Origin of the sequence: Tsukamurella spumae (genome assembly GCF_012396015.1) — a bacterium.
GTDB classification, from domain to species: Bacteria; Actinomycetota; Actinomycetes; order Mycobacteriales; family Mycobacteriaceae; genus Tsukamurella; species Tsukamurella spumae.
Map to the genome: position 1 here is coordinate 1 of NZ_JAAXOQ010000022.1, position 56,057 is coordinate 56,057.

The 56,057-nt window shown below is 69.2% G+C and carries 58 protein-coding genes and 3 tRNA genes (1 of these 61 running past the window's edge); 21 read left to right on the plus strand and 40 right to left on the minus strand.

Annotation, left to right across the window (positions count from 1 at the left end):
- Positions 1-287: 287 nt before the first annotated feature.
- Positions 288-1,703 (plus strand): dihydrolipoyl dehydrogenase family protein, encoded by a 1,416-nt coding sequence (locus tag HF999_RS15690; protein WP_168546801.1) that lies wholly within the window; start codon positions 288-290, stop codon positions 1,701-1,703.
- A gap of 189 nt (positions 1,704-1,892) precedes the next feature.
- On the plus strand, positions 1,893-2,861 hold the full coding sequence (gene nrdF, locus HF999_RS15695; RefSeq protein WP_168546802.1) for a class 1b ribonucleoside-diphosphate reductase subunit beta: 969 nt from the start codon (positions 1,893-1,895) through the stop codon (positions 2,859-2,861).
- A gap of 77 nt (positions 2,862-2,938) precedes the next feature.
- Here nrdF and HF999_RS15700 read toward each other — a convergent pair whose 3' ends face one another.
- The 4 genes from HF999_RS15700 to HF999_RS15715 all read right to left on the minus strand — a co-directional run bounded on the left by HF999_RS15700 (position 2,939) and on the right by HF999_RS15715 (position 4,516).
- Positions 2,939-3,406: a hypothetical protein gene (locus HF999_RS15700; protein ID WP_168546803.1), complete on the minus strand. Its 468-nt coding sequence runs from the start codon at positions 3,404-3,406 to the stop codon at positions 2,939-2,941.
- A 147-nt stretch (positions 3,407-3,553) separates the two neighbouring features.
- Positions 3,554-3,630: transfer RNA gene (locus tag HF999_RS15705), tRNA-Val, on the minus strand.
- Positions 3,621-4,133, minus strand: coding sequence for a peroxiredoxin (locus HF999_RS15710; protein ID WP_168546804.1), 513 nt, complete (start codon positions 4,131-4,133; stop codon positions 3,621-3,623). Before HF999_RS15710 ends, HF999_RS15705 begins: the two co-directional genes overlap by 10 nt.
- Positions 4,130-4,516 carry a DUF3052 domain-containing protein gene (locus HF999_RS15715; protein WP_168546857.1) on the minus strand — a complete coding sequence of 129 codons (387 nt, stop codon included), beginning with the start codon at positions 4,514-4,516 and terminating at the stop codon, positions 4,130-4,132. Before HF999_RS15715 ends, HF999_RS15710 begins: the two co-directional genes overlap by 4 nt.
- Positions 4,517-4,796: 280 nt before the next feature.
- On the opposite strand from HF999_RS15715, the gene aceE reads away from it, so the two are divergent.
- The 4 genes from aceE to acpM all read left to right on the plus strand — a co-directional run bounded on the left by aceE (position 4,797) and on the right by acpM (position 10,363).
- The gene (gene aceE, locus HF999_RS15720; protein WP_168546805.1) at positions 4,797-7,607 is read left to right on the plus strand and encodes a pyruvate dehydrogenase (acetyl-transferring), homodimeric type; all 2,811 of its coding nucleotides are present in this window, start codon (positions 4,797-4,799) and stop codon (positions 7,605-7,607) included.
- Between the two features lie 6 nt (positions 7,608-7,613).
- Positions 7,614-8,903, plus strand: coding sequence for a PucR family transcriptional regulator (locus tag HF999_RS15725; RefSeq protein ID WP_168546806.1), 1,290 nt, complete (start codon positions 7,614-7,616; stop codon positions 8,901-8,903).
- A gap of 137 nt (positions 8,904-9,040) precedes the next feature.
- Positions 9,041-9,943 carry an ACP S-malonyltransferase gene (locus HF999_RS15730; protein WP_168546807.1) on the plus strand — a complete coding sequence of 301 codons (903 nt, stop codon included), beginning with the start codon at positions 9,041-9,043 and terminating at the stop codon, positions 9,941-9,943.
- A gap of 114 nt (positions 9,944-10,057) precedes the next feature.
- Positions 10,058-10,363: a meromycolate extension acyl carrier protein AcpM gene (gene acpM / locus HF999_RS15735; RefSeq protein WP_068530048.1), complete on the plus strand. Its 306-nt coding sequence runs from the start codon at positions 10,058-10,060 to the stop codon at positions 10,361-10,363.
- Positions 10,364-10,683: 320 nt separating this feature from the next.
- Here the strand turns inward: acpM and HF999_RS15740 are convergent, their stop codons facing one another.
- The gene (locus HF999_RS15740) at positions 10,684-11,199 is read right to left on the minus strand and encodes a DUF3145 domain-containing protein (RefSeq protein WP_168546808.1); all 516 of its coding nucleotides are present in this window, start codon (positions 11,197-11,199) and stop codon (positions 10,684-10,686) included.
- Positions 11,200-11,336: 137 nt separating this feature from the next.
- Positions 11,337-12,158, minus strand: a complete 822-nt coding sequence (locus HF999_RS15745) for a serine hydrolase domain-containing protein (protein WP_168546809.1) — start codon at positions 12,156-12,158, stop codon at positions 11,337-11,339.
- Positions 12,159-12,365: 207 nt separating this feature from the next.
- Between HF999_RS15745 and HF999_RS15750 the strand changes: the two genes are divergently transcribed.
- Positions 12,366-14,420 (plus strand): antitoxin, encoded by a 2,055-nt coding sequence (locus tag HF999_RS15750; RefSeq protein ID WP_168546810.1) that lies wholly within the window; start codon positions 12,366-12,368, stop codon positions 14,418-14,420.
- A gap of 64 nt (positions 14,421-14,484) precedes the next feature.
- Here HF999_RS15750 and HF999_RS15755 read toward each other — a convergent pair whose 3' ends face one another.
- From HF999_RS15755 to HF999_RS15790, 8 genes are all read right to left on the minus strand, one after another.
- A complete protein-coding gene (locus HF999_RS15755) occupies positions 14,485-15,030 on the minus strand; it encodes a pyridoxamine 5'-phosphate oxidase family protein (protein WP_168546811.1) in 546 nt (181 codons plus the stop codon).
- Between the two features lie 246 nt (positions 15,031-15,276).
- Positions 15,277-16,338 carry a hypothetical protein gene (locus HF999_RS15760; protein ID WP_168546812.1) on the minus strand — a complete coding sequence of 354 codons (1,062 nt, stop codon included), beginning with the start codon at positions 16,336-16,338 and terminating at the stop codon, positions 15,277-15,279.
- On the minus strand, positions 16,338-16,751 hold the full coding sequence (locus tag HF999_RS15765; RefSeq protein ID WP_168546813.1) for a hypothetical protein: 414 nt from the start codon (positions 16,749-16,751) through the stop codon (positions 16,338-16,340). Before HF999_RS15765 ends, HF999_RS15760 begins: the two co-directional genes overlap by 1 nt.
- A 557-nt stretch (positions 16,752-17,308) precedes the next feature.
- On the minus strand, positions 17,309-18,004 hold the full coding sequence (locus tag HF999_RS15770) for an antirestriction protein ArdA (protein ID WP_312854162.1): 696 nt from the start codon (positions 18,002-18,004) through the stop codon (positions 17,309-17,311).
- 340 nt (positions 18,005-18,344) lie between these two features.
- A tRNA-Asn gene (locus HF999_RS15775) sits at positions 18,345-18,417 on the minus strand.
- A 258-nt stretch (positions 18,418-18,675) separates the two neighbouring features.
- On the minus strand, positions 18,676-20,280 hold the full coding sequence (locus HF999_RS15780) for a hypothetical protein (protein ID WP_168546814.1): 1,605 nt from the start codon (positions 20,278-20,280) through the stop codon (positions 18,676-18,678).
- A 148-nt stretch (positions 20,281-20,428) separates the two neighbouring features.
- Complete coding sequence (locus HF999_RS15785; protein WP_168546815.1) at positions 20,429-21,253, minus strand: adenylate/guanylate cyclase domain-containing protein; 825 nt, start codon at positions 21,251-21,253, stop codon at positions 20,429-20,431.
- A gap of 29 nt (positions 21,254-21,282) precedes the next feature.
- Positions 21,283-21,480 carry a hypothetical protein gene (locus tag HF999_RS15790; RefSeq protein ID WP_168546816.1) on the minus strand — a complete coding sequence of 66 codons (198 nt, stop codon included), beginning with the start codon at positions 21,478-21,480 and terminating at the stop codon, positions 21,283-21,285.
- A 185-nt stretch (positions 21,481-21,665) separates the two neighbouring features.
- Here HF999_RS15790 and HF999_RS15795 point away from each other — a divergent pair.
- Positions 21,666-21,739, plus strand: a tRNA-Ile gene (locus tag HF999_RS15795).
- A 469-nt stretch (positions 21,740-22,208) separates the two neighbouring features.
- Here HF999_RS15795 and HF999_RS15800 read toward each other — a convergent pair.
- Positions 22,209-23,153, minus strand: a complete 945-nt coding sequence (locus tag HF999_RS15800) for a WD40 repeat domain-containing protein (RefSeq protein ID WP_139057998.1) — start codon at positions 23,151-23,153, stop codon at positions 22,209-22,211.
- Between the two features lie 448 nt (positions 23,154-23,601).
- Between HF999_RS15800 and HF999_RS15805 the strand changes: the two genes are divergently transcribed.
- Complete coding sequence (locus HF999_RS15805) at positions 23,602-25,110, plus strand: glyceraldehyde-3-phosphate dehydrogenase (protein WP_280512892.1); 1,509 nt, start codon at positions 23,602-23,604, stop codon at positions 25,108-25,110.
- A gap of 85 nt (positions 25,111-25,195) precedes the next feature.
- Here HF999_RS15805 and HF999_RS15810 read toward each other — a convergent pair whose 3' ends face one another.
- Both HF999_RS15810 and HF999_RS22230 read right to left on the minus strand, forming a co-directional pair.
- Positions 25,196-26,185, minus strand: a complete 990-nt coding sequence (locus HF999_RS15810) for a DUF5685 family protein (protein WP_068572566.1) — start codon at positions 26,183-26,185, stop codon at positions 25,196-25,198.
- A 58-nt stretch (positions 26,186-26,243) separates the two neighbouring features.
- Positions 26,244-26,786 carry an Imm51 family immunity protein gene (locus tag HF999_RS22230; protein WP_068572563.1) on the minus strand — a complete coding sequence of 181 codons (543 nt, stop codon included), beginning with the start codon at positions 26,784-26,786 and terminating at the stop codon, positions 26,244-26,246.
- 182 nt (positions 26,787-26,968) lie between these two features.
- Here HF999_RS22230 and HF999_RS15820 point away from each other — a divergent pair, with 182 nt between their 5' ends.
- On the plus strand, positions 26,969-27,418 hold the full coding sequence (locus tag HF999_RS15820) for a hypothetical protein (RefSeq protein WP_068572561.1): 450 nt from the start codon (positions 26,969-26,971) through the stop codon (positions 27,416-27,418).
- An 84-nt stretch (positions 27,419-27,502) separates the two neighbouring features.
- On the opposite strand, the gene HF999_RS15825 is transcribed toward HF999_RS15820, so the two are convergent.
- Positions 27,503-30,079, minus strand: coding sequence for a LuxR family transcriptional regulator (locus HF999_RS15825; RefSeq protein ID WP_168546817.1), 2,577 nt, complete (start codon positions 30,077-30,079; stop codon positions 27,503-27,505).
- Positions 30,080-30,226: 147 nt separating this feature from the next.
- Here HF999_RS15825 and HF999_RS15830 point away from each other — a divergent pair, with 147 nt between their 5' ends.
- Positions 30,227-30,589, plus strand: a complete 363-nt coding sequence (locus HF999_RS15830) for a hypothetical protein (RefSeq protein WP_068572557.1) — start codon at positions 30,227-30,229, stop codon at positions 30,587-30,589.
- A gap of 67 nt (positions 30,590-30,656) precedes the next feature.
- Positions 30,657-32,081, plus strand: a complete 1,425-nt coding sequence (locus HF999_RS15835) for a cytochrome P450 (protein WP_068572555.1) — start codon at positions 30,657-30,659, stop codon at positions 32,079-32,081.
- Here the strand turns inward: HF999_RS15835 and HF999_RS15840 are convergent.
- Positions 32,078-32,821 carry a YggS family pyridoxal phosphate-dependent enzyme gene (locus HF999_RS15840; RefSeq protein ID WP_168546818.1) on the minus strand — a complete coding sequence of 248 codons (744 nt, stop codon included), beginning with the start codon at positions 32,819-32,821 and terminating at the stop codon, positions 32,078-32,080. The genes HF999_RS15835 and HF999_RS15840 overlap by 4 nt on opposite strands.
- 48 nt (positions 32,822-32,869) lie before the next feature.
- Positions 32,870-34,480 carry a bifunctional NAD(P)/FAD-dependent oxidoreductase/class I SAM-dependent methyltransferase gene (locus HF999_RS15845; RefSeq protein ID WP_168546819.1) on the minus strand — a complete coding sequence of 537 codons (1,611 nt, stop codon included), beginning with the start codon at positions 34,478-34,480 and terminating at the stop codon, positions 32,870-32,872.
- A gap of 68 nt (positions 34,481-34,548) precedes the next feature.
- Here HF999_RS15845 and HF999_RS15850 point away from each other — a divergent pair, with 68 nt between their 5' ends.
- A complete protein-coding gene (locus HF999_RS15850) occupies positions 34,549-35,115 on the plus strand; it encodes a helix-turn-helix domain-containing protein (protein WP_168546820.1) in 567 nt (188 codons plus the stop codon).
- A gap of 45 nt (positions 35,116-35,160) precedes the next feature.
- Positions 35,161-35,403, plus strand: coding sequence for a hypothetical protein (locus HF999_RS15855; protein WP_068572888.1), 243 nt, complete (start codon positions 35,161-35,163; stop codon positions 35,401-35,403).
- 12 nt (positions 35,404-35,415) lie between these two features.
- On the opposite strand, the gene dnaG is transcribed toward HF999_RS15855, so the two are convergent.
- Genes dnaG through HF999_RS15870 form a run of 3 tightly spaced genes read right to left on the minus strand, consistent with a single transcriptional unit; the run spans position 35,416 to position 39,158 of the window.
- Positions 35,416-37,341 (minus strand): DNA primase, encoded by a 1,926-nt coding sequence (gene dnaG, locus HF999_RS15860; RefSeq protein WP_168546821.1) that lies wholly within the window; start codon positions 37,339-37,341, stop codon positions 35,416-35,418.
- Positions 37,342-37,361: 20 nt separating this feature from the next.
- Positions 37,362-38,684, minus strand: coding sequence for a deoxyguanosinetriphosphate triphosphohydrolase (locus HF999_RS15865; RefSeq protein ID WP_168546822.1), 1,323 nt, complete (start codon positions 38,682-38,684; stop codon positions 37,362-37,364).
- Positions 38,685-39,158 carry a cold-shock protein gene (locus HF999_RS15870; protein WP_168546823.1) on the minus strand — a complete coding sequence of 158 codons (474 nt, stop codon included), beginning with the start codon at positions 39,156-39,158 and terminating at the stop codon, positions 38,685-38,687.
- A 49-nt stretch (positions 39,159-39,207) separates the two neighbouring features.
- Here HF999_RS15870 and HF999_RS15875 point away from each other — a divergent pair, with 49 nt between their 5' ends.
- Positions 39,208-39,618 carry a lipoprotein LpqH gene (locus HF999_RS15875; protein WP_168546824.1) on the plus strand — a complete coding sequence of 137 codons (411 nt, stop codon included), beginning with the start codon at positions 39,208-39,210 and terminating at the stop codon, positions 39,616-39,618.
- A 62-nt stretch (positions 39,619-39,680) separates the two neighbouring features.
- On the opposite strand, the gene HF999_RS15880 is transcribed toward HF999_RS15875, so the two are convergent.
- Positions 39,681-41,096, minus strand: a complete 1,416-nt coding sequence (locus HF999_RS15880; RefSeq protein ID WP_210733860.1) for a glycine--tRNA ligase — start codon at positions 41,094-41,096, stop codon at positions 39,681-39,683.
- Between the two features lie 160 nt (positions 41,097-41,256).
- On the opposite strand from HF999_RS15880, the gene HF999_RS15885 reads away from it, so the two are divergent.
- Positions 41,257-41,604, plus strand: coding sequence for an ArsR/SmtB family transcription factor (locus HF999_RS15885; protein ID WP_068572884.1), 348 nt, complete (start codon positions 41,257-41,259; stop codon positions 41,602-41,604).
- The gene (locus HF999_RS15890) at positions 41,601-42,008 is read left to right on the plus strand and encodes a Fur family transcriptional regulator (protein ID WP_068572543.1); all 408 of its coding nucleotides are present in this window, start codon (positions 41,601-41,603) and stop codon (positions 42,006-42,008) included. The genes HF999_RS15885 and HF999_RS15890 overlap by 4 nt, the downstream gene beginning before the upstream one ends.
- Before the next feature lie 33 nt (positions 42,009-42,041).
- Here HF999_RS15890 and HF999_RS15895 read toward each other — a convergent pair whose 3' ends face one another.
- The 5 genes from HF999_RS15895 to HF999_RS15915 are packed head-to-tail and all read right to left on the minus strand — an operon-like array spanning position 42,042 to position 45,484.
- Positions 42,042-42,647, minus strand: a complete 606-nt coding sequence (locus HF999_RS15895; RefSeq protein ID WP_068572541.1) for a TetR/AcrR family transcriptional regulator — start codon at positions 42,645-42,647, stop codon at positions 42,042-42,044.
- Positions 42,644-43,828: an NAD(P)/FAD-dependent oxidoreductase gene (locus HF999_RS15900; protein ID WP_168546825.1), complete on the minus strand. Its 1,185-nt coding sequence runs from the start codon at positions 43,826-43,828 to the stop codon at positions 42,644-42,646. Before HF999_RS15900 ends, HF999_RS15895 begins: the two co-directional genes overlap by 4 nt.
- The gene (locus HF999_RS15905; RefSeq protein ID WP_068521261.1) at positions 43,825-44,013 is read right to left on the minus strand and encodes a rubredoxin; all 189 of its coding nucleotides are present in this window, start codon (positions 44,011-44,013) and stop codon (positions 43,825-43,827) included. Before HF999_RS15905 ends, HF999_RS15900 begins: the two co-directional genes overlap by 4 nt.
- 50 nt (positions 44,014-44,063) lie before the next feature.
- A complete protein-coding gene (locus HF999_RS15910) occupies positions 44,064-44,225 on the minus strand; it encodes a rubredoxin (RefSeq protein WP_068572537.1) in 162 nt (53 codons plus the stop codon).
- The gene (locus HF999_RS15915) at positions 44,222-45,484 is read right to left on the minus strand and encodes an alkane 1-monooxygenase (protein WP_068572535.1); all 1,263 of its coding nucleotides are present in this window, start codon (positions 45,482-45,484) and stop codon (positions 44,222-44,224) included. Before HF999_RS15915 ends, HF999_RS15910 begins: the two co-directional genes overlap by 4 nt.
- A gap of 209 nt (positions 45,485-45,693) precedes the next feature.
- Here HF999_RS15915 and HF999_RS15920 point away from each other — a divergent pair, with 209 nt between their 5' ends.
- Genes HF999_RS15920 through HF999_RS15930 form a run of 3 tightly spaced genes read left to right on the plus strand, consistent with a single transcriptional unit; the run spans position 45,694 to position 47,604 of the window.
- A complete protein-coding gene (locus HF999_RS15920) occupies positions 45,694-46,122 on the plus strand; it encodes a MarR family winged helix-turn-helix transcriptional regulator (protein ID WP_312854163.1) in 429 nt (142 codons plus the stop codon).
- Between the two features lie 30 nt (positions 46,123-46,152).
- Positions 46,153-46,575: an organic hydroperoxide resistance protein gene (locus HF999_RS15925; RefSeq protein ID WP_168546827.1), complete on the plus strand. Its 423-nt coding sequence runs from the start codon at positions 46,153-46,155 to the stop codon at positions 46,573-46,575.
- Positions 46,576-46,608: 33 nt separating this feature from the next.
- Complete coding sequence (locus HF999_RS15930) at positions 46,609-47,604, plus strand: zinc-binding dehydrogenase (RefSeq protein ID WP_168546828.1); 996 nt, start codon at positions 46,609-46,611, stop codon at positions 47,602-47,604.
- 57 nt (positions 47,605-47,661) lie between these two features.
- Here the strand turns inward: HF999_RS15930 and HF999_RS15935 are convergent, their stop codons facing one another.
- From HF999_RS15935 to recO, 3 genes are read right to left on the minus strand one after another with little or no spacing between them, the layout of a single operon-like run.
- Positions 47,662-48,072, minus strand: coding sequence for a hypothetical protein (locus tag HF999_RS15935; protein WP_168546829.1), 411 nt, complete (start codon positions 48,070-48,072; stop codon positions 47,662-47,664).
- Positions 48,069-48,878, minus strand: coding sequence for an isoprenyl transferase (locus HF999_RS15940; protein WP_168546830.1), 810 nt, complete (start codon positions 48,876-48,878; stop codon positions 48,069-48,071). Before HF999_RS15940 ends, HF999_RS15935 begins: the two co-directional genes overlap by 4 nt.
- Positions 48,856-49,653 (minus strand): DNA repair protein RecO, encoded by a 798-nt coding sequence (recO, locus tag HF999_RS15945; RefSeq protein WP_168546831.1) that lies wholly within the window; start codon positions 49,651-49,653, stop codon positions 48,856-48,858. Before recO ends, HF999_RS15940 begins: the two co-directional genes overlap by 23 nt.
- Before the next feature lie 255 nt (positions 49,654-49,908).
- Between recO and HF999_RS15950 the strand changes: the two genes are divergently transcribed.
- A complete protein-coding gene (locus HF999_RS15950; RefSeq protein WP_168546832.1) occupies positions 49,909-50,121 on the plus strand; it encodes a hypothetical protein in 213 nt (70 codons plus the stop codon).
- Between the two features lie 10 nt (positions 50,122-50,131).
- Here HF999_RS15950 and era read toward each other — a convergent pair whose 3' ends face one another.
- The 8 genes from era to dnaJ all read right to left on the minus strand — a co-directional run.
- Positions 50,132-51,088, minus strand: coding sequence for a GTPase Era (gene era / locus HF999_RS15955; protein WP_312854164.1), 957 nt, complete (start codon positions 51,086-51,088; stop codon positions 50,132-50,134).
- Entirely contained in the window at positions 51,085-51,405 is a 321-nt protein-coding gene (locus tag HF999_RS15960) for a cytidine deaminase-like protein (RefSeq protein WP_210733868.1), read from the minus strand. The genes era and HF999_RS15960 overlap by 4 nt, the downstream gene beginning before the upstream one ends.
- Entirely contained in the window at positions 51,405-52,730 is a 1,326-nt protein-coding gene (locus HF999_RS15965) for a hemolysin family protein (protein ID WP_168546834.1), read from the minus strand. Before HF999_RS15965 ends, HF999_RS15960 begins: the two co-directional genes overlap by 1 nt.
- A 3-nt stretch (positions 52,731-52,733) precedes the next feature.
- Entirely contained in the window at positions 52,734-53,273 is a 540-nt protein-coding gene (ybeY, locus tag HF999_RS15970; protein ID WP_168546835.1) for an rRNA maturation RNase YbeY, read from the minus strand.
- Positions 53,270-54,319, minus strand: coding sequence for a PhoH family protein (locus HF999_RS15975; protein ID WP_168546836.1), 1,050 nt, complete (start codon positions 54,317-54,319; stop codon positions 53,270-53,272). Before HF999_RS15975 ends, ybeY begins: the two co-directional genes overlap by 4 nt.
- Before the next feature lie 108 nt (positions 54,320-54,427).
- Positions 54,428-55,153: an alpha/beta hydrolase family protein gene (locus tag HF999_RS15980; RefSeq protein ID WP_168546837.1), complete on the minus strand. Its 726-nt coding sequence runs from the start codon at positions 55,151-55,153 to the stop codon at positions 54,428-54,430.
- Positions 55,154-55,209: 56 nt separating this feature from the next.
- The gene (locus HF999_RS15985; protein ID WP_168546838.1) at positions 55,210-55,998 is read right to left on the minus strand and encodes a 16S rRNA (uracil(1498)-N(3))-methyltransferase; all 789 of its coding nucleotides are present in this window, start codon (positions 55,996-55,998) and stop codon (positions 55,210-55,212) included.
- Positions 55,999-56,004: 6 nt separating this feature from the next.
- Positions 56,005-56,057 carry the 3' end of a molecular chaperone DnaJ gene (gene dnaJ / locus HF999_RS15990; protein ID WP_168546839.1) on the minus strand. The gene runs 1,108 nt beyond the window's last position, so only the last 53 of its 1,161 coding nucleotides appear in the window; its start codon lies beyond the right edge, outside the window; the stop codon is at positions 56,005-56,007.

Below are 56,057 nucleotides of genomic sequence, written 5' to 3' on the forward strand. Positions count from 1 at the left end.
CCGGGTCCACGACTCCAGTACCTCCCGGTCGCCGTCGCGCAGCGTCAACGCCGGAGCAGGATGATTCGCCATACCCCGATTCTCGCAGGCGTCGAACCGTTCAATGATTAACGACACGCGCCACTAGTTCAGCCGTGGGATCGGAGGGAGCACCGACATCGTTGAAACGTTCACGGGTCTCACCTCCTCAGGGCCTGTCACGGTCCGGCCCAGCGTAGCCAGTGGTCGCACGCCGCCGCATCTTCTTTTTCCGGCGCCCGCACTACGGTGGTCCGAGGAGGTGCGCGATGGACGAGACGACCTATGACGTGATCGTGATCGGAGGCGGGCCGGTCGGCGAGAACGTGGCCGACCGCGCCGTCCGGGGCGGGCTCACCGCCGCCCTGATCGAGAGCGACCTGTACGGCGGCGAGTGCTCCTACTGGGCCTGCATGCCGTCGAAGGCGCTGCTGCGACCGGGCCAGGCCCTGCGCGAGGCGCAACACGTGCGCGGCGCCCTCGCCGGCCCCGCCGCGCTGGATCCGTCCGAGGTCTTCGCGCGGCGCGACGCCGTGGCCCACGACTGGGACGACACCGGCCAGGCCCGCTGGGCGCCTGCGTCCGGGATCGTCACCGTCCGCGGGCACGGCCGGCTCGCGGGGCCGCGCCGGGTCACCGTCGCCGGGCCCGACGGTGCCGAGACCACCCTGACCGCGCGACACGCCGTCGTCGTCGCGACCGGGACGGACGCGTCCGTGCCCGACATCGAGGGCCTGCGCGCGGCGCGGCCGTGGACCAGCCGCGAGGCCACCAGCGCGAGGTCGGCGCCCGGGCGGCTCGCGGTGATCGGCGGCGGCGTGGTCGCGACCGAGATGGCCACGGCGTACGCCTCGCTCGGTTCGGCGGTGACCCTCATCGCGCGCAGTGGCGTGCTGACGAACCTCGAGCCCTTCGCGGGCGAGGCCGTCGCGGACGGTCTGCGCGCGTTGGGCGTCGAGATCGTGACCGGCGAGTCGCCGACGCGGGTCACGCGCACGGACGGCGAGGTCACCATCGAGACCTCCGGCGGGCGGACCGTCGTGGCCGACGAGGTGCTGGCGGCCACCGGGAGGTCGCCGCGCACCGTCGACCTGGGATTGGAGACGGTCGAGCTGGAGCCCGGGACGTGGCTGGCCGTGGACGACACGATGCTGGTCGAGGGCTTCGACTGGCTGTACGCGGCCGGCGACGTGAATCATCGTGCGCTGCTGACGCATCAGGGCAAGTACCAGGCGCGGGCCGCGGGTGACGTGATCGTGGCGCGGGCGAAGGGCGAGCCCGTCGACGACGGGGCGTGGGGCGCGCACGTCGCGACGGCCGACCACACCGCGGTGCCGCAGGTGATCTTCACCGACCCGGAGGTCGCGGCGATCGGCGTGACCGAGGCGCAGGCGCGCGCGGCCGGCACGGACATCGCGGTGGTCGACTACGACCTGGGCTGGGTGGCGGGCGCGAGCCTGTACGCGGACGACTACGCCGGGCGGGCGAAGATGGTCGTCGACGAGAGCCGGGGCGTGGTGATCGGCGTGACGCTCGTGGGCCCCGCGGTGGCCGAGCTCCTGCACGCGGCCACGACCGCCGTGGTGGGCGAGGTCCCGATCGCGCGGCTGTGGCACGCGGTGCCGGCCTACCCCACGATCAGCGAGGTGTGGCTGCGGCTGCTGGAGGCCTATCGGGACCGATGACGCCGTGGTCGAGCGCGTCGATCACGCATCGACGTCGCTGGGGTGCCGCGTCTCGTTGAGATTACGGGTGCTAATACTTTTATTTTCGGTTCGCCTAACTTAGGATATTGACGTTCGGAAGTCCACTGCGAACGGAGCCCCTGATGACCCAACCGTCGGCAACCGCCAGCGACGACGTCGGGACGGCCCGTGGCTGAGCCGAATACGTCCGCCCCGGTCGAGGCGATCAACTGGAACGACGTCCCCGACCAGCGGGACCTCGACGTCTGGAACAGGCTGACCGCCAACTTCTGGCTGCCGGAGAAGGTCCCCCTGTCCAACGACCTCCCCAGTTGGAGCCTGTTGTCGCAGCAGCAGCAACAACTGACCGTGCGGGTGTTCACCGGACTGACCCTGCTCGACACCATGCAGGGCACCGTCGGCTGCATCGAGATGCTCGCCGACTCGGCGACTCCGCACGAGGAGGCCGTGTACACGAACATGGCCTTCATGGAGTCGGTGCACGCGAAGAGCTACAGCTCGATCTTCTCCACCCTGTGCAGTACGCAGGAGATCAACGACGCCTTCGCCTGGTCTCGCAGCAACGAGTTCCTCCAGAAGAAGGCGCGGATCATTCGCGACTACTACCGCGGCGAGGATCCGCTGAAGAAGATCAGCTCGGTGATGCTCGAATCGTTCATGTTCTACAGCGGCTTCTACCTACCCCTGCACTGGGCGTCACGATCGATCCTGACCAACACGGCCGACATCATCCGACTCATCATCCGGGACGAGGCCGTCCACGGCTACTACATCGGCTACAAGTTCCAGCGCGGCATCCAGAACAGCGGCGCATCACGCCGGGCCGAGTTGCGCGAGTTCGCCCACTCCATGCTCGGCGAACTCTACGAGAACGAGGTCGGCTACGCGCACTACCTGTACGACCCTCTCGACATGACCGATCCGGTCCTGCCGTTCATGCGCTTCAACGGCAACAAGGCACTGGCGAACCTCGGGTTCGACCCGCTCTTCCCGCGCGACGAATGCGAGGTCCCCGCGCACATCATGGCCGCGCTCGACCCCGGAGCGGCCGAGAACCACGACTTCTTCTCCGGCTCGGGCAGCTCGTACGTCGTCGGATCCCAAGAGCCCACGGCCGACGAGGACTGGGACTTCTGACCACGACCGATCCACCGGGACCCGCTGCACCGAAGGTGCTCTGAGCCACCACGGTGCAGCGGTCCCTGCTCAGAGGTTCACGGCAGCGCCGCATCCCGGAAACTGTTGCCCCACGCGCCGGACGCACCGTAGGTGGCGGTGGTGAAGTGCCGCTGATGCGCCGCGCCGACCGGAGAATGCAGGGTGATCCCCACGGGCTTGCTGACCGTCGTGCCGCGCGCGCAGTTGGGGCGGCAGGTGTTCTCGCGCAAGGTTCCGTAACCAACGGCTTCCTGCGCGTCCCACTCGTGCCATCGGATCCCGTCGAGCCTCAGATTGGCGTCACCGCAGGTCAATACGATGGTGGTGGGCCTGATGGTCGGTTTGCCCGCGCAGTCGCGCACGGATGGCAAAGGCGCCGCCGGGGTGGCCGATGCCGACGCCGGCAACAGGGGCAACGATGCTGCGGCGGCCGTGAGAGTCGCCGCCGTGGCGATAGCGGTGCGGAAGGTCATCATGTGGTCTTTCCGGTTGGGGTGATCGGACGTGACGGCAGCCGAGTCCACGCCCTCGACTCATTTGTGCCGTCAACTAAATCTTTCCCCTGTGCACCGCCGTGAGGCACCGGCACATGTCCCGGGACTGCGTCCCGATCGATGAGGACGTTCGTCCCGACCGCGCCTCATGTGTGACACATGTCGCGACTCATCACATGGTGCGCGCGGAGGGACTCGAACCCCCGACAGCCGGTGTGTAAGACCGGAACTCTAACCAACTGAGCTACACGCGCTTGCCGGATGAGGCTAGCGCAGCGAGGGCGTGTTCCCAAAGCGACTGATCGCGCGGGACGCCGGGCTCGTTCATCTCGGAGAAGCGGATCACGCCGTCGCGGTCGATGACGAAGGTGCCGCGATTCGGGTAGCCGTTGCGCTCGTTGAGCACGCCGTACTCCCGCGACACCGCGCCGTGCGGCCAGAAGTCGGAGACGATCGGGAACAGGTAGCCCTGCGAGCCCGACCAGACCTTGTGCGTCGGCGGCGGGCCGACGGAGACGGCGATGACGGCGGCATCGTCGTTCTCGAAGGACGGGAGCGAATCCCGGATGCCCCCGAGCTCGCTCTCGCAGGTGCCCGTGAACGCGAGCGGGAAGAACACCAGCAGCACGTTCTTGCGCCCACGGTAAGACGCCAGCGAGACGGGCTGATTGTTCTGATCGCGCAGCGTGAAGTCGGGCGCGACCGCTCCGACCTGCAGGGGTGCGGACGGCGCACCGTCGGGGCAGGGCGTGGTCACCGCTTGGCCACGCGGCCCGACTTCGGCTGCACCAGGCGCGAGCCGATCCACGACCCGAGGTTGGTCGACGAGGTCTGGGTGAGGCCGGCGGTGGGCGCCGCCTCCGCGATCTCGCTCGGCTGCACGTGGCCGGGCCGGCCCGTCTTGGGGCTGAGCACCCACACGTAGCCGTCGTCCGACAGCGGAGTGATGACGTCCATGAGCGTGTCGACCAGGTCGCCGTCGTCGTCGCGCCACCAGAGGATCACGACGTCGACGACCTCGTCGACGTCCTCGTCGAGCATCTCCGCGCCGGTGAGCTCCTCGATGGCGAGGCGCAGGTCGTCGTCGGTGTCCTCATCCCAACCGATCTCCTGCACGATGTTTCCGGGCTGCAGGCCCATCTTCTGGGCGAATGACCCATTCGTGGACACCGGTGGGAGCCTCCTCGCGTTCGCACGGACGGCCCGACGCCGCCCGTTCATCTGTGTTTCGTGTCAACTTACGGCACGCGCGCCTACACGCAAGCGGGGTACGCCGAACTCGCGCCTGCGGACCTGGCGTATTCCACTACGCGGAATGCGACTGTCGAGTAGCTTTCGAATGCGGCAGGATGGGATCTGCGACACACCGCACACCCCCGGCATCATCCAGTACCGCCTTCGCGACCCGTGAGGAGCACTTGTGACCGACTCGACCGCCACCACCCCGGCAACCACATCCGGAGGGGACCCCGCACCGTCGAACGACAACCGCCCGGACCGCGTCCGCGTGATCCGCGAGGGCGTGGCCTCCTACCTGCCGGACATCGACCCGGAAGAGACGGGCGAGTGGATCGAGTCCTTCGACGACCTGATCGCGACGCACGGCCCGGCCCGCGCCCGGTACCTGATGCTGCGACTGCTGGAGCGCGCGAGCGAGCAGCGGGTCTCCATCCCCTCGCTCACCTCCACCGACTACGTCAACACCATCCCCACCGAGCTCGAGCCCTGGTTCCCGGGCGATGAGGAGATCGAGCGCCGCTACCGCGCCTACATCCGCTGGAACGCGGCGATCATGGTGCACCGCGCGCAGCGCCCCGGCGTCGGCGTCGGCGGCCACATCTCCACGTACGCGGGCGCGGCGTCGCTGTACGAGGTGGGCTTCAACCACTTCTTCCGCGGTAAGGAGCACCCCGGCGGAGGCGACCAGGTCTTCATCCAGGGCCACGCCTCCCCCGGCATCTACGCGCGCGCCTTCCTCGAGGGCCGCATCCCCGCGGAGCGCCTGGACGGCTTCCGCCAGGAGAAGTCGCACGAGGACAAGGGCAAGGGCCTCCCGTCGTACCCCCACCCCCGGCTGCTGTCGAACTTCTGGGAGTTCCCGACGGTGTCGATGGGCCTGGGCCCGATGAACGCCATCCAGCAGGCGCGGTTCAACCACTACCTGCACGACCGCGGCATCAAGGACACCTCCGACCAGCACGTGTGGGCGTTCCTCGGCGACGGCGAGATGGACGAGCCCGAATCGCGCGGCCAGATCCAGATCGCGGCGACCGAGGGCCTGGACAACCTGACCTTCGTGGTCAACTGCAACCTGCAGCGGCTCGACGGCCCCGTGCGCGGCAACGGCAAGATCATCCAGGAGCTGGAGTCCTTCTTCCGCGGCGCCGGCTGGAACGTGATCAAGGTGATCTGGGGCCGCGAGTGGGACGAGCTGCTGCACAAGGACCGCGACGGTGCCCTCGTCAACATCATGAACAACACGCCCGACGGCGACTACCAGACCTTCAAGGCGAACGACGGCGCGTTCGTCCGTGAGCACTTCTTCGGCCGCGACCCGCGGACCAAGGAGCTGGTCCAGGACATGACCGACGAGCAGATCTGGGGCCTGCGCCGCGGCGGCCACGACTACCGCAAGTTGTACGCGGCCTACAAGTCGGCGATGGAGCACAAGGGCCAGCCGACGGTGATCCTGGCGCACACCGTCAAGGGCTTCGGCCTGGGCCACAACTTCGAGGGCCGCAACGCCACGCACCAGATGAAGAAGCTCACCCTCGACGATCTCAAGGGCTTCCGCGATCACCTGCGGATCCCGATCACCGACGAGGAGCTGGAGAAGGACCCGTACCTCCCGCCGTACTACACCCCGGGACCGGAGTCGAAGGAGATCCAGTACATGCTGGATCGCCGCAAGCAGCTCGGCGGCTTCGTCCCGACCCGCCGCACGCAGGCCCAGGTGCTCAACACGCCCGGCATCGACGCGGTGAAGGTGATGCTCAAGGGTTCGGGCAAGCAGGAGGTCGCGACCACGCAGGCCGTGGTGCGCATCTTCAAGGAGCTGCTGCGCGACCCCGAGGTGGGGCCCCGCATCGTGCCGATCATCCCCGACGAGGCGCGCACCTTCGGCATGGACAGCTGGTTCCCCACGCTGAAGATCTACAACCGCCTCGGCCAGACCTACACCGCGGTCGATGCGCAGCTGATGCTCGCGTACAAGGAGAACCCGCAGGGCGTGATCCTGCACGAGGGCATCAACGAGGCCGGCTCGACCGCCTCGTTCACCGCGGTGGGCACGTCGTACGCCACGCACGACGTCCCGATGATCCCGCTGTACATCTTCTACTCGATGTTCGGTTTCCAGCGCACGGGCGACGGCCTGTGGGCCGCCGCCGACCAGATGGCCCGCGGCTTCGTGCTCGGCGCCACCGCCGGCCGCACCACGCTCACCGGTGAGGGCCTGCAGCACGCGGACGGCCACAGCCACGTGCTCGCGTCGACCAACCCGGCGGTCGTGGCCTACGACCCCGCGTTCGCCTACGAGCTCGCGCACATCGTGATCGACGGCCTGCGGCGGATGTACGGGGAGAACCCGGAGAACATCTACTACTACATCACCGTCTACAACGAGCCGATCCACCAGCCGGCGGAGCCGGAGAACCTGGACGTCGAGGGTCTGCTCAAGGGCCTGTACCTGTTCAAGCCGGCCGACACCGCCCACGCGCTGAAGGCGAACATCCTCGCCTCCGGCGTGACGATGCCCGACGCTCTGAAGGCCCAGCAGATGCTGGCCGAGGAGTGGGGTGTCTCCGCGTCGGTGTTCTCGGTGACCAGCTGGGTCGAGCTCTCGCGTGACGGCATCGAGTCGGAGAAGGCGGCGCTGCGCGATCCGAGCGCCGAGTTCCGCACCCCGCACGTCACCAAGATCCTCGGCGGCACCGAGGGCCCGACGATCGCGGCGTCCGACTTCATGCGCGGTACGCAGGACCTCATCCGGCAGTGGGTGCCGGGCACCTATGTCACGCTCGGCACCGACGGCTTCGGGTTCTCGGACACGCGTCCGGCGGCCCGGCGCTACTTCAACGTCGACGCCGAGTCGATCGTCGTGGGCGTTCTGCTGGGGCTCGCGCGCGACGGTGCGCTCGATTTCTCGGTCGCCGCGGAGGCCGCGAAGCGGTACCGGATCGACGACGTGCTCGCCGCCCCGAAGCAGGTTTCGGACCCCGGCGTAGCCTAGGACTTCATGACCGCTGATACGGGCTCGTTCCCCCTCCCCGGGAGGCCGGGGAAGGGGGGCTTCACCAGGAAGCGGCCCGAGCCCCGTGAAGTGCTGCCCGAGGCGGTCCTCGCCAGGATCCGCCAGTACTCGGGCCGCGTCGCGACGGAGGCGGTGCGCTCCATGGAGGAGCAGCTGCCGTACTTCGCGGATCTCGAGGCCAGCCAGCGGGCGTCGATCCAGCTGGTCGTCCAGACCGCGGTGGTCAACTTCGCGGAGTGGATCGACCACGGCGGCGACGTGGCGTACACCGTGGCGGCGTTCCAATCGGTGCCGCAGGACCTGGCCCGGCGTGTCACGCTCCTGCAGACCGTCGAGATGGTCCGCGTGGCCATGGAGTTCTTCGAGCGCTGGCTGCCGCTGCTGGCCCGCAACGAGGAGCAGCTGATCGCGCTCACCGAGGCGGTGCTGCGGTACGGCCGGGAGATCGGGTTCGGCGCCGCGGCGATCTACGCCTCGGCCGCCGAGGCCCGGGGCGCGTGGGACTCCCGGATGGAGGCGCTGGTCGTCGACGCGGTGGTCCGCGGCGACACCGGCGCGAACCTCCTCTCCCGCGCCGCGGCCCTGAACTGGGACCCGGTCGCGTCGGCCACCGTCATCGTCGGCAATCCCCCGCCCGACCAGAACGTCTCGGTGGCCGGATCGGTCCACGACACGGCCCGGTCGCACGGACGCTCGGCCCTCGCCGTTGTGCAGGGCACCAAACTGGTCGTCATCGTCAGCGGGGCGGTCACCACCGGGGACCCGTTCGGGGAGGCGCTCATGCGTCACTTCGCCGACGGTCCCGTGGTGATCGGGCACACCGTGCCCACCCTCGAGGACGCCCACGCGTCGGCCCTGGAGGCCATCGCCGGCGTCAACGCGGTGGCGGGCTGGCCCGGGGCGCCGCGCCCGGTGCACAGCTGGGAGCTGCTGCCCGAGCGGGCCCTGATCGGCGACACGCATGCGGGCCGCACGCTCTACGAGTTGCTCGTCAAGCCGCTCGAGGAGGCCGGTTCGGCGCTGTCGGACACGCTGGACGCCTACCTCGACTCGGGGGGTGCGGTGGAGTCCTGCGCCCGCGAGCTGTTCGTGCACCCCAACACCGTGCGGTACCGCCTGAAGAAGATCGCGGAGATCACCGGGCGGGATCCGCAGGACCCGCGCGACGCCTTCGTACTGCGTGTGGCAGCGACGATCGGGCGTCTCGCGGCGGCCAATCCGGACCGTTTCACCCCCGCCGCTATGACGCGGATCACAGATCTCTCACTGAGCTAGCCGAGTCACAAATAACACTCTGGTAACAGCCAGGACTCGCTGAGCAGCACTTTTGTGGAAACCCCACAAATTCCCTGGGGCAGGTTCTCAGGCTCCAACACCTTCCTTTCAGGTTCCCGGGGTGTTTCCTGGTAAGCGTGATTGCACTGCTCGCACCCGGACAGGGTTCCCAGAAGCCCGGCATGCTGACGGCATGGCTCGACCAGCCTTCCGCCGTGGAGCGCCTCCGCGCGTGGTCCGAGATCGCCGATCTCGACCTGGTCCGCCTCGGCACGATCGCCGAGGCCGACGAGATCACGGACACCGCCGTGACTCAGCCGCTCGTCGTCGCCGCCGCGCTGCTCGCGTTCGAGCAGATGGGCGACCAGCCGTCGGACACCCTCGTCGCCGGCCACTCCGTCGGTGAGCTCGCCGCCGCCGCCGTAGCCGGCGTGATCACGGCCGACGAGGCCGTGCGCCTGGCCGCGATCCGCGGTCGCGCCATGGCCGCGGCCTGCGCGCTCGTCCCCACGTCGATGACCGCCGTCCTCGGCGGCGTCGAGGAGGACGTGCTCGCCACCCTCGAGTCCTTCGACCTGGTCCCGGCCAACATGAACGCCTCCGGGCAGATCGTGGCCGCCGGCACCGTCGAGAACCTCGCGAAGCTGGCCGACAACGCCCCCGAGAAGGCGCGCCTGCGCCCGCTCGCCGTGGCCGGCGCCTTCCACACGGAGTTCATGGCACCCGCGCAGGAGGCCGTCGCGGCCGCCGCGCAGTCGATCACCCCGAGTGACCCGCAGCTGACCCTGCTGTCGAACCGTGACGGCAAGGCCGTGACCTCCGGCGCCGAGGCCCTCGCGGCCATCGTCGCGCAGGTCACCCGCCCGGTCCGCTGGGACCTGTGCACCGCCACCATGCGCGAGGCCGAGGTCTCGATGGTCGTGGAGCTGCCGCCGGCCGGCGCCCTCGTGGGCATCGCCAAGCGCGAGCTCAAGGGCGTGCCGCAGGTCGCCGTCAAGACCCCGGCCGACCTGGCCGAGCTGCTCGCCCCCGCGCAGTAGCGCGTCGATCACCGACGGGCCGCCCCGGCACCGTCGAACCCGCGACGTACGTCGCACAGATTCTCCCGTCTCCGTGAAATCGCGGGTCGGGTCACACAAGGAAAGGGACCCACTGTGGCCACCAGCCAGGACGAAATCGTCGCCGCCATCGCCGAGATCATCGAAGAGGTCACCGGCATCGAGCCCTCCGAGGTCACCCTGGACAAGGCGTTCATCGACGACCTGGACATCGACTCGCTCTCGATGGTCGAGATCGCCGTGCAGCTCGAGGACAAGTACGGCGTCAAGGTGCCGGACGAGGACCTCGCGGGCCTGAAGACCGTCGGCGACGCCGTCGCGTACATCCAGAAGCTCGAGGCCGAGAACGCTGATCTCGCCGCTGAGCTCAAGGGCAAGTACGAGGCCGAGAAGGGCAAGTAAGCCCTGCACCTCCCGATTCGTCGGGGGTCGATTGCGGGCGCTCACTCCGGTGAGCACTGAGCATTTCTCCAGAGACCGGCCGTCGGGGCATCCCGGCGGCCGGTTTCGTATGTCCGACGGTGCCCGGGTCGCCCGGGTGGGCGCCGGCGATCCGTGCGTGTGTCTCGGACGAGGTGCGTGCCGTGTCCCGATGGTGACGGATCGGGCCGACAGGTCCTCGTCGATAGGAGAAGGGGTTCCCGGTCCCGGCGGGGCGCCATCGCCGATCGCGCCGCGCTCGCCCGCCCGGGCCGGGTTTCAGGCAGGTATGAGAGGGACCGTCAGCTGACGGCCTGCGAGAGCCAGGTGACCTCGGCGCCCTGGCCGCCCATGCGGAAGGGCTCGAGCGCGTCGTCCCAGGCGGTGCCGAGGAGCGAGTCGAGGGCGGTCTGCATGCCCTCGGGGCCCTGCTCGAGCATCATCGAGCGCAGCTGCGCCTCGCCCAGCAGGGTGTCGCCGGACGCGCTCATGGTGCCGCGCCACAGCCCCAGCCCCGGGGCGTAGCAGAACCGCTCACCGTCGACCCCCTCGGAGGGATCCTCGGTGACCTCGAACCTGATGGAGTTCCACTCCCTCAGGGTGTTCGCCATCCGCGCGCCACTGCCGACCGGGCCAACCCAGTCGACGACGGCGCGCTGCGTGCCGGGGACGGCCTCCTGCGCGGACCACTTGAGGGTGGCCCGGGCGTCGAGGGTCCTCGACAGTGCCCACTCCACGTGCGGGCACAGTGCAGCAGGTGCGGCGTGAATCCAGACGACTCCCGTCGTCACCTCTGCAAACTGACTCAGCTGCTGCATGGTTGCCACCTTCTTCGTTTCGACGAGGACGTCTTCCCCAAGCCACCTGTCGAGAACGAGCGGAGCTACCAGCTGCGCTTTATCACATCGATGTAGTTATGAAGCCATTGTGCACCATGATGCGCGTGTTGCGCCAGTTACACGCCTTGAAGTTCCTGAGAAATCAGCCGGTCGTTGAACTCGGACCACAGCGGCTTCGCCCACGCCCCGAACGGCCGGTCCGTCAGGATCACCGCTGCCAGCTGCAGGTCCGGGTCGAACCACAGGTACGTCCCCGCCTGCCCGAAGTGCCCGACGGTGCGCGGCGAGTTCCGCGATCCCGTCCAGTGCGCGCGCTTGTCGCCCTTGACCTCGAAGCCGAGGCCCCAGGTGTTGTTCGCGAACTTGCCGTAGCCGGGCACGAAGCCGGGCAGGCCCGGGAAGTGGACCGACAGCGCACCACCGACGGTGCCGGGGTCGAGCAGGGTGGGCGCGGCGACCTCGGCGGCGAAGCGGGCCAGATCGGCCACCGTGGACCGCGCGCCGTGCCCGGCCGGCCCCGCGAGCTCCGTGTTCCGCATCCCGAGTGGCGCGAACACCGCCTCGCGGAGATACTCCGGAAAGGGGATTCCGGTCTCGCGCTCGACCAGTTGCGCCAACAATTCGTAGCCGTAAGAGCTGTATATACGTTGGTTGGCCGGCGGCGCCTGCACGGCGGGAGAATCGAAGGCGATGCCGGATGCATGCGCCAGGAGATGTTCGACGGTGCTCCCCTCCGGCCCGGCGGGCTGCCGCAGCGCGATCGCCTCCTCCTCGATCGCGACGAGGACCCCGTATGCGACGAGAAGCTTGGTGACAGAAGCCAGTTCGTACTGTCGGTCGACATCTCCGTAGGTGTCGACGGTACGCCCGAGGTCGGTGCGCAGCAGCGCCCCCGCCGCGTTCTCGACGGGCCATTCGGACAACTCCGCGAGGCTCATTCGCTTCCTTCCACTCGTTGCCCCCCACCCTATCGCGAATCTTTCAGGAACTTAGGTTTGGTCAATAGCAGAGCAAGAAACACTTGACATCCAACTCCCTAAATTTGCTTCTGCACAATCGATGATGTTCAACACTTCAACGGACTTATTCTCAGCGCGGATGCACGATTGCGTCATCTGCATTTCGTCCGAGAGGAACCTCCCACCATGAGTGCGAAGCATCGTAAGGCGTCGAAGCTGGCCGCGAAACGAACCGCCGTCGCAGCGACCGCCGTCGGCGCCACCGCGGCCGTCGGCTTGATGGGCGCGCCGGCCCAGGCTGCGGCACCCAACTACACCCAAGTGATCAGCGACTACTCACATGCGTTGGACAACTTCCTCAACGCCGCGAACAACGCGTCCAACGCCGGGGGGAGCGTATGGAATCCGGTCGCCGGCGGCACCGGGGGCCTCCTTCCGGTCTTCGGGTCCGACTACTCGAAGGTCGACATCACCAAGATCTCGAGTCTTCCTCAGGTCCTGAAGAACGTCGGTGGTCTCACGCTTCCCACTACAATCCCGGGGGTCGTGCCAAACATCTCGGTGCCAGGCAGCGGGCCCATCGCCCTCCCGCTACCAACCACGATTCCCGGTGGCAACGTGCTCACTACTGTGGGAACCAACCTCGGCAACATCCTCTCCAGCGATCTAGTCAAACCGTTCGTTAACGTTCTTGATTCTGCTTCGCTCAGCAGTCTCATCGTCGGCCTTGAGGCCACCCAAACGAAGTACACCAGCGGATACAACTGGGGCTTGCTCGGAGTCAACGGGCAAACCCAATTTCTCAACACTTTCCTCAAGACCCCGAGCGGCATTACCCTGAATCTCGGGAGCATCGTAGGGCTCGACCCCGGCGGGATTGGGGGGATCCTGGGAGGGATCACAGGAGTCGACCTCACGAAGATTCCGCTCCTTCCGAATGGAACGCTTCCGTCCGGAACCATCTGGGTTCCGCAGGGCAACGGCACGTACAACTTCCCCCTGCAGACCAAATTGGGTTGGTGGGGCGCGATGCCGACGGGGGCCGTAACCATCCCCAAGTGGCTCACCGGCACAGATGACATCACGACTGTCATCGCAGTCCCCATCTTCGGCTCAGGTGTGCAGCTACCGATGAAGGTGGCCTCCTTCGGCTCGCTCGGGGGAAATGTCCTGCTTCCGACAGCCAACGGCGTCTACTCGCCGATTGGCGCAACGCTTTCGAACGTGAACACTGCGCTCGGATTCGGACTGACGAACCTGAACGTAACGACAGGCAACTACGTCGGCACAAACGGCATCAACCTCAACAACGGCCAGAACCTGCTCGTAATGCAGAACCCTCTAGGTGTGCCTATTCCGTTGCTCTACGGCCTTGGGGGCTTCAACTTTGGAGTGGAGGGTGCAGGACTCACCTCGCCGTCGCTCTTCGGGATCAAGTTGTTCTCCGACAACCTGCTCCAGGTGGGACAGAAGACCGGGCCGAATACCTCAGCCGGACTGATTCCGTCGACCCTCCTGCCCACTGATCCGCTCGGTCAGATCACGACCGGCGTCTTGGCACCATTCGGCGTTGATTCGCTGACGCACCTACTAGGCATTGACAAAGTCATCACACCCGTAATGACGGCGTTCGGGCCTGTCTACCAGGTGTTCTCCACGATCGCCCTCAAGCCGATCTCGGACCTGGCAACGCAGCAGTACGGCCCGATGGTGAACAACACTGCGTCGAGCATCCTGGATCTCTCACAGCGGGCAGTGGACCAAAGCAAGAACCTGCCCGGGGCGGACAAGCAGCAGCCCGTTCCCGCTGCGCAGCAGGCAAGCGCGCCCGCATCGAGCCCACTTGCGCTCCGGTCGACGCCCACGCCGGCAGCCGCACCCGCCACTCCGGAAGCCACGTCGGACGCTATTCCTACCGTCGGCGAAAACAACGATCCGTCCCCGGCACCGGCTGGTACGAACGCAGGAGCCGCAGACACCAGTGGTGGCAAGCACCGCACGGGCACCCCGGTTAAGGACATCGCCGACAAGATCACCGGCGGTCTCGACAAAGCCGGCGACAAGATCACCGGCGGTCTCGACAAGGCCAGCGACAAGATCACCGGCGGTCTCGACAAGGCCAGCGACAAGATCACCAGCGGGGGCGGCACCGACGTCACAGAGAAGGTGACACCGGAGACCGAAAAGCCGGACACGACACCGTCGGACGACGACAAGCCGACCACCAGCGACGAGAAGTAACCCGCTCCCCCACAACCGAACACGAACGACGGCCCGGCGGCCCACCGCCGGGCCGTCGGCGTGGTTACTGGACCGGGAGCCCCGTCGGGAATCCGTCGATGCTGAGTAGATTGCGCTCCTGCTGGTACCGCTCCAGCCCCTCGTCGCCCTTGTTCTCGGCCCACGAGTCCATGAGCGTGCGCTGGCCGTCGTACTCGTAGAGGGGCACGCCGAAGCCGCAGGAGGTCTGCACCAGGTCCACATCCACGTCGAAGATGTTGCGGGCGCCCCGCATCGGCGGGAAGGAGGCGAGGAGCTCGGGCCAGCCCGGCTCACCGTCGTGCACGGCCCTCGCCGTGCCGTACAGGCGCAGGATGAGGGGCTTGCCCTCGAAGGCGCAGAACATCAGCGTGATCCGCGGACTGCGCAGCAGATGCGCGGCCGTCTCGTTGCCGCTGCCGGTGCCGTTGAGCCACAGCACGCGGTTGGGGCCGATGATCCGCAACGAGTCGAGCCCCTTCGGGGACACGTTGACCCGGCCGTCGGGCGCCGCGGTCGCGACGAAGAACATGTGCTGGTCCTCGATGAACGCCTGCAGGCGCTCGGTGATGTGGTCATACTGGGTCGCCATCGGTCCGCCTCAGCCTCGGAGCGGGACACGGCCGGGCCATGCACCCTCAGTCCCGCCGCGCGGGGAGAGCACGTCGTACAGGGCTCTACTGTCCGTCATGGGTAGAACCTACCGAGATCGCCGTCGCATGCGCATCGAGTTTTTCCACCCGCTCTGAGTCCTCGAACGACTCGACTGAATTGAGCAATCAGGCACATTCTCCTGCTCGGCTACCCGTCGCTCACCATCGACTCAACGCCTGTCACGTCATTTCTCCGTCCAGCACACGTCGCTGGCGCTGGCGGCGTTGAACGTCCCGCCGGCCTTGTACACCGCGAGCTTTCGGTACGCCCGCTTGCCATCACACGTCCCGATCTCAAAGGCAACGAGCTGAACGGGATAGGTCTCGGGCGCTCCGCCCATCACGTCACCCATCGCGTTGTAGGCGGTGCCGCGCCCTTCGGCGCGGTCGCCACCCCAGCTCGACCAGCTGATGCCTGTGACGCGGCCGGTGATCGACGCACCGTTGTCGATCGCGCCCGGACGTACGACGCCGTAACCGCTGCCGTTGCTGGGAAGCGAGCCGAGGACGACCGCTTCGCCCTGCTCCTGCTGGGTCGGCGGGGCTGCGGAGGTCTGCACGGGCGCCTGGACCGCACCACTGGCGCCAGGACCGGTGAACTTCTCCGAGCGCTCATTCGACATGAACACCCCAGAGCCTGTTTTCGTGTTCCAGCAGGTCATGCCGTTGAACGCCGACGCGCATACCCAGTCGTCGAAGTACACGCTCCTGCCGTAAGCGATCACAGGGATCGTGTACCCGGTACTGGGAGTGACGTTCATCCAGCCCGTGGTACCTCGGGTCATCGTGATCGCCTCGACGAGGCCGTTCCTGAACGGGAACAGCCAGTTTGCCTTACATCCCCGACCGCCATCCACCGGCGTGCATCCGTACGGACTGGAAGTCGCGTAGCTCCGCACCCCACACTGGCCCTGGAACCCGTCACTGCTGGCGACCTGGAAGTCGCACTTGATGCCGCCCGAGGGGCTGGATAGATGCGCCGACCGCACGCCACCGACCAGGTACGTCGGCAGGGGCGTGGCATCGGCAGGGCGCGGACCGCCAGCGCCCACATACGCGCCGGGCACCGGCGCGACCGGGGCTGCGGCAGGCGCGGATGCTTGCGCTGTCGACGAACCGGCGGCGCTCGCCGTCGCGGAAGCCGTCGCCGGCGCCTGTGCCCCGCCCTCTGTCGTGTTCGAGCAAGCGGTCAGGGCGAGCGCTGTAACCATGAGTGCGAGCACTGCTGCGCGGACGTTGCCCAGCATCACGAGGCCTTGGAGAGGGCGATGTAGTCGTTCCTCGAGGTCAGGCTGACGCCGTAGATGTAGCCCTGCTCACGCGGGAACGCCAGTCGCCAGACGTTCTGGGTCCCGCACCCGATCCCGGACGTGCGGGTGAAGCCCACCCGCACGGTCTCGGCGTTCCGGTCGACCTCGCGCCACTCGCCGGCGCAGTAGCCCGGAACGTTGATGTGGCCGCGCACCGGGCGGGACGAGGTGATGGTGAGCGTCACCGCGTGCGAGCCCGTAGGCCAGGTGACGTCGCCCTTCCAGTTGCCGACCAGGTTCGCCGGGACCGGCGCCGCGGACGCTGCGGCAGGCAGCGAGGCGGAGACGGCCGCCGCGACGACGGCCGCCGCGAGAGTCGTTCGGGCCGTACGGCCGCGAGACAGAGACATGTGAGCACCCCCAGGGTCATTGGCCTCGACACACGTGGCGATCAACGCCGCGCGCGGCCGAGACCATGCTTGTAACCGACCAACCATGCTGTCGCACTTAGTCGTCAGCACTATTCATCGGCCTACGCGACAGGCCGCAGTCGGCCTGCCCGCGAGCACCGTTGCCGGGTTCGCGGTGGGGCCATCTTCAACCCCCGCGACCAGCACGTTAGGCAGAACAGGTTGGGAATGCAAGGGCTTCGGCGCAACCGATTTGGCAGCGTCTGCTACCCTCCGAATAAGTATGAGATGTCACCCGGAGGGTTATCCCCATCACATATTCCAGCAGGTAGGAACGGGTAGCGGATCAATCCCAATTCGGCAGGTCGTCCCCGCGGTCTCGGTGCTCCCCGCGGTCGTGCTCGACCTCCGCGGCGAGCGCGACCAGCATCTCCTCAACGCTCCCTGCATACGGTGTCGCTCCGTGGGCGCACGCTGGACACCGCGGCGGGTCGGTCGGCGTGTGCCAGCGCCTACCGTGGACGGGGCAGTCGAGCATCGGCATCGCTGCCTCCTCCTCATTGATGGAACACGTACACGCCGCCGGGACATCTGATCACGTCGTAGTTGTGCTCGAGGTCCCGGGCGTAGGCGCGGTGGTCGAAGTAGCGCGAGAGCTCCTCCGGCACACCGTCGAGCAGCCCTGTGCTGGCGATCCACTCGCGCGCGAAGTCCTCGAACGAGTCCCACTCGCCGGCGTACTTCTCGTCGAACTCGGTGACCAACTCCGGGTCCGGGTCGGTGTGCCAGTCCCGATCCAAGATCCACGCATCGAACGCGGGGCGCTGATGCTCGGGCACGCCGTCCAGAACCTCGGCCCACGCAGTCGCGGTGGCCGGGCTCATCTCGTAACGGACCGGGATGCGCTCGCTGTCCATCACCCAGAGTTCTTCGTGCGTCTCCGGGGCGACGGGGCGCCCGTGTAGGGCGTCCGTGGTGACTCCTGCCGCGTCGGCGGCCGGGTACCAGTGACCGACCAGGTCACCCGCGTTGTAGCACTCCAAGCAGCCGATCCAGACCTGCGGCCGGTCGTCGATCCGACGGTCCACGACCACGATCGGCGGCACGAGGTAGGCCGGGTCGGTGCTGGACAGGGCGTTGGCCTCGTTGTGCTGTCGTGCAGCCTCGGCGGCCGACATGCCCCGAGCCCCGGGCGCGAGGACGCGGCGGGCGATCTGCTGCTCGATCCAGAGCTGATCGTTGGTGAAATTCACGTTGAAACTCCCCTGCGTCGGGTGGATGTGTGTCGATCCATCCGCCCGGCCCGGCGCTGCGGGGTGCCCGTGACCGAGCCCTGGAGAAAGTCTCCCTATCGCACCGGTCGTTAGCAATGCTATAGAGTGGCGCTCAACGCAACCACGCCACCCCGAACCGTGCGCCTGCCGACGCAGGAGGCCGGCGTACGGAGCGCCCCGCGAGGGCATCGGCCAGAGCTGCCCGCCGCTGCGTGTTTCGGCGATTAGAGGGGAGATAAGAGAGTAACTGGCCCGAAATCGGCCTCAGGACACAAGAAAGGCCCGGTACGAATACCGGGCCTGACCTGCTATAAGTGGGCTCCCCCAGCTGGACTCGAACCAGCAACCCTTCGATTAACAGTCGAATGCTCTGCCAATTGAGCTATGGGGGAATGAACTTTGACCGAGAAGAGACTCTAGCGCATGGACACTCGGAGTTACCAATCGCCTGGTCAGAGCCCTAGCGAGGACGGGTCCACAGACGCCTCCGAGCACCGCGCCCGGGTGGCTGACGCGAGGGCGGCGCACCGTCGGGCCGGGGGAAAGTTACGGGCCTCGGCGGCCCGGAACCCCACAACGCCCTCGGGGAGGCCTCCGAGGCGCCTGTGGCGCTCCGAGGGCCTCCCCGAGGGAGTCATGCGATCGACCTACTAGGAACCGGCCGAGCAGGTGCCCGCCTTGGCCTGAGCCGGCGTGCACACGGTCGCGTCGGCACCGGCGGAGACACCGGCGCTCGCAGCGGGCTTCTGCGTCGCCTGCGTGCGGGTCGCGGCCTGCGGGGTCACGGCCGGGGTGGTGGTCGTGACCGGCGCCTGAGTCATCTGCTGCTGCGTGGTCTCAGGAGCCTGGGTCTGCGTCTGCGTCGCCGTGGTCTCCGGGGCCTGCGTCTGCGTCCGAGTCGGCTGCTCGGTCTGCGTCTGCGTGGTCTCCGGAGCCTGCGTCGGAGCAGTCGGGCGCGCCGCCGGCTTGGTGGTGGTCGTGGTGGCCGCGCCGGCACCGCCGGTCACGCTCGCACCCGCACCACCGGTGACGGTGCCGTTGCCCGCACCGGCGCCGCCGGTCACGTTGCCGCCGGCTCCACCGGTGACGGTGCCGTTACCCGCACCGCCGTTGACGGTCGCACCCGCGCCGCCCTGGACCTCGACGCGGTTGGCGTTGTCCGAGCTGGGCTTCGCGACGGTCGCCTGGACCGACGTACCGATCGCCTCGTTCAGCGACGCCGTGGTACCGGCCTGAATGGTCGCGCCCTGAACGGCCGCGGCCACAGGAACGGTCACGTTGGCATCGAGGTTGACGTTGCCGACGACCTTCGCGCCGGGCAGCGCGAGCACGGGCTCCACCTTCGCCGAGGTCGGCAGCGGCTGGAGCACCACACCGGGGGCGACGGGCGCCATCACGGTGGTGGTCGTGGTGGTCGTCGACGTGGTGGTCGTGGTGGAGGTGTAGATCGGCGCGACGATCCGGTCCTGGTTACGGACCTCGACGACGCGACCCGGCGTGACCGCCCACACGGGGTAGTACGGATCGTTGTACTTCGGGTTCACGTGGCGGTACGGGTTGTTGCCCAGGTTGATTCCGATGGACACCGAGATGATCGGCTGCGGCTTCGGCTGCGTCCAGGTCTTGGGGTAGACCCACATCACGGGGACGTCGACCTGGAAGCCCACCTCGAACCACGGCTTCGGGTAGCTCGGCTGCTGCCACGGCTTCGGCTGACCCGGGTGCCACGGCTTCACGCCGAGCTGACGCCCGTACAGGGTGTAGCAGGTCTGCGTCTGGGTCTCGGTGCTCACCTTGACGCCGGGCGAGGTGGTCGTCGACTTGTAGTAGCCCGTCTCGCAGATCTGCTGGTAGGTCGTGATCTCCTGCGGGGTGTAGTTCCACGGCTTGTAGTTCGCCGGGCGCACCATCGGGGCAGGAGGCGCCGGCTGAGGCGCCACACGCATACCCGGAATGACGGGGGCCGGCGGGTAGTAGACCGTGGTGTTGTTGCTGGTCGAGGTGATCGTGCCCTGCGGCAGACCCGAGTTGGCGACCGCCTGCGCGGCGACCGCGTTGCCGACCATCGTGACGCCCTTGGGCGGCACGGCGACGCCGTCGGTCTGGAAGGCGCCGGGGTTCGCGGTGAACTGGTCACCGGTCACGGGCGAGAACGCGACGGGGCTGTCACCCTCGGTCGACTTGCCACACCCGGCGAGGAGCCCCGCCGCGGCCACGACGGCGAACGAGGCGGCTCCGATCTTCTTCGTATTCATGTGGTTCCCATCCTTGGGTGATTCGACGGTGCGCTGTCGCGCCCCGCTGGACTCTCGGATTCGATTCACACGCTCTATACGGACCGTGCCACGGATCGTTACAGCCCGCGGCATTTTGTTTTGAGAAGTTCAGGGTTGTCCCGGAGGCTCAGTACAGCGGCCGCACGGAGAAGACCTGAAGCTTCTGCGGCGCCCCCTTGGCCTTGAAGCGGCGCGGTCGCACCTGGTAGCGGTCCTTTTCCGCGATCGAGAACACCGTCTCGGAGGCGAGCACCTCTCCCCCGTTCGCGGCCTCCGCGACCCGGGCGGCGATGTTCACATCCACCCCGATGAGGTCGCCCTTGACCCGCCGCGGCGTGCCCGTGTGCAGGCCGGCGCGCAGCGTCGGGCGGTAGCCCTCGGCGATGTCGATCATCCCGACGGCCTCGATCACCTCGTACGCGGCCTCGATCGCCGTGTCCCCGTCGAACGCGGCCAGGGCACCGTCGCCCATGGTCTTGACGATGACGCCGCCGTGCCGCTCCACGATCTCCCTGGTCGTCTTGTTGACCGCGTGCAGCAGCCGCACGATGTCGTCGTCCGAGCGCTCCAGCGCCCAGGTCGAGAAGGCGACCAGGTCGGTGAACAGGATCGTGATCGGCTTCGGCGGCAGGTAATCGCGGTCGCGCCGGCTGATCATCGCCTGCCAGGTGGCCGTCGCGAGGGTGCCGAGCTCGCGGGTCACCGTCGGCTCGTCGCCCACCATCCGGTCCACCAGTTTCGACAGCCGTTCCGTCGACTCCGCGTCCGGCTGGAACAGTTCCTTCTTGGGCCCGCCGGGCATGTTCTCCCGGGCGGCACGGACCAGGCCCGTAATCGCCTTGCTGCGGTTCGCGGCGCGCGCCGCTGCGGCCCCCTTGGCCAGCATCTTCCGCCCCGCGCGGGGCTCGGGTCCGGCTGCGTCGTCGGGCAGCGCGGGAGCGTCGTCGGCCATGCCGTCGAGCGTAGTCGTCGGTCCGCGGGCTACGACGACGCCCAGCCCCCACGCCGCCCGCTGTAGCGCGTCGCGCACACGTAGACGTCGAGCTCGGCCGCCGAGTTGAGCACCGCCTTGACCACGCGCCACAGCCCGAGGCTCTCCCGGCGGCCCGCCGGCGGCCGGATCCCCAGGTTGAAGTAACCGCTGCGCACGTCGTAGTGGTCGAGCACTCGTACCCCCATGTCCGTTTCGGGTGATCCGCATCACACGTTAGAACGAGTTCCCCCGTTCTGGATCGAAACGGCCCACGACGCGCCGGGCCGTAGCCCGACGGTGCGCCGTTGCCCGCCCCGGCACCCGTCCGCCGGGATCGGGTTCGACGGTGCGCGGGTACTATCGAGCCGCTGCGGGCCCCGCCCGCGCGTCGGGGGCGATAGCTCAGTCGGTTAGAGCCGCGGACTCATAATCCGTAGGTCGTGGGTTCGAGCCCCACTCGCCCCACATCCCGAGCCACAGAGTGCTCCAGGGAGATCTCGATGTCCTGTGGGGCCGCGGGATCCAGACAGTAAGACGACGTGCCGACGACCGTGCGATGAGACCTCACGACGAATGCTCTCCGGTTGGGCACGTCGGCTTCCAACTGCGCCGCGAGGTCGGACGGTACGGTACGGCGGGGCGCGCACGTGGGATGCGCTCCCACACCTGCGCCCAGTCGAGCGCCTCGAACAACTCGTCTGCATCCTCGCGTGAGAACGGAGCGACCTGCACATCGAGTTCCGGCGCAACGACGACCTGGGTGGGCAACCTCATGAACCGACACGGTGTGCCGGAGCGCACCGTCGGCCCCGAGGACGCGAGCCGACCGCTATGCGACCCGACAAACGACGAGGCGCCGCCGCGCGGCTACCGAAGGGTCACAATCCGTGTCCGAAGGATTTCGTGGCATGCGCGCACGACAGGTCACAGGAGCTCACTCGTCCCCCAAGGTGACCACCGACACCGACGCCACGCCCCCTCTCGAATCCTGCTGTACCGCCAACCGTGCGCCATCGCGGCTGTACGCCAGCACACCGGGTGACGAGATTCCCACGGTGAGAGTTCGCGTCACTGCCCCGGACCGACTGTCACGGATCTCGACCGAGTCGGGCAAAGACACGGCGAAGCTACGCCCGTCAGGAGCGAGTGCCGCTCCTTCGACGCGGCCGACCTGGGCCCCGAGCCTGGTCCAACTGACGCCGTCCCACGTACTTGCGTCCAGCCCCGACACCATCGTGCCTTCTGGGCGCGACGACGTAATGAGCGCGACCGAGCCGGTCGACGAGAACCACAGATTCGCGATGTCCGCGCTCACGACATCCCTGGAACTACCGAACGGGCGAGTGAACTCACGCAGCGGGCTACCGCCCTCCGCGCCGAGCAGACGCCGGCCATCCGGCGAGTAGGCCGCCGCTGTCCACATCGATGATGTCGGACCGAGCGTGTCATTGATCTTCAGCTGCCGCTGCCGCGCGCAGCTACGGGGCTCCCAGACCGACAGGTAGCCCCCCATCTGCTCGGTAACCAACTCCGCCCCGTCGGGAGAGAAGATCAGCGGAGTACCGGCACCATCGGCGTCACCCGTCCGGCACAGTTGCGCCCCCGAGTCCGCATCGAGGACCACCAATGCTTCGCTTCCGCTACTGACGGTGCCGATCGTCGCAAGCGTGCGTCCGTCCGGCGACAGCGCCGCAGTAATCGTGCCCTGGGCGAAATCGGGGCGGACCACACCGTGTGTCCGCGTACGACCGTCGGCACTCCAACGCTCAACCCCGCCGGACGCGAGGACCAGCAACTCGCCGTTCGGCGCATACCCGATCAGTCCGCCGGGGACTTTCACCACATGCGTGTCACTGCCGTTCGCCGCCGTTGCAGTCACGTCCTTCCATGGTCGCCAGACCACTGCGACGACCAACACCGCTGCTACGAGGACTCCGACCGCGCCGAGCGCCCAGTACGTCGCCTTCCGATTCCGCGGAGGACCGGGCGGGAGCGGATTCAATCCAATCGGAGCAGACCAGCGATCCACATGATCGGGGCCACCGTGCTGAGGGACCGGGCCACCGTACTGAGGGGCCGGGCCACCGTACTGAGGGGCCGGGCCACCGTACTGAGGGGCCGGGCCACCGTACTGAGGAATCCGACCGGGCTGGTTGGGAGGCAAAGGGCCGGGATACCGTTCGGTCATCGTCGGAGTTTCCCTCCTTCGGCACTGCACTGCGCACGTTGGCGACGAAGATCATCCGAACGAACTACTCACCCGCATCGTCCGCCCAGGAACGGCCCACTTCGCCCGTGCTCCGGCGCACCGTTGCATAATGTGGAGCGTGACGCAACAGCTGGATTCGGATTCCCCTTCGTACGACGCCAACGCCCGCGGCGCGTACGACAGCCACCGCGACGCCTGGGTGGCGCGCGAGGAGCAGGCCGAGCGCCTGATCCCGATCATCGGTCGCCTGTACCGGCAGTTCGGCGTGGTGTCGTCGATCCACGGGCACCGTCTGATCAACCTCTCCACCTCCGCGGTGATCTCGGCGCACGAGCGCGCCGAGGAGCTGGGCCACCAGGCCCTCACCCTGGAGCAGACGGAGAAGGTGCTGCGCGGCCTGCTCGCGATCGAGCCCGAACCGGCGTCCATCGACATCGCGCGGCTGGCGAAGCTGGCGGGCGACCTCGACACCGACGAGGCGATCCAGGAGCTGCTCCGCGCCGAGATCGCCAAGCGCAACGTCCCCGTGCACGGCGAGGACGGCGGCGCCGACGTGGTGCTGTACGGCTTCGGCCGCATCGGCCGCCTGCTGGCCCGCATCCTGATCAGCCACGCCGGCAACGGCCACGGCCTGCGCCTGCGCGCCATCGTCGTGCGCCGCAGCGTCAAGAACGACCTCGAGAAGCGCGCCAGCCTGCTGGCCCGCGACTCGGTGCACGGCCCGTTCGCCGGCTCGGTCTCGATCGACGCCGAGAACGACGTGATCATCGCCAACGGCACCCGGATCCAGGTCATCTACTCGGACGATCCGGCGACCATCGACTACACCGCGTACGGCATCAAGGACGCGCTGATCGTCGACAACACCGGCCGCTGGCGCGACGAGGAGGGCCTCGGCCAGCACCTCAAGAGCACCGGCGCCGCCCGCGTGCTGCTCACCGCGCCCGGCAAGGCGCCGCTGAAGAACATCGTGCACGGCATCAACGACAGCACGATCGAGGACACCGACACGATCCTCTCGGCCGCCTCCTGCACCACGAACGCGATCACCCCCGTGCTCGCGGCCCTCGACGAGGCGTACGGCATCCAGCGCGGCCACGTCGAGACCGTGCACTCGTTCACCAACGATCAGAACCTGATCGACAACCTCCACAAGGGCGACCGCCGCGGCCGCTCGGCGGTGCTGAACATGGTGATCACCGAGACCGGTGCGGCCAAGGCCGTCTCGAAGGCGCTGCCGCAGCTCGAAGGCAAGCTCACGGGGTCGAGCATCCGCGTCCCCACCCCCGACGTCTCGCTGGCGATCCTCAACATCACCCTCGAGAAGCCCACCACCAAGGACGAGGTCAACGACTACCTCCGCCGGGTGTCGCTGCACTCGAAGGTGCGCCAGCAGATCGACTACATCGAGTCGCCCGAGGTCGTCTCCAGCGACTTCGTCGGCTCGCACCGCGCCGGCATCGTCGACGGTCTCGCGACCATCGCCGACGGCAAGGACCTCGTGCTCTACGTCTGGTACGACAACGAGTACGGCTACTCCTGCCAGGTGGTCCGCGTGCTCGAGCGCATGTCCGGCGTGCACCCGGTGGTCATCCCGGCCCGCGCCGACGTCCGCGTCGAGGCCTGACAACCGGGCCCGATAGGCCAAGGCCCCCAGTAGAACCCGTCACCGCCCCGGTGGAAGCTCCCGCTTCCACCGGGGCGGAGTCGTCTCAGGAGCAGTCGCAGCAGCACCCGTCGCCGCAGCAGCAGTCGCCATCGCAGCAGCAGTCCCCCGCGTTCTCGCCCGCGCCCGCCGACCGCCGGCCCTCCTTCTTCTTCGCCTTCTTGTCCAGCGACACGCCGTTGGCCGCGAGCACTGTCGCCATCGCGGTCAGCAGCAGCGGCCGGACCAGCCGATCGTCGCGCATCCGTACCCGACCCAACCGGTCGATCACGATGCCCTGCAACACCTTCAGGCGATCGACCGCCTGCTCGACGGTCGTGCCCGTCGCATCGAGCGGGTTGTAGTCGCCCCGGGCTCGATCCCCTGGAAGGTCCTCCACGGCATCGGCGAGGTGCGCGAACTCCCCGTAGGCGCGTCCCAGTTCGGACAGGGGAACGACGTTCTCCGGGCGTCCGGCCAGCGTCGCCGACGCGGCGAACATCTCCCCCACGGCCTGCGCGGTCGGCGCCGTCACGTCGGCCAGGGAGGTCGCCCGGGCCTCGATCCGCGCCTGGTCCGCCAGGCCGCGCAGCGAATCCGACACACGCGCGGCCTCTGCGACCGCAGCGTCCGCCACCGCGCCTCCGGCCAGCCGCCGCTCGGCTCTCCGAACGAGCTCGACGGTACGCCGCCCCACCACCGACGTCCTCCCCGCGAGGCCGAACTCCTGCTCCGCGACCCGGTCACCCAGCTTGGCGGCGGCCAACGTCAACGAGGCCGTACTCGCCAGCCGCACACCGAGTTCCGACGGCGCGATCACCTCGGCGCCCCGCATGCCCCGCAGTACGCACGGTCCGGCCGACCGGGTGGACGCGGGAACGCCCTGCTGCGCCTCGACCAGCGCGGACAGCATCGCCGCATCCGTATTGGTCGCCACGCGGGCGGGCTGCCCGCCGGTTTCCCTCAGCTTCAGGCACAGCCCGCACAGGTGAGCGCGCCAGCGGGCGCGCAGCTCCGGCTCGAGGTGGGCGACACACGGGCGTACGAGTCCGAGCACGGGCGGTCTCCGATCAGTGGCTACAACCGGGTCAGTACCACCCATTGTGCTGCAATGGTCAGTCGTCGAACTCGAATCCGTCGGCCTCGGCGGCGGCGACCACCTCTCGGAGCCGCGCGGGATTGTTGACCACCGGGGCCAGCTTCGCCCCGAGCAGCACGAGCACATCGCGGTCGTCCGCCCGGGCGCAGAACATGCCGGACTCACTGTGCAGGCTCACCCGCTCCACGAGTTGCGGTGCCACCCGCTCGGCGACGCCCTGCCAGAAGTAGCCATTCGGCTTGTGCCCCGACTCGACCACGGCACCGTCGGACGGGGTGCCGCCGACAACGAGCAGGAGCGAGTGCGCGCCGGACGGCGTCTCGACCAACGTGAGCGGAGCGATCCGGGTGGCGTCGCCGCCCGAGCGCAGCTCGAGGAGCTTGCGCACGCCGCGCCACGCCATCAGCACGGCGAAGGCCCCGACCAGGGTCGCCGGATAGCGCAGCCACGGGTTCAGCGGCTCCAGCAGCCAGAACAGCACGCCGAGGGCCACGATCACGGCGACGAACTCCACGATGTCCCAGGGGGTGAACTGGCGATCCTCGTCGTCGGTCAGCACGTCCCGAACACTACCGAGCCGCTGCGCTCGGACGCCCGGCGGCCATACCGTCGGCGCGTGTGCCGTACCTGACCTCCGCGAGCACACAGCCGACGGAAATCGAGTAGCCCGGTACTCGCGAGTTCTCACCGTTCACGGGTCATCGTGGGATCACCACCGAACAACACGCGACAGGAGTCACCATGACCACCAACCAGACTCGTTCCGCGATTGCGGCAGCATGCCTGACCCCCGCGATACTGCTGGCCGGATCGGGCGTCAGCTCCGCTCTCCCCGGTCCGATCACGACCGAACTCAAGAGCACCCTTCGCTACACGCTGACCGCCAAGGGATTCCCCGCGTCGATCATCAATATCAGCTACATCGGCGACGACGGCCGAGTCGTCGACGAGAACAAGGTCTTCGTCGGCGCGGGGTACAGCTGGACGCGTACGGCACGGGCGCCGATCGGCACCTACCCCACACTGAAGGTGTCCGTCGAGAGTGCCGGCCTCGCAGGAATCGCACTCTCGTGCACGGCGACCAGCACGCCGATCCTGAATCTGGCCAACACCCCTAAGCCGATCGTGAGGTCGGGAACGATCGAGTTCGCCGGCGGCTTCTCCCAGGCCGTCGCGAAGACCTGCGGCTGACCTCCCCGTCGCCGGCCGGCACCCCGCGTCGGGGCACCGGTCGTCGTCGGCGCGCCTACCGACTCGACGACGCGACGCGATCCATCACAGAAATGTACGCAAGGCGGATCGATCGGAGACTCCGGCCTTCGCGAAGATCCGGTACAGATGTCCCTCGACGGTGCGCACGGACACGCCCAACTCACGCGCGATGTCCTTGTTGCTCAGGCCCGCCACGACCAGCGCGGTCACGTCTTCCTCCCGCGTTGTGAGCGTGAGGGTGCGCCTGGCCGCGCGCACCGCCGGCGTACTCTGCCCGGTTGCGGCTACGAGGCGGTTGAGCCGAGCGCGATGCGAATCGGCCTCGGGCGCGTCCGACTCCATGACGGCGTGCGCCGCAGCGTCCGCTGCCGCGCAGAGCAGTCCCAAGGTCTCGAACGCGTCCGCCGCATCCCGGAGCCGACTCGATGCGTGTCCCGCCAGACCGCGCGCGTGCAGGAGGACGGCCCCGCTGTAGCGACTGCGCAGTCGCCGGTCCAATGCCGCAAGTCGGTCCGCGAGATTTCGATCCCCCAACCGCACGGCGAGGTGCAGCGCCAGCACCTCACCTGCGTACGACTGCTGGGACCGGTAGACGGCAGCGGCGCGCATCGCCACATCGCGCGCTCCCGTGATGTTGCCGCGCGCCGCCGCGACGAACGCGCGGGTGAGCTCGAGCGAGGGCTGATAACAGACAAGGTTGGGCAGTACCGCTGCTTCGACGAGTTCGCACGCGGCACCCGCCGCCTCGGCGTCTCCGCGCTCGAATTCGGCGGACGCCAGGATGTGAGCCGCGAGCAGGTGCCACCCCGAATGGACGGGCTGCGCCAGCGACATGCGCAGCAGCCGCACCGCATCGTCGAGCTCGCCGCGCGCCAATGACACTCGTCCTTCCAGCATGTCGACGATGGCTTCGGCCGACTGCTCGCCGCCCGCACGGATCCGCCACCTCGCGATGACCGTGTCGGCCTCGTCCAGGGAGCCCTCGAGCACGTCCCCGAAAACCTGCCCCACGGCGATGTTGAACTGCACCAGACCCGTCGCCGACTGCGCGGCGAAGCCCTCCCCGCGCTTGACCACTGCTCGGAGCGACGCCGATTCCCCCGCCAGGCCGAAGTAGATCGCCGCTGTTCCCGCCAGGCTCACGGCCGCCTCAGGGAGGCCGTTCGGGGCCGCTAGCAGCCTGGGGGCGGCCTCGGCGAGCGACGATCCGTCGCCGAGGAAGAAACGCATCTGCGCCTCGATCCCCTCGATCACGTCCAGAACGGGCGGCAGGGTGGCGATCGACCGGGCGCCGTCGAGCACCTTGAGCGCCGAGTCGGGGCGGGCCTCGTTCCAGTACAGACTCACCACCCGCAGGACTGCGACCCGGATCGCGAGCAACTCCCCGAGGTCCTGCTCGACGTACGGTGCCATCAGGGCCTCGACGTCGCCGCCGCGCCCCTGCCAGGTCAGCGCATCACCCAGGACCAGCGCTGCGGACACACCGCCTCCGTTCGCCACAGCCCACCTCGCGAGTTCCTCGCCAACCTCGAGTGCCGCCATCGCCGTCGCCCGACCGGCGGCGGTGCAGACCTGTTCGAGGTCGACGGGAAGGTCGGACTGGATCCGCAGCCGCGCGGCGCGCACGAGCGTCCGGGCGTCGGGCGCGGCACCGCCGGGGCCTCGTCGTCCCAATTGCTCGGCGAGCCGGCCCCGCAACGATCGCGCGCGAGTCACGCCGGTCCGTGCCCGGACGACGTCGCCGAGGAGCGGATGTTCGACCCGAACGACGTGTCCGGAGCCCGCTGAATCGATGATCACCAGCCTGCGGGATTCCAGTTCCGCCATGGCGGCGGTGCCTCCCGCGGCGACGACCGCATCGAGGGCCAGTTCCTCTGCGAGCGCGATCATGGCGAGCGTATCGGACGCTTCGGCGGACAGCCCCGTCAGCCGCTGAGCGAACAGTTCCGCGAGATCGGATCCCATTTCGAGCGCGCCATCCAAACGCCATGTCCCGTGGTGTGCCACCACCGCTCCCGTATCCATGCAGACCCGGACCAGGTTGCTCACGATGAGGGGAACGCCCTGCGCGTAGCGGTGCAGTGCCTCGACGGCTTCAGGCTCGACACGGCCGCCCAGGAGAGCGCACACGAGCTCCTCACTCTGATCGCGATCGAAGCGCTGCAGCGTGATCCGCCGGAGATGCCCGTCCTTCCACAGCCGCGCGATCGGGTCGGGAAGCTGTTCACCCGCCCTGGCGGTGACGATGACCGGCCCTCGACGGGCGAGGACGTACTGCTGGACGACGATAGCGGTGAGCGCGTCCAGCAGGTGCGCATCGTCGACCACGAGCAATCGGTGCGCCTCGTCGGCGAGCGACCGGTGAGCCGCGGCGAGCAGCCCGATGGGATCCATCTCCGCGCGAACAGCGACGAGGTGCCCCAATGCGCCCAGCGGAATGGCTCGCGTCGACTCCGTGCCGGCCACCCATCGTGCATCGACCGAGGGCGCGAATCTCCGGGCGACGGTGCGCGCGAGCACCGTCTTGCCCGTCCCCGGCTCGCCCACGATCAGCGCGCCGCCGTTGGCCCCGGATACCGCGAGCATTGCCTCGGACGTTTCCACACCCCGCCCGACGATCGCCGACTCCCCCGCATCCACGGCAGAATTCTATATCCGTACTTCGTACGAATCCCCGGTTCCGAGCGCTCGCACCACCGTTTTCGAGTAGCGGACCACTCGTGTGCTCCACGGACTATCGCGCCATTGTTCAAAGCGCACAATCCCTCATCCACTGAAGGAGCCCTCATGACGCTCAATCACAAGGTCACGGCCGCACTACTCGGCATTCTCGGCGCGATTCCGCTGACCTTCCTCGGCAGCGGCGCCAGTTCCGCCGAACCGGCGAACGTCGGATTCGACGAGCCCGTCGCCACCCCCGTCGGCGCGAAGATCTTCGTCCGCAACTGGGGCTACGGCGACGCCGGCTGGTGCACGTACCACTCCCGCCCCAAGGGGGCGAGTTTCGACGACGTGCGGATCGGGTTCCGTCTGCCCTCGGCCGGCCGGTACGACGTCTACGTGTACGGAGCGCGGCCGACGGGCAAGCACTACATCATCGGCGTGGACTGCACCAACGCCGCGCCGCACAGCCGCGAAACGATCTACTGACCGTCCGGAACCGCGGCGCCGGGCGCCACCCGGGCGTACCGTCGAACCGTTCGATGGAGGTACCTCGATGGGCGGGTGGCACCGCAGGGCCGCGAGCGCGGCCAGCGGACTCCGTAGTCTCGGCGCGGACGCCGACGCCGCGGAGCCGCTGAACGAGCCCACCGCGTCACACGGCACCGACCGCGACCCGGCCCCGGTCGGGACCGGCGGGCGGGTCACGCCCCGCACCGTCGGCACACTCTTCCGGCATACCTGGCACCACGCGGACGCCATGTTCGACGATGCCGCCCGGCTCGGCGAGGTGGTTCGGTACCGCTACCCCGCAAACCCGGGCCAGACGGTCGTGATCAGCAATCCAGCGCACGTGCGGGCCCTCCTGACTGCGAACCCCAGGTTCGCCGACACTGCGGCGCGGTTGTATCCGATTCGGCCCGTGGTGGGTCGCAGCTCCGTCCTCACCTCGGTCGGGCCGTGGCATGCGCACCAGCGCGACCTGCTGCTACCACGTTTCCACGGCGTCTCCCTCGCGGGACATCGCGCGGCGCTGGAGACCGCAACCGACAGAGCCCTGTCCACACTTCCGATCGGCACCGCCCGATTGGCACGGATCGCCGAGTCGGTCGCCCTCGACGTGATCCTGACGTCGCTGCTGGGGCCCAGGGAGCAGCTGACCGACGCCGAGACCCACCTGCGCGGTGTCTCCGAGTTCCTCCTGTGGGCATCCGGCCGCCACATCGCCAGGGTCGCCCAGATGGTCAACTCTCCGTGGCGCGACGCCCAGCTACTCAACCGGCCACCGATGTGGCTCTGGCACCGCAACCTTCGACACGTGATCTCCGAACGCCGCCGCTCGCCGGACCCAGGCGACGACGTCCTCGGACTCCTCTTGCGGGCGCACGCCCCTGACGGTTCCGCCCTGACCGACGCCGAGATCTCCGACGAATTGCTCACGCTGCTCCTGGGCGGACACGAGACCACTGGCAACGCGGTGGCCTGGACATTCGAGCGGCTGACGCGACACCGCCGGGCATATCACGCCGTACGCGACGCCGCATTGGCCGGCGAGGACGATGTCGTGCAATCCGCCGTCCTCGAGTCGCTCCGGAGCCGGCCGGTTGTCCCCTATATCACGCGGGAACTCATGGTGCCGTGGCGATTCGGTGACCACATCGTGCCGGCGGGCACGGTCGCCGAGATCAGCGTGCTGCTGCTCCATCACCGAGATGACCTCTACCCCAGGCCGTTCGCCTTCACCCCGGAGCGATTTCACGACGCTCGACCAGCCCCGTTCACCTTGCTCCCGTTCGGCGGAGGACATCGACGATGCCTCGGCGCCCCGCTCGCGAACGCCGAGATCACCTATCTCGTGCGAGAGATTCTGCGCCGAACCGAGCTCCGCACCCACGATCGCCCAGGCGAGCCCGCACGGCACCGCAATGTCACCATGGTTCCCGCGGCCGGCGCCAGAGTTCAGGTGCTCTCGGTGCGTTAGCGCTCGGCGGGCCAGTAGTGGCTGTCGGGCAGCGCGCGCGAGCCGAAGATCGCCTGGCCCACCCGCACGCAGGTCGAGCCCTCCTCGACGGCCAGCTCGTAATCGCCGGACATGCCCATCGAGAGCTCGGTGAACTCGGGCCACTTGTCCAGCGACCGGTCGCGCACCCCGCGCAGCACCCGGAAGCACTCACGCACCCGGGCCTCGTCGGAGGAGAACTCCGCGAGGGTCATGAACCCCCGCACGCGCAGCGATGTGAACGTGGGCAGCGCCTCGAGGAACGCCGGCACCTCGGCGGGCGGCAAGCCGTACTTCTGCTCCTCCGCCGACGTGTTCACCTGCACGTACACGTCGAGTCCCCGGCCCAGGGCCTGCAGCCGACGGTCGAGCGCCTCCGCCACCCGCAGGCTGTCGAGGGCCTGGAACTCCGCGGCGACGGCCGCGACGTCCTTCGCCTTGTTCGTCTGCAGGTGCCCGATCACCGACCACGACACGTCGAGGTCCGCCATCTCGGCGCTCTTGCGCTTGGCCTCCTGCGGCTTGTTCTCGCCGAGCTCCCGGCAGCCCGCCGCGACAGCGAGGCGCAGCCGCTCCTGGGGCACCGTCTTGCTGACGGGCAGCAGTCGCACGTCCGACGGTGACCGCCCCGCCCGGACCGCAGCCGCGTCGATGCGGCGCAGGACCTCCGCGATGTTCGCCTCGAACGCTTCGACGGTCTGCGGGGGCGGGTACGAGCTCATGGGTCGAGCCTATCGGCCGGTCGCTGCGACCGTCTCGCGCGCCGAGGCTCAGCCCGCGCGCCGGGCGCGCAGCACGCGATCGTCGACGTGCCGGCCCGCGGACGCCGCCCCGGCCGGACGAGTGCGCGTGTCGTTGATCTCGATGGTCCAGGCGGGATCGGCATCGAGCTCCGCCACGATGTCGTCGATACCGACGTAGGCGTCCGGATCGAACGGCACGTGCCCGTGCCGGTGTGCACGCATCGCGTCGGGATCGTGGCTGAGGACGATCAGCGTTCCGCCGGGCGCGACGGCACCGAGCATGCTGAGCACCCCGCGCCCATCGGGGGTCCGCGGGATCGACGCGTACGCGGCCGTCACGAGGTCGAACGCACCCGCGGATCCAGGCTCTTCCACGAGAAACGGATCGCGCGCGTTGGCATCGGCCAGCCGGCACGTGACGGGCAGATCGCGACGCCGCGCCTCGGCGCCGATGCGGTCCAGCGCCTGGGACGAGATATCGGTCGCGGTCACGTCCCAGCCCTGTTCGGCGAGCCAGAGCGCATCGCCTCCTTCTCCGGCCCCGACGTCGAGCGCCCTGCCGACGCGCAGGCCTGTGGCCTCGACGACCAACGAGCCGTTCGGATTCCCACTCCAGATCGCGTCACCGCCGTAGCGGTGGTCCCAGTCCGTCGCGGAGCCGGACGGGCGCGCCGCGGCGTGCAGGTCCTCGGTCGCGAGGTCGATCGCCACCGCGCCGCCGACCCGAGCGCCGTGCGCGGCCGCGGAGAGCACCTGCTGACCGGGTTCGGTGATGCTTCCCACTGCGTACACCCCGTCGATCGCGGTGGCGCCCATCGGATCGACCTCGATCACCTCGCCCATACCGCTCGCGTGCGCCGAAGCCTGCACACCGATGCCGGCGACGGGGCCGGATCGCGGATGAAAGCGCGTTCCCACCAGCATGGCGTCCGCGTCCACGCGGGTGCCGTCGGCGAGTTCGACGCCGGCGAAACCGCCGCCAGCGGCGACGATCACCCGCCGCGCCGTCGCGGCGAGACGGACGTCGATCCCGGCGCTGCGAAGGGCCTGCAGCTCCGCGTCGATGATCTCGACTCCATCGGCGATGACCACGGTGAGCCGGTCGCTCAGTTGCCGCATCAGCGGGACCGCGTGCAGCCCCATCGGGTGGGTGACCAGCTGGACGAGGCGCTGGTCCCGGACCTCGAAGCCGTGGCAGAACGGGCAGTGGAAGACCGCGCGGCCCCAGTGCTCCTCCAACCCCTCGACCTCGGGCAGCTCGTCGGACAGTCCCGTCGCGACGACGATGCGGCGCGCCACGATCTCGGTGCCCTCGGCGAGTTCGACCGCGAACGCACCGGCCGCACCGGTCACCCGCGTCACCCGGCCGGAGAGCACTTCGACGCCGTACCCGCGCACCTCCGCGCGCCCCGCCGCGAGGAGCTCCGCGGGATCGGTGCCGTCGCGGCCGAGGAAGCTGTGCATGCGCTCGGCTCGCGCGTTGCGCGGCTCTCCGGAGTCGACCACGATCACCGACCGGCGCTGACGCCCGAGTTGGAGCGCGGCGGCGAGCCCGGCCGCGGAACCGCCGATGACGGCGACATCGCAATGGCGGACGAACGAGGGCGCGGATTCCGTGGCGGCGTGGTGTTCACTCATGCCTTCGACCGTAGATCTCTCCTGCGGAATATGCCATGCTTCTTGCACAATCAGCAAAGGAGGTCGGTGTGAGCCAACTCAGCACGATCGAAGCCGTCGTCCGGGCCCGCCTGCGCAGCCTGCGCACCACGCTCGGCCTGTCCCTGGACGAGCTCGCCGCGCGGACGAACCTCAGCCCGTCCACGATCAGCCGGATCGAGACCGGCAAGCGCGCGATCAGCCTGGACGTGTTGCTTCCGCTGGCCACGGGGCTCAACGTCGGGCTGGACGCGCTGTTGGACACCAGTGACGACGCGGACGTGGTCATCCGCCCCGTACCGAGCCGGTCCACGGGCAGGACGATGTGGGCGCTCAGCAAGCCCGGCGGTAGCACGCAAGCGCTGAAGGCGCTGATCGAGCCGACCGCCGCCCGACCGCGTCAGCAGGTGCACCCCGGGCACGACTGGCTGTTCGTGCTCAGCGGAGAACTCCTCCTGCTCCTCGGCGACCGCGAGATCACCGTCGCCGCCGGGGAAGCGGCAGAGTTCGCCACGATGACCCCGCACGCCTTCGCCGCGATCGGCGGCCCCACCGAGATCCTCATGATCTTCGATCGCGACGGTCAGCGCGCGCACGTGCACAGCGAGGGCGACTGACAGCACCGCCCGCGGATGCCGGCCCGCGGCCGGTACAGTGGCCTCATGATCCGACTGGTTATCGCCGCAGGTGCGGGCTACGTGCTGGGCACCAAGGCCGGGCGCCGCCGGTACGAGCAGATCAACCGCACCGCGAAGGCCATCGCCACCAGCCCGGCCACGAAGAAGGCCGTGGAGATCGGGCGCCGCAAGCTCGCCGAGCAGCTCAACCCCGATCCGAAGATGCGCACCATGCGCGAGATCGACGCGCAGACGGTGATCTACTCCCCCAAGACCGACCTGGACTGACCGCGCCGAACGTCAGAAGCCCGAGTCGCCCACGGCCATCTTGAGCAGGCTCTGCCGGTAGCTCTCCAGCGCCACCAGGTCGCCGAACAGGCGGTTGTAGTCACCGTCGGCCCCCGGCGACATGCGCCGCAGCTTGGACTTGAGGTCGGCCACCTGGGCACCGACCCACACCTCCTGCAGCCGCGCCATCACGGACTCCACGTACCGCGGCGACGGGTCGCCGGCCACCTGCAGGGGCTCCACCGCCAGTTCGGTGACCAGCGGTTCCAGCACCGGGCCGTCGACGGTGCGCACCACGGTGTCGACCCACTCCGGGCCGCCGAGGCCCGCGGCGATCCCGCCCGCGGCCTCGATCGCCAGCCGCACCGCGCGGTACGCGGGGTCGGTGAACATGTCGTCGGACAGAGCGTCGAACACCATGCCCGCCAGCGCGGGCACCTGCAGCGCGGCCTTGAGCACCTCGCGCTGCACCCACAGCACCGGGTCGCTCGGGTCCGGGCGCTGCGGCCCCGTCGGGCGGGGTGCCGGGGCCTCGGGGACCGCCTCCCGGACCCGGTTGTTCGACGGTGCCGGCGCCCCCGGCCCGGGACGTCCCTCGCCACGGCGGATGCGCGCGGACTCCTCGCGCACGCGGCGCAGCACCTGTGTGACGTCGTCCCAGCCGACCCACCCGGCCAGCTGGCGGGCGTACTCGTCCCGCAGCGCCATGTCCTTGATCCGGGCGACGACGGGCACCGAACGGCGCAACGCGTGGACCCGCCCCTCGGCGGTATCGAGGTCGAACTCCGTGATCAGCGTCTTCACCGCGAACTCGAACATCGGCACGCGCTGGGCGATGAGGTCGCGGACCGCCTCGTCGCCGCGGCGCTGCCGCAGCTCGCACGGGTCCATCCCGTCGGGGGCGACGGCCACGAAGGTCTGCCCGGCGATCTTCTGGTCGCCGTCGAACGCCTTCATCGCGGCGGCCCGGCCCGCCTCGTCGCCGTCGAAGGTGTAGATGACCTCACCGCGGAAGTAGCTGTCGTCCATCATGAGCCGCCGCACGAGCGAGACGTGGTCCTCACCGAACGCGGTGCCGCAGGACGCGACGGCGGTCTCCACGCCGGCGGAGTGCATCGCCATGACGTCGGTGTAGCCCTCGACGACCACCACCTGATGCCCCTTGGCGATGTGCTTCTTCGCGTGGTCGAGCCCGAACAGCACCTGGGACTTCTTGTAGAGCATGGTCTCCGGCGTGTTCATGTACTTGCCGAGATTGTCGTCGTCGAACAGCTTGCGCGCGCCGAACCCGATGACGTCACCGCCGAGGTTGCGGATCGGCCACAGCAACCGGCGGTGGAACCGGTCGATCGGGCCGCGCTGCCCCTGCTTGGACAGCCCCGCGGCCTCGAGCTCCTTGACGTCGAAGCCCTGGCGCAGCAGCGCCTTCGTCATCGTGTCCCAGCCCGACGGCGCGTACCCGCAGCCGTAGAACCGCGCGTCCTCTTCGGTGAACTCGCGCTCGGCCAAGTAGGCGCGCGCGATCTCCGCCTCGGGCGTGCGCAACTGCTCGGCGTAGAACTTCTGCGCGGCCGTGTTCGCGGCCACGAGGCGCATGCGGGTGCCGCGGTCCTGCTTCGGGCCGGAGCCGCCGCCCTCGTAGCTGATGTGGATGCCGACCTTGTCGGCCAGCTGTTCGACCGCCTCCACGAACGGGACGTGCTCGATCTTCTGCAGGAACGAGATGACGTCGCCGCCCTCGCCGCAGCCGAAGCAGTGGAAGAAGCCCTGCGTGGGCCGCACGTGGAAGCTGGGGGTCTTCTCGTCGTGGAACGGGCACAGGCCCTTCATCGACCCCACGCCGGCGGGCCGCAGCGCCACGTACTCGCCGACGACGTCCTCGATGCGCGCACGGTCGCGGATCGCCGCGATGTCACGCTCCGGGATTCTGCCGACCACGAGTTCGAGTGTACTGCCGCTCAGCCCTCGAGGACCTTCTGGTCCAGCCGCTCCAGCCGCGTCTCCGTCATCGACGCGATCTGATCGACCACGACGCGCAGCCGGGCGGCGTCGGTCTCGGCGGCCAGGTAGGCGGGCGAGTACAGCGGATCGATGTGCGACGGTGACGCGCCCATCAGGTAGTCCGCCGCCCGGTGGATCCGGTCCCGCTGGCCCTGCTGGACGGCCAGATGCAGCTGATTCGAGTAGATGTACTGCAGCGCCATCGTTTTGAGCAGGATCACCTCGGCGCGCACCGACGGCGGCACCGCGACCTCGGCCTCGTAGCGGCACACCGGCTCGTTGCCGGTCGCGGCGCGGGTCGCGTCGATCGCGGCGGACGCGAACCGGCCCACCAGCTCGCTCGTCATCCGCTTGAGCGCGACGGACGAGGCCAGGCCACCGTCGTACTGCGCGGCCGCGACGACGACCTCGAAGGAGGCGAGGCGGGCGCCGGCCTCCTCCAGTTCGGCGGCCTCGGCGCCGCGGAAGCTGTCGGCGCCGAAGCCGGACAGGCTGCGCACCTCCTCGCGCGAGGACAGCGCGCGCAGGTCCAGCCGGCCCGACAGCACGCCGTCCTCCACGTCGTGCACCGAGTACGCGACATCGTCGGACCAGTCCATGACCTGCGACTCCAGGCACTGACGGGTGCCGTGCGGCCCGTTCTCGCCGCCGCGCATCCAGTCGAGGACGTGCGCGTCGTCGTCGTACACGCCGAACTTGCCGCCGGGCTCGCGCCGCAACCACGGGTACTTCGTCGCCGCGTCGAGGGCGGCGCGCGTGAGGTTGAGCCCCACCGAACGCCCCTGGTCGTCGAGCACCTTGGGCTCGAGCCGGGTGAGGATGCGCAGGTTCTGGGCATTGCCCTCGAAACCGCCGATGTGCCGGGCCACCTCGTCGAGCGCGCGCTCGCCGTTGTGACCGTAGGGCGGATGGCCGATGTCGTGCGCGAGCCCGGCGAGGTCGACGAGGTCCGGATCGCAGCCGATGCCCAGGGCGATGCCGCGGCCGATCTGGCTCACCTCGAGCGAGTGGGTCAGCCGGGTGCGCGGGGTGTCGCCCTCGCGCGGGCCCACGACCTGCGTCTTATCCGCGAGCCGGCGCAGGGCGGCGCTGTGCAGCACGCGCGCGCGGTCGCGGGCGAAGGCGGAGCTGTGCCCCTCCCAGCGCAGCGCCTCCCACTGCGGACCCGAGAAGAGTGTCGGTTCCGGATCCGCCTCGAGGCCCGCCGTTTTGGGCCGCTCGGCGACGAGCCTGTCGACGTCGGCCGGCTGGTAGGCCGCCGGCCCTGGCAGCAGCGGCACCTACTCGGTGACCCAACCGCGCGCGAAGGCGAAGTCCGCGATGCGCTGGCGGATCTCGATGATCTGGCCTGCGGTGAGATCGTCCGAGGAGTCGAGCAGCAGCTCGGTCAGCTCGTCGACGAAGGACTGCATGTCGAGCGCGCCGGCGACGGCGGCCGCGCGCGGTGCGGCGTCCCGACGGGGCGCGTGCTCACGCCGATCGCCCCGATCGCCCCGGTTGTCGCGCTGGTCGCGGTTGTCGCGCCGGGGTGCCGACGATGCCGCGGGCGCGCCGCCCACGACCGCCACGTTCACGGCCTTGAGCCCCTTGTCGCCCTTCTCGACGTCGAAGGTCACCGCCGTGCCGGGCCGCAGGGCCGACTCGTCGAAGTCGATGTCGTTGACGTGAAGGAAGACGTCCTCGCCGCCCGCATCGGGCGCGAGGAAGCCGAAGCCGCGCTGCGTGTCGAAGTGGACCACCTTGCCGTTCGTCATGGATCGAGTATTCCACGGCGGGCCGGAATCCTGCCGGTACGGTGTGTCTATGAAAATCGCGCCAGTCGCCCTCGCGGGCGGCGTCCTGGTCGCCCTCGCGGCCTGCACCTCCCCCAACACCGACTCCAGCACCGTGGTCGAGATCGACGGCAAGGCCGAGAGCGCAGCCGAATTCGTCAACGCGGGCTGCACCCGCAACGGCGAGTCGATCACCATCGGATCCGGCAGCGTACAGACGGCGCGGGGCATCGGCGCCGTGCTCACCGAGGGCGATCCGCCCACGGTGTCGAGCCTGTTCATCGCCACCGGCGGCAACGCGATGACGGTGCTGAACACGCCCGTGGGGCAGATCGGTTCGGCGAAGGCGTCGAAGGCCGGCAACCGCTACACGATCACGGGTGAGGCTCGCGCGGCGAACCTGAGCACCAAGAAGTTCCGCGTCGAGATCACCTGCAGCTAGCAAAGGGCTCCGCCCGCCCCGCATACCGCGGGACGGGCGGAGCCGTCGGTACTGCTGGCCGATCAGCAGCCGGCGAGGCGCGCGGCCAGGTACTGCTGGATCTCCGCGAGCGGCACCCGCTCCTGCTCCATCGTGTCGCGCTCACGCACGGTCACGGCGTCGTCCTCGAGGGTGTCGAAGTCGACGGTGATGCAGAACGGCGTCCCGATCTCGTCCTGCCGGCGGTAGCGCTTGCCGATGCCCTGGGCGTCGTCGAACTCGACGTTCCAGTACTGGCGCAGCTGCGCCGCGAGCTCCCTCGCTTTCGGCGAGAGCTTCTCGTCACGGGAGAGCGGCAGCACCGCCGCCTTCACCGGCGCGAGGCGGCGGTCCAGCTTGAGCACGACACGGGTGTCGGTGCCGCCGTTCGCCTTCGGCACCTCCTCCTCGGTGTAGGCGTCGACGAGGAAGGCCATCAGCGAGCGGGTGAGGCCGGCCGCGGGCTCGATCACGTACGGGGTGTACCGCTCGCCGCTCTGCTGGTCGAAGAACTCCAGCGACTCACCCGAGTGCTTCGAGTGGGTGCCCAGGTCGAAATCGGTGCGGTTGGCGATGCCCTCGAGCTCGCCGAACTCGCTGCCCGCGAACTCGAAGCGGTACTCGATGTCGACGGTGCCCTTGCTGTAGTGGCTCAGCTTCTCCTGCGGGTGCGTGAACAGCCGCAGGTTCTCCGGGTTGATGCCCAGGTCCGTGTACCACTTGAGCCGGTAGTCGATCCAGTACTGGTGCCACTGGTCGTCGTCGCCGGGCTTGACGAAGAACTCCATCTCCATCTGCTCGAACTCGCGCGTACGGAAGATGAAGTTGCCGGGCGTGATCTCGTTGCGGAAGCTCTTGCCGATCTGGCCGATGCCGAACGGCGGCTTCTTGCGCGCCGTGGTCATCACGTTCTTGAAGTTCACGAAGATGCCCTGCGCCGTCTCCGGGCGGAGGTAGTGCAGCCCCTCCTCCGACTCGATCGGGCCGAGGTAGGTCTTGAGCATCATGTTGAAGTCGCGGGGCTCGGTCCACTGCCCCTTGGTGCCGCAATCCGGGCAGACGATCTCCGTCATCGGCACGTCGTCCGGGTTCACCTCGTCACCCTTGGCGGCGCGCTTCTCGGCGTACGCCTCCTGCAGGTGGTCCTGACGGTGCCGCTTGTGGCAGTTCAGGCACTCCACGAGCGGATCGTTGAAGACGGAGACGTGGCCCGAGGCGACCCAGACCTGGCGGGGCAGGATGATCGCACTGTCCAGGCCCACCACGTCGTCGCGCGAGGTGACCATGTTGCGCCACCACTGCTTCTTGATGTTCTCCTTGAGCTCCACACCCAGCGGCCCGTAGTCCCAGGCCGACTTCGTGCCGCCGTAGATCTCACCGGACTGGAAGACCAGCCCCCTGCGCTTGCACAGGTTGGCGACGATATCGACTTTGGTTGCTTTGGCCACGGCGCGCTTCATCTCCGAGAAGGTTGTGAAAAGGAAAAACGTACGGATCGACTCTACCGTTCGCTCCCCCACCCGCGGCGCGATGGGACGCCTGCGCCGACGAGCTTGACGTAGTCGATCCCGCATATGAAAATGATTGTTGATAACAGGAGGTGTTCCCATTCCCACCGACATCGACATCGTCGCCGAGTGTCCCGTCGATCCCGAGTTCGCGCGGACCGCGCAGCCCGATCCCGAGGTGCTCACCGCCACCGGCGACCTGCTGCGCGCCCTGGCCGCGCCGGTCCGGATCTCGATCGTGCTCGAGCTGATGCACTCCGAGCTGTGCGTGCACCAACTGGTCGACGCGCTCGGCGTGACCCAGCCGCTGGTCAGCCAGCACCTGCGCGTCCTCAAGTCCGCGGGCGTGGTGCGCGGCGAGCGCAACGGCCGGGAGATCATCTACCGCCTCGTCGACGACCACCTGGCGCACATCGTGGTCGACGCCGTGGCCCACGCCGCCGAACGGGCGAGCGCATGACCGGCGAGACGTCACGCGGCACGGGCGTCCGCGCAACCAAGCAGCGGGGCGCCATCACCCACGCGCTGCGGTCCGTGTCGGAGTTCAAGTCGGCGCAGGAGCTGCACGAGCAGTTGCGCACCGACGGGGAGTCGATCGGCCTGACCACGGTGTACCGGAACCTGCAGGCGATGGCCGACGCGGGCGCCGTCGACACCCTGCGCACCGACAGCGGCGAGGCCCTGTTCCGCCTGTGCTCCGACGAGCACCATCACCACCTGGTGTGCCGGGAGTGCGGGCGCACCGTCGAGGTCACGGACCGGTCCGTGGAGGCGTGGTCCGCCCGGACGGCCGCCGCCCACGGCTTCACGGAGGTCACCCACACGCTGGAGATCTTCGGGCGGTGCGCCGACTGCTCGGCGTAGCGGCCCCGGCGGCCCGACGGGGCGCCCCGGGCGTCAGGCCCGGACGGCCTGGGTGAGGAACGGCGAGAGCACCTGGGAGACCTCGCGCGCGGCCTCGTCCGGCCCCTCGATCGGCATCGTCAGGTGACTGAAGGCCAGGCGCACCAGCACCCCCGCGGCGACCTGCGCCTCGGACCGCCGGACCTGCGCCCAGCTCATCGCGAGGATCTCCGCGAGCCCCTCGGTGGCCCGCTGCATGATGGGCGTACCGTCGACCGTCACGATGCCCATGAGGTCGCGGTGCGGGTTCGGGCCCACGATGTTGAGCACCACCGGGTCACCCATGCCGATCTGGAACACCCCGCGCATCGCGTCCTCGACGGCCTCGCCGATCCGGCCGGGGTTCGCGTCGATCCGCTCCTGCACGAAGGCCAGCAGTCCATCGACGAATCGGGTCACGTAGGCCACGGCCATGCCCTTGCGGGAGCCGAACTCGTTGTAGAGCGTCTGCCTGCTGACGCCGGCCTCACGGGCGACGGCCGCCATGGTGACGGCCGACCACTCGCGCCCCCGCAGGAAGCCGCTCACGGCGTCGAGCGCCTGATCGCGCACGGACTGCTTGGGGGCGGCGTCGGCGTCACGCCCGGCGAGGACCGTCATCGCGCGACCGCCGCCGCGATCTGCTCGGACAGCTCGCCGCGCACCGCGCGCAGTTCCTTGGGGCGGCCCATCGCGATGGCACCGACGAGTGCACCGCCGCGGTTGCAGCGGGCGAAGAAGGCCCCACCCGAGTTCGTGTCCATCGAACCGTCCACCTCCAGCGCGTCGTCCGCCGCGGGCCACCCCGCGAACTGCAGCACCGCACCGAACTGGGCCGACCAGCCCCACGGGACCGTGGGCGCCGGCGACTCGCCGAGGAGCACCTGCGCGACGGCCGTGCCCTGGTCCTGTGCCGCCGACCAGTTCTCGGCCCGGTAGCTGCCGCCGTCCAGCGGATGGGGCACCCGGGCGCAGTCGCCGATGGCGTACACGCCCTCGGCGGATGTGCGGTACCGCTCATCGACCAGGATACCGTCGTCCACCCGCAGTGCCAGCCGCTCGGCGAGCCCGGTGTCGGCGACGGAGCCCACCGCGACGACGAGCAGATCCGCGACCAGGGCCGCACCGTCGGGCAGCGCGACCGCGACCTGGTCGGTCTCGACGGTGATCTCGCCCGGCCGGACGCCGAGCAGCAGATCGATCCCGGCGTCGCGCTGCAGGCCGGCCAGTCGCTCCCCGATCGACGGGGGCACGACGCGCACCAGGGGCAGGGGCGCGGGTTCGATGACGGCGACCGAGGCGCCCAGCTTCGCGGCGGCCGAGGCCACCTCCGAGCCGATCAGACCCGCGCCGAGCACGATCACGCTGCCGGCCCGGCCCAGCTCGTCGCGCAGCCCGACGGCGTCGGCGAAGTCGCGGAGGTACCGCACGCGCGGCCCGGGCGGCAGGCCCGGCAGGCGCCGGGACGCGCCGCCGGTGGCCAGCACGAGCGAGCCGTAGGTGAGGGCGGCACCGTCGGACAGTTCCAGCGTGCGCGGGCCGGTCTCACCACCGGTCACGGTGACCCCGGTGCGGACCTCGACGTCGATGTCGGACCAGTGCGCTGCGGGCTTGATGAGGGCCTTCTCGACCGGCATGCCCGCGAGCAGCACGTCCTTCGACAGCGTGGGGCGCCGGTACGGGAGGTGCGGGTCGCGCCCGATGAGGGTCACGTCCCCGTCGTATCCGCCGGTCCGCAGCGCCAGGGCCGCGGTGGCGCCGGCGACGCCCGTACCGACGATCACCACACCGTCGGTGCTCATGCTCGGGAAACCTCGACCATCTCGAAGTCGGCCTTGGCGGCACCGCAGTCGGGGCAGGACCAGTCGTCGGGGATGTCGTCCCAGCGGGTGCCGGGCTCGATGCCATCCTCGGGCCAGCCCTCGGCCTCGTCGTACTCGAACCCGCACTGGAGGCAGCGGAACAGCTTGAAGGGTGCGTCACTCATGATGGATTCCTTTCTCGTTCTTCCTGATTCGTTCGTGCGGTCGCGCTCGTTCAGACCGGCTCGAAGTCGATCTTGTCGCGGACGCCGCAGTCGGGGCAGTTCCAGTCGTCGGGGATGGCGGCCCAGGCGGTGCCGGCGGGCCAGCCCTCCCTGGGGGCACCGGCGGCCTCGTCGTAGACGTAACCGCACACGGGGCACTTGAAGGCGCTCATGCCGCGGCCTGCTCTCCGCCCGCGGGGGCGCCGTACCGGGCCAACACCTTGTCGCGGACACGGGGGTGGATGTTGACCTTGGTGATGTCACCGTCGTAGTGGTCGAGGACGCGGTGGTCCATCAGCCGGCGCCACAGGGGCGGGAAGTAGGTCACGCCGATCAGCGTGGCGTAGCCCTGGGGCAGCGACGGTGCCTCTTCGAACGACCGGAGCGTCTGGTAGCGGCGCGTGGGGTTCGCGTGGTGATCGCTGTGCCGCTGCAGGTGGTACAGGAAGACATTGGTGATGATGCGGTCGGAGTTCCAGGAGTGCTTGGGGGCGCAGCGCTCGTACCGGCCGGAGGCCAGCTTCTGGCGCAGCAGTCCGTAGTGCTCGAGGTAGTTCACCGACTCCAGCAGGCTGAACCCGTACACGCCCTGGATGATCAGGAAGGGCAGCACGTACCAGCCGAAGACCGCGACGAGGGCGCCGAACAGGACGACGGTCATGAGCCAGGCGTTGAGCACGTCGTTCTTCAGGGTCCACGGGCTCTTGCCGAGACGCTCCAGGCGGGTCTTCTCCAGGTTCCACGAGGACTTCAGGCTGCCCCACACGCTGCGCGGCAGGAACTCCCAGAAGGTCTCGCCGAAGCGGCCGCTGGCCGGATCCTCCGGGGTGGCGACACGGACGTGGTGGCCGCGGTTGTGCTCGATGAAGAAGTGGCCGTACATGGCCGGCGCGAGGGTGAGCTTGGCGATCCACCGCTCGTTCTCGGGCTTCTTGTGGCCGAGCTCGTGGCCGGTGTTGATCGCGATCCCCGCGACGACGCCCAGGCTGAGGGTGATGCCGATCTGGCTGATCAGGCTGAGCCCGCCGCCGTCGGCGTAGACGCCGCCGAGCCAGCTGAGGTCATCGGCGGTGATGAAGTAGCACATCGCCACCAGCGACAGGAGCTGGAAGGGCAGGAAGATGTAGGTGAGCCAGCGATAGTACATGGAGTTCTCCAGCGCCTCCATCACCTCCTCCGGCGGGTTCTCCCCGTCGTCGCCGGCCTTGATGTCGACGATCGGGAGGATCACGTACAGCAGGAGCGGGCCGATCCACCAGAGCACCGGCGCGAGGTACATCAGCGGGGTGCTGCCGATGCCCAGCAGAACTATGAGCCCGACGGCGAAGAACAGTGCGGTGGGAACGAACAGGCCCCACAGCCACAGACGCTTCTTGTGGTCCGTCCAGACTGCGGGGTTGCCGTCCGCGTCGATATAAGCCAGGCCCTTCATGGTGCCCTCCCTATCGTTGGCGCCCCGGGCGGGGCTGTGACTGATGTCATACGCTCTGAGACGAGTATTTGACAGCCGAGCAGCATTTGTCAAGCGATTACTGGACAGTTTTCGCGCTGCTGTAAACCTGCAGGTAGACAGCACGGTCCGGTTTGTCGATGGGCGGCTTTTCAGTTGTGCACAATCGAATTGCGTGCAATCATTCTCGGGTGGACGCGGACCAGACACTCGACTCGCAGCTGTGCTTCGCCCTGTACTCGGCGGCGAAGGTGGCCTCCAACGCGTACCGCGAGGAGCTCACGGCACTCGGGCTCACGTACACCCAGTACGTGACCCTGCTCGCCCTCTGGGAGCAGGACGCCGTCACGGTGCGCGCGCTCGGCGAACGCCTCCAACTCGACAGCGGCACGCTCTCGCCCCTCCTCAAGCGTCTGGAGGGGATGGGCTACGTGGAGCGCCGCCGCGACAGGTCGGACGAACGCCTGGTCACGGTCCACGTCACCGACGCCGGCCGCGCCCTTCAACCCGCGGTCGCCGCCGCCCGGCGGCGCGTGTACGAGGGTTTCGACTTCCCCGTCGAGGACGCCGTCCGGCTCCGCGATCTCGCCACTCGCTTCAGCGAAGCACGCACCCGCTAGAACTCACGACCCACGAAGAGGAGAACGAACATGGACGCCGTGTACACGGCCGAGGCCATCGCCACCGGAGCAGGCCGCGACGGCCGCACCCGCACCGACGACGGGCGGGTCGACCTGCAGCTGGCCATCCCGACGGAGATGGGCGGATCGGGCCAGGGCTCGAACCCCGAGCAGCTCTTCGCCGCCGGCTACGCCGCATGCTTCCACTCGGCCCTGCAGATGGTCGCCCGGTCGCAGAAGATCGCCCTCGGCGACTCGAGCGTCGGCGCCCGGGTCGGCATCGGCCCCAACGGATCCGGCGGTTTCGGCCTCACCGTCGCTCTCGAGGTGATCATCCCCGAGGTCGAGCACGATGCGGCGCAGGCACTCGCCGATGCGGCCCACCAGGTCTGCCCCTACTCGAACGCGGTGCGCGGTAACGTCGATGTCACCGTGACCGTGGCCGACGACTGAATCGCTCCACCACCCCCACGAAGGAGATACCCCATGCGCGCATTGATCCAGGACGAGTTCGGCGATCCCGCGAGCGTCCTGTCCGTCCGCGAGGTCCCGCTCCCGGAGCCTCGCGCCGGCCAGGTCCGGATCCGAACCCTGCTCTCCCCCATCCATAATCACGACCTGTGGACCGTGAAGGGCGACTACGGCTACAAGCCCACGATGCCCGCCGCGGCAGGCTCCGAGGCGGTCGGTGTCATCGACGCCCTCGGCGAGGGGGTCGAGGGGTTCACCGTCGGCCAGCGCGTCGCGACCGGTTCGGCGTTCGGCACCTGGGCGGAGTACTTCGTCGCCGGAGCCGCCGGCCTGATGCCCGTCCCCGACGCCATCGCGGACGAGGCAGCCGCGCAGCTGTTCTCGATGCCGTTCAGCGCGATCAGCCTGCTCGACTACCTGAACGTCCAGCCCGGGCAGTGGATCGTGCAGAACACCGCGAACGGCATGGTCGGGCGCATGCTGGCACAGCTCGCGACCGCCCGCGGGATCAACGTCACGGGCCTCGTCCGACGGTCCGCCGCCATCGACGAGCTCGCGACCTTCGGCGTGACGAATGTGATCGCCACCGACACCGAGGGCTGGCGCGCCCGCGCCAAGGAGCTCGCGGGCGAGGCCGGCTACGCGGCCGCCGTCGACTCCATCGGCGGCGCGGCGAGCACCCAGCTCGCCCTGCTCCTCGGCCAGCGCGGCACCCTCGTCTCGTTCGGCGCGATGAGTGCCACCGACCCCGGCCAGGGCGCGATGCTGGAGATCCCCGTCAACGTCGCGATCTTCAAGGAGATCGTCGTCAAGGGCTTCTGGGGCCGCACCGTGAGCCAGGAGATGGATCCCGCGAAGCGGGCCGAGCTGATGAGCGAGGTCATTCAGGGCGTCACAGCGGGCACGCTCGCGCTCCCGGTCGACGCCGTGTTCGGCATCGACGAGATCTCCGCCGCGGCCGCCGCAAGCGGACGCGCGGGCCGCGTCGGCAAGGTCCTCCTGCGCCCCTGACGTGCCGATCGATGCCCGACGGTGCCCGGCACCGTCGGGCATCGGCGTGCGCGGGCGCTATTCGGCGACGAGGCGGCGGCGCGCGTCGACGCCCTGGGCCAGTACGAACAGCACGAACTCGCGCAGCGCGTCGCCCCCGAGCGTGCCGGCGGGGAAGCTGTAGTGCAGCACCAGATCCGCGGAGACCTCGCGCTCCATGAGCCGCAGCGAACCGAACTGGATGCTCTCCGCCACGGAGCGCACGTCGGCGCGGAGCTCCTCGGTGAGCGCGAGATCCCATGCCACGACCTGGGTGAGCGAATACACGTCGACATCGCGCGCCAGCTCGAAGACCTGGACGGAAGCCGGTGTCTCGCCGAAATCGATCAGCACGGCCTGATTCTCGTCGCGGCGCAGAACCACCCCGTCGGCCAGGGCGGACTCGAGACGCGAGCGCAGCGCGTCGAGCCGTGGATCCTGCGCGCTCACTGCGCGCCGCCGAACCGACGGTCGCGCTGGGCGTACTCGAGGCACGCGGCCCAGAGGTTGCGGCGGTCGAAATCCGGGAACAGCGTGTCCTGGTAGACGTATTCGGCGTAGGCGCTCTCCCACAGCAGGAAGTTCGACGAGCGCTTCTCTCCCGACGGGCGCAGGAACAGGTCCACGTCGGGCATGTCCGGCTGGTAGAGGTACTGCTGGAAGGACTGCTCGGTGATGCGCTCCGGGTTGATCTCCCCCGCCGCCGCCCGCCGCGCGATCTCCCGTGCGGCATCGACGATCTCGGCGCGGCCTCCGTAGTTGACGCACATCGTCAGGGTCATGACGGTGTTGTCCTTCGTCAGCTCCTCGGCGACCTCGAGCTCCTTGATCACGCTGGCCCACAGGCGCGGTCGTCGGCCGGCCCACTTCACCCGCACCCCCATCTCGTGCATCTCGTCGCGCCGGCGGCGGATCACGTCGCGGTTGAAGCCCATGAGGAAGCGCACCTCCTCGGGGCTGCGCGACCAGTTCTCCGTCGAGAAGGCGTACGCCGACAGCTGTTTCACGCCGATCTCGATGCACCCGCAGACGGTGTCCATGAGCACCGCCTCACCGCGCTTGTGCCCCTCGGTGCGCGCCATGCCGCGCTCCTTGGCCCAGCGGCCGTTGCCGTCCATCACGAGGGCGACGTGGTTCGGGACCAGCTCCGCGGGAATCTCCGGGGGCGTCGCGCCCGACGGGTGCGGGTCGGGTGGGCGCACCGTCGTCACCCGCTCGGGTGCCGTCTTGGATCTACCCCGCCGCAGTCCCGGCACCGTCGACCTCCCTCTCACCGGCCGTCAGCGCCGGACTGTGCGGCGCGTGCCGCTCGATCATCGGCAGCGATCGCAGCTGCCGTCCCACGTGCCACTGTAGGTGCGCCGCGGCGAGGCCCGCGCCCTGCCGGCGCACCCGGTCGCCCATCGTCTCGGCGAAGTTGAAATCGGCCCGGGCCAGCGCGGCCATCAGATCCAGCACGCCCGGCCCCGGCACCGCCGACCCCGGCGGACGGCAATGCACACAGACCGCCCCACCCGCGGCCACGTGGAAGGCACGATGCGGCCCCTCGTCCCCACAGCGGGCGCACAGCGTGAGCGCGGGTGCCCAGCCCGCGGAATCCATGGCGCGCAGCAGGAACGAGATCAGCACGAGGTCGCGGTCGCGCACGCCCGCCGCGATCGCCCGCAGGGCCCCGACGGTGAGCCTGTGCAGCTCCGGCGCGGGGGCCCGCTCCTCGCCCGCGAGCCGCTCCGCGGTCTCGATCACCGTGCAGGCGGTGGTGTACCGGCCGTAGTCGCCCGCCAGATCACCCGAGTAGGCGGCGATGGAGTGCACCTGCGTCACCATGTCCAGATTGCGGCCGGGGTGCAGCTGCAGGTCGACGTGGGCGAACAGCTCCAGCCGGGCACCGAACCGCGACCGCGGCCGGCGCACCCCCTTCGCCACCGCGCGGACCAGGCCGTTCTCCCGGGTCAGCAGCGTGAGGATGTAGTCGGCCTCCCCCAGCTTGTGCTGCCGCAGCACCACAGCGCTGTCCCGGTACGACCTCATGAGCACCATCATCCCACCCCACCCCGACAGATGCGCCCGTGCCGTGCGGCGCGTCGGAACCTGTCAGTCACCGGGTGCACGATGGCGTGCAGCATCGGACCGAAGAGCCGCGCCGCCGAGACGGTTGGGCGATCATCGACGATCTGCTCAGATCGTCACTGGGCACCACGACAGAGCGCGGAATCTCGATGCACATGGCGACGATCCGGTACCGCGAGGATACTGAGAACCGGAAGCAGACCACGGGAGGCCACCATGACTGACGCGACGCGAGATCCGGTGTCCATCGACGAGCGTCGGGACATGATCCGTGTGGTCGTGAGTGGACTGCGCGCGTTCAAGGATCCTGTGCCCCAACAGATGATCGACTTCGTCGAGGGCAGGGCCGACGACCCCGGGCCACTTCCGGACACCGAGAAGTACCGAAATGCGCGTCCCACCTGGTGGCAGCGGATGCTCGGCCGCTAGAACCAAGACTCTAGAAACCCAGCCGCCCCAGCTGCTTCGGATCGCGCTGCCAGTCCTTGGCCACCTTCACGTGCAGCGACAGGTACACCTTGCGGCCCAGGAGCTTCTCGATCTCCTCGCGCGCGGCGGTACCCACCGACTTCAGGCGCGAGCCGCCCTTGCCGATGATGATCGCCTTCTGCGACGACCGCTCCACGTACAGCAGCGCGTGCACCTCCAGCATCGCGGGCCTGCCCGACTTCTCCTGCGCCGGCGTCTTCTCCCGCTCGACCACCTCCTCGATGACCACGGCCAGGGAGTGCGGCAGCTCGTCGCGCACGCCCTCGAGCGCCGCCTCGCGGATCAGCTCGGCCATCATCGTGTCGTCGTCGGTGTCGGTGACCTCGCCGTCCGGGTAGAACGCGGGCCCCGGCTTCATCTTCGAGGCGATCAGCTGCACCAGCTCCTCGACCTGCTGGCCCGAGGTCGCCGACACGGGGATCACGTCGCAGCCGTCGCCCAGGAACGCCGACACCGCCAGCAGCTGCTCGGCGACCCTGTCGCGGCCCACCTTGTCGATCTTGGTGACCACACCCATCAGCTGCGTGCGCGGCGCCATGTGCCGAACCTGGTCGAGGATGTACTTGTCGCCGGGGCCGATCTTCTCGTCCACCGGGATGGTCAGGCAGATGAGGTCGACCTCGGAGTAGGTGTCGCGCACCAGGTCGTTGAGTCGTTGCCCCAGCAGGGTCCGCGGGCGGTGCAGGCCGGGCGTGTCCACCAGCACCAGCTGGCAGTCGGGCCGGTTGACGATGCCGCGAATCGTCGAGCGGGTCGTCTGCGGCCGCGAACTCGTGATGGCCACCTTGGTCCCGACCAGGGCGTTGGTCAGCGTGGACTTGCCCGTGTTGGGCCGTCCGACGAAGCAGACGAATCCGGAGCGGAAGTCCCCGCCCTCGTCGCCGCCGGTCTCGATCTCCTCGGTCACGTCCGCGCCTCTCCACGCTCGTCGAACAACAGAATCGGCGCCGCCGGCGACACCTCGTGCACTGCCGCGGCTCCGGCGTCGGCACCGTCGGCCTCCCCCACGAGCACAGCGGCCTCGAAGCCCTCCGCCCCGGAACCCAGCGCGGTCGCGACCGCCACCTGCAGCCCCGTCAACGCCAGGGACCGCAGGGCGACGGGCGCGCCGGCGTAGGTGCGGCCGTCGAGGTCACGGACCGCCGCGCCGTGCGCGGACCCGGCCCGGCCCATCGCGCCGCGGGCCAGGGTCACCAGCTTGCGGTCCTCGTCGGAGACGTCCATCACGCGGGTTCCCTCTCGTCGGTGGCAGCGCCGTCGTCGGACGACTCCGGCTCGGGAACCAGGCGGTGCACGAGCACCGTGGTGATCCGCATCCTCCCACGCCGGTTCGTGGTGCCCTCCGCCTCGAGCATCAGCCCGTGCGCGTGGGCCGCGGAACCGGGCAGGGGCACGCGGCCGAGAGCGAGGCCGAGCAGGCCGCCTACGGTGTCGACCTCGTCCTCCTCGATGTCCTCGTCGAACAGCTCCCCCAGGGTCTCGAGGTCGAGGCGCGCGGACACCCGGAAGAGCCCGTCGCCGAGCTCCTCGACGGGAGCGATCTCGCCGGCGTCGTACTCGTCGGTGATCTCGCCGACGATCTCCTCGAGGACGTCCTCGATCGTGACGAGACCGGCGATCGAGCCGTACTCGTTGACCAGCACCGCCATGTGGTTGTTCGTGCGCTGCATCTCGCGGAGCAGGGCGTCGACCGGCTTCGAGTCGGGCACGAAGACAGCGGGACGGGCCATCCGGCCGACCTCGATGGTGCCGTGCCGGTCGTCCCCCGGGCCGCTGAGCAGGGCGACGAGGTCCTTGAGGTAGACCACGCCCCGCACGTCGTCGACGTTCTCCCCGATGACCGGGATGCGTGAGTGACCCGAGCGCACGGCGAGTCGAGTGGCCTGCGTGACGGACTTGTCCGCCTCGATCCACACGATCTCGGGCCGCGGGACCATGACCTCACGGGCCGCGGTGTCCCCGAGCTCGAAGACGGACTGGATCATCTTGCCCTCGTCCTCGGCGACCACGCCGCGCTGCTGCGCGAGGTCCACGAGCTCGCGCAGCTCGACCTCCGTCGCGAATGGGCCGTTGCGGTAGCCGCGACCCGGCGTGATGGCGTTACCGAGGAGGATGAGCAGGCGGGTGATCGGGCCCATGAGGATCGCGATCGCCTGTAGCACCACGGCCGCGGTGCAGCCCAGCGTGTACGCGTGCTGCCGGCCGAGGGTGCGGGGTCCGACGCCGATCAGGACGTAGCTGATCACCGTCATCAGCGTTGCGGTGAGCACCGCGGTCCACACCGTCGACAGGTAGCGATCGAGGACCAGGAAGACCAGCACGGTGGCGAGGACCTCGCACGCCGTGCGCAGCAGCACCACCAGGTTGACGTACATCGGACGGTTGACGAGCACGCGCTGCAGGCGCCGCGCGCCCGGACGGCCGTCCTCGACGAGGTCCTCCACCCGCGCCGGGGACACCGTGAGCAGAGCGGAGTCGAGGGCCGCGAACAGTCCGCCCAGGAGGACGAGCCCGACGACGCCGACGATCAGCAGGATCGACGAGAACACGCGTCAGTCCCGCCGCCCCAGGAAGCCCGCGCGGCCCAGCAGCGTGTCGTCGCGCGCGGACTGCCGGGCCCGGCGGTCGCGCTCGCGCTGCTGCGCGTAGTAGTCGGCGAGGATGCCGTCCTGGAGCGCGAACATCTCCCGCTCCTCCTCCGGCTCGGCGTGATCGAAGCCGAGCAGGTGCAGCACGCCGTGCACCGTGAGCACGTTGAGCTCGTGGTCCGTCGAATGCCCGGCGGCCTCGGCCTGCTCGGCGGCGAACTGCGGGCACAGCACGATGTCGCCGAGGGTCGCGGGGCCCGCGTCCACCATGTCGGGACGGCCGCCCGGGGTGAGCTCGTCCATCGGGAAGCTCATCACGTCGGTGGGGCCGGGCAGGTCCATCCACTTCACGTGCAGGTCGGCCATGGTGTCCAGGTCGACGGCGAGCATGTTCAGCTCGGCGCCCGGGTGCACGTCCATCGCGGCGATGGCGAACGCGGCCACCGCCACGACCTCGGCCTCGTCGACCTCGAAACCGGACTCGTTGGCGAATTCGATGCTCATCGGCGCCCCGGGATCCGTCGCGCGCCACCCAGCTGGGGGCGCTTGGTGGCTTCGAGCTGCTGCTCGAACTGGGCGTAGGCGTCCACGATCTCGGCGACCAGGCGGTGCCGGACCACGTCGGCGCTGGTCAGCTCGGCTATGTGGATGTCGTCGATGCCGCGCAGGATCTGCACCGCGGCGCGCAGCCCGCTGGTGGCGCCGCCCGGGAGGTCCACCTGAGACGCGTCGCCCGTGACCACGATCTTCGAGCCGAATCCCAGGCGGGTGAGGAACATCTTCATCTGCTCGGCGGTGGTGTTCTGCGCCTCGTCGAGGATGATGAAGGCGTCGTTGAGCGAGCGACCACGCATGAAGGCGAGCGGCGCGACCTCGATGACCCCGGCCTCCATGAGCTTGGGGATCGACTCCGGGTCGATCATGTCGTGCAGCGCGTCGTACAGCGGCCGCAGGTACGGGTCGATCTTGTCGTTGAGCGTGCCGGGCAGGAAGCCGAGCCGCTCCCCCGCCTCCACTGCGGGCCGGGTGAGGATGATGCGGCTGACCTGCTTGGTCTGCAGCGCCTGCACCGCCTTCGCCATCGCGAGGTAGGTCTTGCCCGTGCCGGCGGGGCCGATGCCGAAGACGATGGTGTGCTCGTCGATCGCGTCGACGTACTTCTTCTGGTTGACCGTCTTCGGGCGCACCGTCTTGCCGCGGCGCGAGATGATGTCGAGCGTGAGCACCTCGGCGGGCGACTCACCGGAACCGTCGGTCATCATCGCGACGGAGCGGCGCACCTCCTCCGGGCTCACCGCGACGCCGCTGCGGACGGCGGCGAGCAGTTCGGCGACGACGCGCTCGGCGAGCGCCACGTCGGCCGGGGTGCCCGACAGCGTGATGACATTGCCGCGGGCGTGGACGTCGGCGGCGAGCACGCCTTCCAGGGCACGCAGATTCGCGTCCGCGGGGCCGAGGAGTCCGAAGGTCAGCTCGATGGGGATCTCGATGGTGGACCGCGCCGGGGTCACTGCCTGGGCGCGGATATCGGAACTGTTGCTCTCTGGCACGCGGTGCGTCGATCCTTCGTCGATGAGGCGGGGCACCACCCCGTCGGGGCGGATATCTGCAGTTTAGTCCCCCACCGGGTGGCACCGCCTCCGAGATTCGGACAGCCCCTACTTCGCGGAGAGCTCCTCGATCGCGGCGACGGTGGCGGCGTGCCCTTTGGAACCGGGCTCGAGGAAGTCGTCGTGACCTTCCTTCTCGATCATCGTCAGCGTCACGTCTCCCATGCCGTTCTCCTGCGCACGCTGCAGGAACCACTCGGAGAGCTGATACGGCACCTGCTCGTCGAGCCGCCCGTGCAGCACGCGCACGGGGGTCGCGAAGGGCATCTGCCCGACGGGGCTGGCCTCGGCGAAGGTGCGCTTGAGCAGCCGCGGGTTCGCATTCGGTCCGAGGTCGAAGAGCAGCCGCATCGACTGATCACCGTCGCCGCGCTCGATCAGGTCGAGGACCCCGCCGCGGGAGATGACGCCGAGCAGGTCGTCGGGGCGCTGCGCGGCCGCCCACACGGCGAGGGTGGCGCCGGCGCTGTGCGCGGCGACGATGTGCCCCGCGCCCTTCGCGAGCTTCGCGGTGCCGTAGTCGATGGCGGCGAGCACGTCCTGGCTGAGGATCGGCCAGGTGACGCCGGGCTCACCGACCCGGCGGTACTCGATGTTCCACACCGGGTAGCCGCGGTCGTTGAGGTCCTTGGCGACCTTCGCCTCCATCTTCATGGTGTAGAGGCTGCGCCAGAACCCACCGTGCACCAGTGTGATCAGCGGCTTGTCCGCATCGCCCGGGTAGAAGTGGCCGTGCTGCGAGTCCTCGCTGCCGTAGAAGATGCGACGCGCCATCGTGTCCGAGCCCTCCTGAGCCACCCCGCCGCACCGGCGTCCCGCCGGTCCGGCCGTCAGTCCGGCGGGGTGCCGGACCATCTGTCGGTCATTACTCCCAGAGCACCCAGGGCGACGGCGGCCGCGGTGGAAGTCCGCAGCACCGTCGGGCCGAGGAGCGCGGGCTGCGCGCCCATCCCGACCAGGGCATCCAGTTCCTCGGGGCTGATTCCGCCCTCCGGCCCCACCACGATAACGATGGTTCCGGTTACTGAGAAGTCAACCTCACCCAACGGGACCGCCGAACCCTCATGTAGGACAACTACATTCGCATCCATACTGGTGAGTAGCGGAACGAGTTCCCGCGTGGTCACGAGGTCGTGGATCTCCGGAACATACGCTCGCCGAGCCTGTTTCGCGGCCGATCGGGCCACCGCGCGCCACCGCGCGACGCCCTTCTCCGCCTTCGCCGAGCCCTTCCCGGAACCCTTGCCGCCGGCCCCGCCGCCGTCCCAGCGGGAGACGCAACGCGCCGCCTGCCAGGGGATGATCTCGTCGATCCCCGCCTCGGTCGCCAACTCGACGGCGAGCTCGGAGCGGTCGGACTTGGGCAGGGCCTGCACCAGCACGACCCGTGGGGACGCGGGCGGCACCGTCCACGTCTGCGAGCAGCGCACCGTCACGTCCGCCTTGCCGACCGCGATCGCGGTGCACCGGGCGAAGCCCCCGGCACCGTCGGACAGGACGAGTTCCTCGCCCACCCGGACGCGCCGCACCGCCGCGGCGTGCCGGCCCTCGTCACCGGCCAGCAGGAACTCCCCTCCTTCGGCCGGGAGCGCCTCGGCGAGGAAGACGGTGGCCGCCACCCGCGGCTACCGTCCGGCGAAGGTGTCGCGCAGGCGGGAGAAGATGCCGCCGCCCTGAT

Bases quoted from the DNA above. Each gene is read 5' to 3' on its own strand.
- HF999_RS15690 (WP_168546801.1), top strand. From the start codon at position 288: ATGGACGAGACGACCTATGACGTGATCGTGATCGGAGGCGGGCCGGTC.
- HF999_RS15715 (WP_168546857.1), bottom strand. From the start codon at position 4,516: ATGGGCCTGCAGCCCGGAAACATCGTGCAGGAGATCGGTTGGGATGAG.
- HF999_RS15725 (WP_168546806.1), top strand. From the start codon at position 7,614: ATGACCGCTGATACGGGCTCGTTCCCCCTCCCCGGGAGGCCGGGGAAG.
- HF999_RS15740 (WP_168546808.1), bottom strand. From the start codon at position 11,199: ATGCAGCAGCTGAGTCAGTTTGCAGAGGTGACGACGGGAGTCGTCTGG.
- HF999_RS15745 (WP_168546809.1), bottom strand. From the start codon at position 12,158: ATGAGCCTCGCGGAGTTGTCCGAATGGCCCGTCGAGAACGCGGCGGGG.
- HF999_RS15750 (WP_168546810.1), top strand. From the start codon at position 12,366: ATGAGTGCGAAGCATCGTAAGGCGTCGAAGCTGGCCGCGAAACGAACC.
- HF999_RS15755 (WP_168546811.1), bottom strand. From the start codon at position 15,030: ATGGCGACCCAGTATGACCACATCACCGAGCGCCTGCAGGCGTTCATC.
- HF999_RS15760 (WP_168546812.1), bottom strand. From the start codon at position 16,338: ATGCTGGGCAACGTCCGCGCAGCAGTGCTCGCACTCATGGTTACAGCG.
- HF999_RS15765 (WP_168546813.1), bottom strand. From the start codon at position 16,751: ATGTCTCTGTCTCGCGGCCGTACGGCCCGAACGACTCTCGCGGCGGCC.
- HF999_RS15780 (WP_168546814.1), bottom strand. From the start codon at position 20,280: ATGAATACGAAGAAGATCGGAGCCGCCTCGTTCGCCGTCGTGGCCGCG.
- HF999_RS15785 (WP_168546815.1), bottom strand. From the start codon at position 21,253: ATGGCCGACGACGCTCCCGCGCTGCCCGACGACGCAGCCGGACCCGAG.
- HF999_RS15790 (WP_168546816.1), bottom strand. From the start codon at position 21,480: ATGGGGGTACGAGTGCTCGACCACTACGACGTGCGCAGCGGTTACTTC.
- HF999_RS15820 (WP_068572561.1), top strand. From the start codon at position 26,969: ATGACCACCAACCAGACTCGTTCCGCGATTGCGGCAGCATGCCTGACC.
- HF999_RS15830 (WP_068572557.1), top strand. From the start codon at position 30,227: ATGACGCTCAATCACAAGGTCACGGCCGCACTACTCGGCATTCTCGGC.
- HF999_RS15835 (WP_068572555.1), top strand. From the start codon at position 30,657: ATGGGCGGGTGGCACCGCAGGGCCGCGAGCGCGGCCAGCGGACTCCGT.
- HF999_RS15840 (WP_168546818.1), bottom strand. From the start codon at position 32,821: ATGAGCTCGTACCCGCCCCCGCAGACCGTCGAAGCGTTCGAGGCGAAC.
- HF999_RS15845 (WP_168546819.1), bottom strand. From the start codon at position 34,480: ATGAGTGAACACCACGCCGCCACGGAATCCGCGCCCTCGTTCGTCCGC.
- HF999_RS15855 (WP_068572888.1), top strand. From the start codon at position 35,161: ATGATCCGACTGGTTATCGCCGCAGGTGCGGGCTACGTGCTGGGCACC.
- HF999_RS15870 (WP_168546823.1), bottom strand. From the start codon at position 39,158: ATGACGAACGGCAAGGTGGTCCACTTCGACACGCAGCGCGGCTTCGGC.
- HF999_RS15875 (WP_168546824.1), top strand. From the start codon at position 39,208: ATGAAAATCGCGCCAGTCGCCCTCGCGGGCGGCGTCCTGGTCGCCCTC.
- HF999_RS15880 (WP_210733860.1), bottom strand. From the start codon at position 41,096: ATGAAGCGCGCCGTGGCCAAAGCAACCAAAGTCGATATCGTCGCCAAC.
- HF999_RS15890 (WP_068572543.1), top strand. From the start codon at position 41,601: ATGACCGGCGAGACGTCACGCGGCACGGGCGTCCGCGCAACCAAGCAG.
- HF999_RS15895 (WP_068572541.1), bottom strand. From the start codon at position 42,647: ATGACGGTCCTCGCCGGGCGTGACGCCGACGCCGCCCCCAAGCAGTCC.
- HF999_RS15900 (WP_168546825.1), bottom strand. From the start codon at position 43,828: ATGAGCACCGACGGTGTGGTGATCGTCGGTACGGGCGTCGCCGGCGCC.
- HF999_RS15905 (WP_068521261.1), bottom strand. From the start codon at position 44,013: ATGAGTGACGCACCCTTCAAGCTGTTCCGCTGCCTCCAGTGCGGGTTC.
- HF999_RS15910 (WP_068572537.1), bottom strand. From the start codon at position 44,225: ATGAGCGCCTTCAAGTGCCCCGTGTGCGGTTACGTCTACGACGAGGCC.
- HF999_RS15915 (WP_068572535.1), bottom strand. From the start codon at position 45,484: ATGAAGGGCCTGGCTTATATCGACGCGGACGGCAACCCCGCAGTCTGG.
- HF999_RS15925 (WP_168546827.1), top strand. From the start codon at position 46,153: ATGGACGCCGTGTACACGGCCGAGGCCATCGCCACCGGAGCAGGCCGC.
- HF999_RS15930 (WP_168546828.1), top strand. From the start codon at position 46,609: ATGCGCGCATTGATCCAGGACGAGTTCGGCGATCCCGCGAGCGTCCTG.
- recO (WP_168546831.1), bottom strand. From the start codon at position 49,653: ATGAGGTCGTACCGGGACAGCGCTGTGGTGCTGCGGCAGCACAAGCTG.
- HF999_RS15950 (WP_168546832.1), top strand. From the start codon at position 49,909: ATGACTGACGCGACGCGAGATCCGGTGTCCATCGACGAGCGTCGGGAC.
- HF999_RS15960 (WP_210733868.1), bottom strand. From the start codon at position 51,405: ATGGACGTCTCCGACGAGGACCGCAAGCTGGTGACCCTGGCCCGCGGC.
- ybeY (WP_168546835.1), bottom strand. From the start codon at position 53,273: ATGAGCATCGAATTCGCCAACGAGTCCGGTTTCGAGGTCGACGAGGCC.
- HF999_RS15980 (WP_168546837.1), bottom strand. From the start codon at position 55,153: ATGGCGCGTCGCATCTTCTACGGCAGCGAGGACTCGCAGCACGGCCAC.